Annotated in this window: 57 protein-coding genes and 1 tRNA gene (1 of these 58 only partly in view); 30 read left to right on the top strand and 28 right to left on the bottom strand. The window is 36.4% G+C overall.

What is annotated here, in order from left to right; translation table 11 throughout:
• Nucleotides 1-21 precede the first annotated feature (21 nt).
• The 7 genes from CHB58_RS03225 (at nt 22) to CHB58_RS03195 (ending at nt 6,373) form a co-directional block, all read left to right on the top strand.
• Nucleotides 22-1,068, top strand: coding sequence for a potassium channel family protein (locus CHB58_RS03225; RefSeq protein ID WP_089322670.1), 1,047 nt, complete (start codon nt 22-24; stop codon nt 1,066-1,068).
• Complete coding sequence (locus CHB58_RS03220; RefSeq protein WP_089322669.1) at nt 1,065-1,418, top strand: hypothetical protein; 354 nt, start codon at nt 1,065-1,067, stop codon at nt 1,416-1,418. The genes CHB58_RS03225 and CHB58_RS03220 overlap by 4 nt, the downstream gene beginning before the upstream one ends.
• A gap of 53 nt (nt 1,419-1,471) precedes the next feature.
• Complete coding sequence (flgK, locus tag CHB58_RS03215) at nt 1,472-2,833, top strand: flagellar hook-associated protein FlgK (protein ID WP_089322668.1); 1,362 nt, start codon at nt 1,472-1,474, stop codon at nt 2,831-2,833.
• 8 nt (nt 2,834-2,841) lie between these two features.
• Nucleotides 2,842-3,786 carry a flagellin N-terminal helical domain-containing protein gene (locus CHB58_RS03210; RefSeq protein WP_089322667.1) on the top strand — a complete coding sequence of 315 codons (945 nt, stop codon included), beginning with the start codon at nt 2,842-2,844 and terminating at the stop codon, nt 3,784-3,786.
• A gap of 113 nt (nt 3,787-3,899) precedes the next feature.
• Nucleotides 3,900-4,823: a PSP1 domain-containing protein gene (locus CHB58_RS03205; protein WP_089322666.1), complete on the top strand. Its 924-nt coding sequence runs from the start codon at nt 3,900-3,902 to the stop codon at nt 4,821-4,823.
• The gene (locus CHB58_RS03200; RefSeq protein ID WP_245807324.1) at nt 4,816-5,586 is read left to right on the top strand and encodes a radical SAM protein; all 771 of its coding nucleotides are present in this window, start codon (nt 4,816-4,818) and stop codon (nt 5,584-5,586) included. The genes CHB58_RS03205 and CHB58_RS03200 overlap by 8 nt, the downstream gene beginning before the upstream one ends.
• A 1-nt stretch (nt 5,587) precedes the next feature.
• Nucleotides 5,588-6,373 (top strand): hypothetical protein, encoded by a 786-nt coding sequence (locus tag CHB58_RS03195; protein WP_089322665.1) that lies wholly within the window; start codon nt 5,588-5,590, stop codon nt 6,371-6,373.
• Between the two features lie 26 nt (nt 6,374-6,399).
• Here CHB58_RS03195 and CHB58_RS03190 read toward each other — a convergent pair whose 3' ends face one another.
• Both CHB58_RS03190 and CHB58_RS03185 read right to left on the bottom strand, forming a co-directional pair.
• A complete protein-coding gene (locus CHB58_RS03190; RefSeq protein ID WP_089322664.1) occupies nt 6,400-7,299 on the bottom strand; it encodes a lysylphosphatidylglycerol synthase transmembrane domain-containing protein in 900 nt (299 codons plus the stop codon).
• Complete coding sequence (locus tag CHB58_RS03185; protein ID WP_089322663.1) at nt 7,286-8,248, bottom strand: glycosyltransferase family 2 protein; 963 nt, start codon at nt 8,246-8,248, stop codon at nt 7,286-7,288. Before CHB58_RS03185 ends, CHB58_RS03190 begins: the two co-directional genes overlap by 14 nt.
• 86 nt (nt 8,249-8,334) lie before the next feature.
• Here CHB58_RS03185 and CHB58_RS03180 point away from each other — a divergent pair, with 86 nt between their 5' ends.
• The 7 genes from CHB58_RS03180 (at nt 8,335) to CHB58_RS03150 (ending at nt 15,606) form a co-directional block, all read left to right on the top strand.
• Complete coding sequence (locus CHB58_RS03180) at nt 8,335-8,607, top strand: hypothetical protein (protein WP_089322662.1); 273 nt, start codon at nt 8,335-8,337, stop codon at nt 8,605-8,607.
• The gene (locus tag CHB58_RS03175) at nt 8,567-10,135 is read left to right on the top strand and encodes an ArnT family glycosyltransferase (RefSeq protein WP_089322661.1); all 1,569 of its coding nucleotides are present in this window, start codon (nt 8,567-8,569) and stop codon (nt 10,133-10,135) included. The genes CHB58_RS03180 and CHB58_RS03175 overlap by 41 nt, the downstream gene beginning before the upstream one ends.
• 34 nt (nt 10,136-10,169) lie before the next feature.
• Nucleotides 10,170-11,198: a succinate dehydrogenase/fumarate reductase iron-sulfur subunit gene (locus tag CHB58_RS03170; RefSeq protein WP_089322660.1), complete on the top strand. Its 1,029-nt coding sequence runs from the start codon at nt 10,170-10,172 to the stop codon at nt 11,196-11,198.
• Nucleotides 11,189-12,010, top strand: a complete 822-nt coding sequence (locus tag CHB58_RS03165) for a CoB--CoM heterodisulfide reductase iron-sulfur subunit B family protein (RefSeq protein ID WP_089322659.1) — start codon at nt 11,189-11,191, stop codon at nt 12,008-12,010. The genes CHB58_RS03170 and CHB58_RS03165 overlap by 10 nt, the downstream gene beginning before the upstream one ends.
• A gap of 238 nt (nt 12,011-12,248) precedes the next feature.
• Entirely contained in the window at nt 12,249-13,958 is a 1,710-nt protein-coding gene (locus CHB58_RS03160) for an ABC transporter ATP-binding protein (protein WP_089322658.1), read from the top strand.
• Between the two features lie 11 nt (nt 13,959-13,969).
• A complete protein-coding gene (locus CHB58_RS03155) occupies nt 13,970-15,049 on the top strand; it encodes a PHP domain-containing protein (protein ID WP_089322657.1) in 1,080 nt (359 codons plus the stop codon).
• Complete coding sequence (locus tag CHB58_RS03150) at nt 15,046-15,606, top strand: phosphatase PAP2 family protein (protein WP_089322656.1); 561 nt, start codon at nt 15,046-15,048, stop codon at nt 15,604-15,606. Before CHB58_RS03155 ends, CHB58_RS03150 begins: the two co-directional genes overlap by 4 nt.
• Here the strand turns inward: CHB58_RS03150 and CHB58_RS03145 are convergent.
• Complete coding sequence (locus CHB58_RS03145; RefSeq protein ID WP_089322655.1) at nt 15,585-17,123, bottom strand: ArnT family glycosyltransferase; 1,539 nt, start codon at nt 17,121-17,123, stop codon at nt 15,585-15,587. The genes CHB58_RS03150 and CHB58_RS03145 overlap by 22 nt on opposite strands.
• 11 nt (nt 17,124-17,134) lie before the next feature.
• Nucleotides 17,135-19,579: an ATP-dependent DNA helicase RecG gene (gene recG, locus CHB58_RS03140; protein WP_089322654.1), complete on the bottom strand. Its 2,445-nt coding sequence runs from the start codon at nt 19,577-19,579 to the stop codon at nt 17,135-17,137.
• Nucleotides 19,580-19,642: 63 nt separating this feature from the next.
• Here recG and CHB58_RS03135 point away from each other — a divergent pair, with 63 nt between their 5' ends.
• The 12 genes from CHB58_RS03135 (at nt 19,643) to CHB58_RS03080 (ending at nt 32,633) form a co-directional block, all read left to right on the top strand.
• Nucleotides 19,643-21,385 (top strand): tetratricopeptide repeat protein, encoded by a 1,743-nt coding sequence (locus CHB58_RS03135; protein WP_089322653.1) that lies wholly within the window; start codon nt 19,643-19,645, stop codon nt 21,383-21,385.
• Between the two features lie 61 nt (nt 21,386-21,446).
• A complete protein-coding gene (locus CHB58_RS03130) occupies nt 21,447-21,752 on the top strand; it encodes a YtxH domain-containing protein (protein ID WP_089322652.1) in 306 nt (101 codons plus the stop codon).
• Nucleotides 21,749-23,209: a UDP-N-acetylmuramoyl-L-alanyl-D-glutamate--2,6-diaminopimelate ligase gene (locus CHB58_RS03125; RefSeq protein ID WP_089322651.1), complete on the top strand. Its 1,461-nt coding sequence runs from the start codon at nt 21,749-21,751 to the stop codon at nt 23,207-23,209. The genes CHB58_RS03130 and CHB58_RS03125 overlap by 4 nt, the downstream gene beginning before the upstream one ends.
• Nucleotides 23,184-24,491: a UDP-N-acetylmuramoyl-tripeptide--D-alanyl-D-alanine ligase gene (locus CHB58_RS03120; RefSeq protein ID WP_089322650.1), complete on the top strand. Its 1,308-nt coding sequence runs from the start codon at nt 23,184-23,186 to the stop codon at nt 24,489-24,491. The genes CHB58_RS03125 and CHB58_RS03120 overlap by 26 nt, the downstream gene beginning before the upstream one ends.
• Nucleotides 24,488-25,360: a D-alanine--D-alanine ligase family protein gene (locus tag CHB58_RS03115; protein WP_089322649.1), complete on the top strand. Its 873-nt coding sequence runs from the start codon at nt 24,488-24,490 to the stop codon at nt 25,358-25,360. The genes CHB58_RS03120 and CHB58_RS03115 overlap by 4 nt, the downstream gene beginning before the upstream one ends.
• A complete protein-coding gene (locus CHB58_RS03110; RefSeq protein ID WP_089322648.1) occupies nt 25,357-26,067 on the top strand; it encodes a cell division protein FtsQ/DivIB in 711 nt (236 codons plus the stop codon). Before CHB58_RS03115 ends, CHB58_RS03110 begins: the two co-directional genes overlap by 4 nt.
• Nucleotides 26,064-27,314: a cell division protein FtsA gene (locus CHB58_RS03105; RefSeq protein ID WP_089322647.1), complete on the top strand. Its 1,251-nt coding sequence runs from the start codon at nt 26,064-26,066 to the stop codon at nt 27,312-27,314. Before CHB58_RS03110 ends, CHB58_RS03105 begins: the two co-directional genes overlap by 4 nt.
• Nucleotides 27,315-27,328: 14 nt before the next feature.
• Nucleotides 27,329-28,429 (top strand): cell division protein FtsZ, encoded by a 1,101-nt coding sequence (ftsZ, locus tag CHB58_RS03100; protein ID WP_089322646.1) that lies wholly within the window; start codon nt 27,329-27,331, stop codon nt 28,427-28,429.
• A 16-nt stretch (nt 28,430-28,445) separates the two neighbouring features.
• Complete coding sequence (ftsZ, locus tag CHB58_RS03095; protein ID WP_089322645.1) at nt 28,446-29,537, top strand: cell division protein FtsZ; 1,092 nt, start codon at nt 28,446-28,448, stop codon at nt 29,535-29,537.
• A 9-nt stretch (nt 29,538-29,546) separates the two neighbouring features.
• On the top strand, nt 29,547-31,175 hold the full coding sequence (locus CHB58_RS03090; protein WP_089322644.1) for a radical SAM protein: 1,629 nt from the start codon (nt 29,547-29,549) through the stop codon (nt 31,173-31,175).
• 82 nt (nt 31,176-31,257) lie between these two features.
• A complete protein-coding gene (gene rd, locus CHB58_RS03085; protein WP_089322643.1) occupies nt 31,258-31,428 on the top strand; it encodes a rubredoxin in 171 nt (56 codons plus the stop codon).
• Nucleotides 31,428-32,633 carry an FprA family A-type flavoprotein gene (locus CHB58_RS03080; protein WP_089322642.1) on the top strand — a complete coding sequence of 402 codons (1,206 nt, stop codon included), beginning with the start codon at nt 31,428-31,430 and terminating at the stop codon, nt 32,631-32,633. Before rd ends, CHB58_RS03080 begins: the two co-directional genes overlap by 1 nt.
• Nucleotides 32,634-32,660: 27 nt before the next feature.
• On the opposite strand, the gene CHB58_RS03075 is transcribed toward CHB58_RS03080, so the two are convergent.
• Genes CHB58_RS03075 through hisI form a run of 4 tightly spaced genes read right to left on the bottom strand, consistent with a single transcriptional unit; the run spans nt 32,661 to nt 34,789 of the window.
• On the bottom strand, nt 32,661-33,374 hold the full coding sequence (locus CHB58_RS03075; RefSeq protein WP_089322641.1) for a zinc ribbon domain-containing protein: 714 nt from the start codon (nt 33,372-33,374) through the stop codon (nt 32,661-32,663).
• On the bottom strand, nt 33,371-34,150 hold the full coding sequence (locus CHB58_RS03070; RefSeq protein ID WP_089322640.1) for a Nif3-like dinuclear metal center hexameric protein: 780 nt from the start codon (nt 34,148-34,150) through the stop codon (nt 33,371-33,373). Before CHB58_RS03070 ends, CHB58_RS03075 begins: the two co-directional genes overlap by 4 nt.
• A gap of 1 nt (nt 34,151) precedes the next feature.
• Complete coding sequence (gene hisE, locus CHB58_RS03065) at nt 34,152-34,439, bottom strand: phosphoribosyl-ATP diphosphatase (RefSeq protein ID WP_089322639.1); 288 nt, start codon at nt 34,437-34,439, stop codon at nt 34,152-34,154.
• A complete protein-coding gene (gene hisI, locus CHB58_RS03060; RefSeq protein WP_245807323.1) occupies nt 34,439-34,789 on the bottom strand; it encodes a phosphoribosyl-AMP cyclohydrolase in 351 nt (116 codons plus the stop codon). The genes hisE and hisI overlap by 1 nt, the downstream gene beginning before the upstream one ends.
• A gap of 128 nt (nt 34,790-34,917) precedes the next feature.
• On the opposite strand from hisI, the gene CHB58_RS03055 reads away from it, so the two are divergent.
• Entirely contained in the window at nt 34,918-36,129 is a 1,212-nt protein-coding gene (locus tag CHB58_RS03055) for an aspartate kinase (protein ID WP_089322638.1), read from the top strand.
• A gap of 76 nt (nt 36,130-36,205) precedes the next feature.
• Entirely contained in the window at nt 36,206-37,807 is a 1,602-nt protein-coding gene (gene cimA, locus CHB58_RS03050) for a citramalate synthase (RefSeq protein WP_089322637.1), read from the top strand.
• Between the two features lie 20 nt (nt 37,808-37,827).
• On the opposite strand, the gene CHB58_RS03045 is transcribed toward cimA, so the two are convergent.
• The 11 genes from CHB58_RS03045 to CHB58_RS02995 form a co-directional block, all read right to left on the bottom strand.
• Complete coding sequence (locus tag CHB58_RS03045; RefSeq protein WP_089322636.1) at nt 37,828-39,120, bottom strand: ammonium transporter; 1,293 nt, start codon at nt 39,118-39,120, stop codon at nt 37,828-37,830.
• A 160-nt stretch (nt 39,121-39,280) separates the two neighbouring features.
• Nucleotides 39,281-40,588 (bottom strand): ammonium transporter, encoded by a 1,308-nt coding sequence (locus CHB58_RS03040; RefSeq protein ID WP_089322635.1) that lies wholly within the window; start codon nt 40,586-40,588, stop codon nt 39,281-39,283.
• A gap of 30 nt (nt 40,589-40,618) precedes the next feature.
• Complete coding sequence (locus CHB58_RS03035; RefSeq protein WP_089322634.1) at nt 40,619-40,960, bottom strand: P-II family nitrogen regulator; 342 nt, start codon at nt 40,958-40,960, stop codon at nt 40,619-40,621.
• Between the two features lie 140 nt (nt 40,961-41,100).
• Nucleotides 41,101-42,024: a hypothetical protein gene (locus tag CHB58_RS03030; RefSeq protein ID WP_089322633.1), complete on the bottom strand. Its 924-nt coding sequence runs from the start codon at nt 42,022-42,024 to the stop codon at nt 41,101-41,103.
• Nucleotides 42,021-42,404, bottom strand: a complete 384-nt coding sequence (locus tag CHB58_RS03025; protein WP_089322632.1) for a PaaI family thioesterase — start codon at nt 42,402-42,404, stop codon at nt 42,021-42,023. Before CHB58_RS03025 ends, CHB58_RS03030 begins: the two co-directional genes overlap by 4 nt.
• Nucleotides 42,401-43,354, bottom strand: a complete 954-nt coding sequence (fmt, locus tag CHB58_RS03020; RefSeq protein WP_089322631.1) for a methionyl-tRNA formyltransferase — start codon at nt 43,352-43,354, stop codon at nt 42,401-42,403. The genes CHB58_RS03025 and fmt overlap by 4 nt, the downstream gene beginning before the upstream one ends.
• A 54-nt stretch (nt 43,355-43,408) precedes the next feature.
• Nucleotides 43,409-44,329: an ABC transporter ATP-binding protein gene (locus CHB58_RS03015; protein WP_089322630.1), complete on the bottom strand. Its 921-nt coding sequence runs from the start codon at nt 44,327-44,329 to the stop codon at nt 43,409-43,411.
• Entirely contained in the window at nt 44,326-45,123 is a 798-nt protein-coding gene (locus CHB58_RS03010) for an ABC transporter permease (protein ID WP_180706417.1), read from the bottom strand. The genes CHB58_RS03015 and CHB58_RS03010 overlap by 4 nt, the downstream gene beginning before the upstream one ends.
• Before the next feature lie 13 nt (nt 45,124-45,136).
• Nucleotides 45,137-46,153 (bottom strand): ABC transporter permease, encoded by a 1,017-nt coding sequence (locus CHB58_RS03005; RefSeq protein ID WP_219350061.1) that lies wholly within the window; start codon nt 46,151-46,153, stop codon nt 45,137-45,139.
• 73 nt (nt 46,154-46,226) lie between these two features.
• Nucleotides 46,227-47,756, bottom strand: a complete 1,530-nt coding sequence (locus CHB58_RS03000; RefSeq protein WP_180706416.1) for an ABC transporter substrate-binding protein — start codon at nt 47,754-47,756, stop codon at nt 46,227-46,229.
• A gap of 251 nt (nt 47,757-48,007) precedes the next feature.
• Nucleotides 48,008-49,684, bottom strand: a complete 1,677-nt coding sequence (locus CHB58_RS02995) for a lytic transglycosylase domain-containing protein (RefSeq protein WP_089322627.1) — start codon at nt 49,682-49,684, stop codon at nt 48,008-48,010.
• A gap of 40 nt (nt 49,685-49,724) precedes the next feature.
• Here CHB58_RS02995 and tgt point away from each other — a divergent pair, with 40 nt between their 5' ends.
• Nucleotides 49,725-50,852 (top strand): tRNA guanosine(34) transglycosylase Tgt, encoded by a 1,128-nt coding sequence (gene tgt, locus CHB58_RS02990; RefSeq protein ID WP_089322626.1) that lies wholly within the window; start codon nt 49,725-49,727, stop codon nt 50,850-50,852.
• Here the strand turns inward: tgt and CHB58_RS02985 are convergent.
• The 9 genes from CHB58_RS02985 to CHB58_RS02945 all read right to left on the bottom strand — a co-directional run bounded on the left by CHB58_RS02985 (nt 50,840) and on the right by CHB58_RS02945 (nt 57,284).
• Entirely contained in the window at nt 50,840-51,565 is a 726-nt protein-coding gene (locus tag CHB58_RS02985; RefSeq protein WP_180706415.1) for a glycerophosphodiester phosphodiesterase, read from the bottom strand. The two genes, tgt and CHB58_RS02985, sit on opposite strands and share 13 nt — an antisense overlap.
• 22 nt (nt 51,566-51,587) lie before the next feature.
• Nucleotides 51,588-51,664 (bottom strand) — tRNA-Thr (locus CHB58_RS02980).
• Nucleotides 51,665-51,725: 61 nt separating this feature from the next.
• Nucleotides 51,726-52,469, bottom strand: a complete 744-nt coding sequence (gene hypB / locus CHB58_RS02975; RefSeq protein ID WP_089322624.1) for a hydrogenase nickel incorporation protein HypB — start codon at nt 52,467-52,469, stop codon at nt 51,726-51,728.
• A 9-nt stretch (nt 52,470-52,478) separates the two neighbouring features.
• Nucleotides 52,479-52,829, bottom strand: coding sequence for a hydrogenase maturation nickel metallochaperone HypA (gene hypA, locus CHB58_RS02970; protein ID WP_089322623.1), 351 nt, complete (start codon nt 52,827-52,829; stop codon nt 52,479-52,481).
• Nucleotides 52,822-53,073 (bottom strand): HypC/HybG/HupF family hydrogenase formation chaperone, encoded by a 252-nt coding sequence (locus tag CHB58_RS02965; RefSeq protein WP_089322622.1) that lies wholly within the window; start codon nt 53,071-53,073, stop codon nt 52,822-52,824. The genes hypA and CHB58_RS02965 overlap by 8 nt, the downstream gene beginning before the upstream one ends.
• Nucleotides 53,074-53,075: 2 nt before the next feature.
• Nucleotides 53,076-53,606 (bottom strand): HyaD/HybD family hydrogenase maturation endopeptidase, encoded by a 531-nt coding sequence (locus CHB58_RS02960; RefSeq protein ID WP_089322621.1) that lies wholly within the window; start codon nt 53,604-53,606, stop codon nt 53,076-53,078.
• Nucleotides 53,607-53,739: 133 nt separating this feature from the next.
• On the bottom strand, nt 53,740-54,399 hold the full coding sequence (gene cybH / locus CHB58_RS02955; RefSeq protein WP_089322620.1) for a Ni/Fe-hydrogenase, b-type cytochrome subunit: 660 nt from the start codon (nt 54,397-54,399) through the stop codon (nt 53,740-53,742).
• 45 nt (nt 54,400-54,444) lie between these two features.
• Complete coding sequence (locus CHB58_RS02950; protein ID WP_089322619.1) at nt 54,445-56,169, bottom strand: nickel-dependent hydrogenase large subunit; 1,725 nt, start codon at nt 56,167-56,169, stop codon at nt 54,445-54,447.
• Between the two features lie 32 nt (nt 56,170-56,201).
• Nucleotides 56,202-57,284, bottom strand: a complete 1,083-nt coding sequence (locus CHB58_RS02945) for a hydrogenase small subunit (RefSeq protein ID WP_089322618.1) — start codon at nt 57,282-57,284, stop codon at nt 56,202-56,204.
• 265 nt (nt 57,285-57,549) lie between these two features.
• Between CHB58_RS02945 and CHB58_RS02940 the strand changes: the two genes are divergently transcribed.
• A protein-coding gene (locus tag CHB58_RS02940) for a hypothetical protein (RefSeq protein ID WP_089322617.1) crosses the window boundary here: on the top strand, nt 57,550-57,671 show its start. 1,486 nt of this gene lie beyond the right edge of the window; only the first 122 of its 1,608 coding nucleotides appear in the window; it begins with the start codon at nt 57,550-57,552; its stop codon lies off the right edge, out of view.

Here is a 57,671-nt window from a genome sequence, read left to right as displayed (position 1 = left end):
TTAACTTAAGGAAAACAACTTATGAGTAAACAGGCTGAACTTGAATACCTGCGGAAAACTGTTGTAAAAAAGTTTACGTGGATTTTATCACTTCTTATAGGTGTCGTTTTAGTAGCAACCGTAGGCACAATGTTAATTGAAAAATGGTCTTTCTTTGATTCCCTCTGGCACGTAATTATAACCATTTCAACGGTAGGCTATGGAGAAATCCATCCACTGTCAAAACCTGGACGTATATTTACAATGATAATTATTACTGTTGCCTTCGGCGTTTACGCTTACGGAGCTTCAACAATAGCATATATGGTATTTGAAGGAGATCTGAAAAAATATTTTGCTTTAAAGAGGTTGGAGAAGATGATATCCCAGATGAAAAACCATACAATAGTGTGCGGACTTGGAAGAACAGGTCTTGCCGCTATTCAGGAACTGCACAGAGAGAAAATTCCTTTTGTTGTTATTGAAAAAGACCATGAGAAGATAGATAAAGCTTTAGAAACCTTCCACAATATGCGATACTTGATAGGAGATGCAACCGATGATGAAACTCTTTTAAAAGCAGGAATAAAATCGGCATCAAACCTTATAATCACCACATCAAACGATTCTGAAAACCTATTTATAACGCTTTCTGCAAAAAACTTAAATTCAAGAATAAAAATAGTGTCAAGAGCATCAGAAGAATCAAGTATTCCAAAACTTAAAATGGCAGGAGCTGATGAAGTTATATCTCCAAACACAATAGGCGGTATCCGTATGGCATCAATGGCGATAAGGCCGAACGTTGTAAGCTTCCTTGATATCGTTACAAGACATGGAGAGATAGACCTTAGACTTGAAGAGGTTAAAATTCCTCCAGATTCTCCAGTTCACGGAAAACTTTTAAAAGACGTTCAGATACCTCAAAAAACCGGAGTAATCGTTATAGGTATAAAAAGGGCTGACGGATCATTTATTCTAAACCCGGTATCAACAACGATGCTTCTAAAAGGAGATACTATAATTATAATAGGAACAACAGAGCAATTTGAAAAACTTAAAAAGCTTTTAAACGGAGAGCTGGAATGAACATAGAAAAAGAGATTGACCTTCTTTTGAATCTGGTAAAGGAGGAAAACACTCTTTTGAAAAAAGGAATTTCCTCAAACGATACAGCCGATAAGCTCCTTGAAATAAATGAGAAAAAAAGAAAATTACTATCAAGGCTTGCAACACTTGAAGCAAAAGACCTTGAACCTTTCAAAAACAAACTAAAGGAAATTGAAGAGATAAATAGTAGAAACCAGATTCTTCTAATAAACAATATGGATATCTTAGAAGAAACTATAAAAAGCTTAATTCCTGAAGAATATATAAACACATACTCTTCAAATGGGAAAATAAAAGGTACCAGCTCTATTTTTGGCAAAAAAGTATAAAAAATCAACACAAATAAACGATAATAGTTGTATAGGAAAATGGGAGGTTATAGATGGCACTACTCTACGCCCTTTCAATAGCTGGCCAATCATTGTTAACGTATCAAAGTGCTATAAATACTACAAACAAAAACATATCCAATGCCTTTTCTGACGGATATTCAAGGGAAGAACCGATAATTGCAGACCTTCCGGCAAAAAGTGGCGCTTATATTCAAGATATAAGAAGAGTTTCAAGTAAGATTGTATTTAGCAGGCTTTTAAATGTAAACCAGGAAGCTGAAGGCCTTGATAACTATAAGTCTGTTTTAACACAAATAGAAGATGTATTTAACGAAACATCCGGAGCAGGTTTTGGAGAAGCATTAAACCAGTTTTTCGCCTCATTAAACGATATAGCCGTTAATCCTGGTGATATTGCTGCAAGGTACGATGCACTTTCCAAGGCGAAAGCTTTAATAGGAAGGATAAGACAGAGCTACTCTTTCCTCACAGATATTAAAGACAAAACAACTCTCGGTGTAAAAGATACCATTGAGAAAGTAAATCTTTTAACCAGTAAACTTGCAAAAATAAATGACAACATAAAATTTTATTACAATTCCAATCCCGAAAGATATAATGAATATCTTGACGAAAGAGATAGAACTTTAAAGGAATTGAGTTCTCTAATAGATATAAAAGCAACTTTCAACAACGATGGAACCGTTAACGTTTCAACTGCTAAAGGATTTGGGCTTGTTCTTGACACAAAAAACATTCCCCTTACCTTTGAAACAGACGGAGATAACAACCCTATAATAAAATGGCGGGGAACAGATATAACAACCGAATTTAAAAATGGAAAACTTGGAGGATATTTAAAAGGAATTAACCTAATAAATGGCACAATTACGCGGTTAAACACTTTTACAACAGAATTTGCAAACGCAATTAACAATCAACAACAAGCAGGCTTTGACCTAAACGGAAATCCAGGAACAGATCTTTTTGTAGCAGATAACGGCACTGCAACAGTTGACGCTTCTAACATAACCCTTGGATTTGAAGATCCAGAACTTATAGCTGCATCATCTGACCCAACCTATCCAGATTCAAATAACGAAAATATAAAGGCTATGATATCCCTTGAAGATACGAAAATTTCAGGACTTGGTGATAAATCGTTTGCAGAATACTATACATCTGAAATTGTTACACCTATAGGAACTGAAGTAAGCAGAACAGACAATTTAATATCTTCAACAACCCAGATTAGAGATTCTCTTCAGCAACAGTTAAATGAAATTTCTGCCGTAAACACAGATGAAGAATTTATAAACCTTACAAAATTTCAAAGAGCATATCAAGCATCTGCAAAAGTTGTAGCAGTAACTGACGAACTTATTCAAACTGTCCTTAATATGGTTCAGTGAGGTGAAATATGAGAGTGGCAGATATTAACCTTTTTTATCTTTTTAAAAAATATGACAATATAAGGCAGAAGGAACTTGAAAGATATAACCTTGAAGCAGCATCAGGGAAAAAACTTCTTAAACCTTCAGATGATATAGTTAGTTTTGCAAGAAGCCAGAGATATAAAAAACTCAACAAACAGCTTGAAACATACCTGAGAAACAGCACCATGGTATTAAATCAGCTTGAAAGTGCTGAATCAACTATGGGCACAATTGTAAATTCCGCTGAAGCTGTAAGAGTAAAAATCGTTCAGATTTTAAACACCGGTGTAATTACAGATGACCAGGCTAAAACATTAAAGGACTATTTTCTTAAAATGAAAGACTACATAATAAATCAGGCAAATCTTTCCATCGGAGACAACTACGTTTTTGGTGGAGTAAAATCAAAAACACAACCTTTCCTATCTGATGGCACATATCAGGGAGAAACTCAAGAAACAACAGTCCCTGTATCAAAAGGTGTGGAACTGAACACAACCTTTAACGGCGCTGAATACATGGGTGTTAATTACGCAAGCGGTAAAATTCTTGTAGTTGACGTAATAGATGCTATCGTAAATGCGATAGATACAGGAAATATAGAAAATCTCAACAATCTTACAATAGATGTTGACCTTGATAATACAGGAACTACAACCCAGATGAAACTCCTTGATGCTTTTGATAAAGGCTTATCCAAAATGATGGTTCACAGGTCAAAAATCGGAAGTCAGATAGCAACATTAAATGACCTTAAAACCCAGAATGAATCACTAAAACTAAAATTCACAAACCTTGTATCTGAGATAGAAGATGCAGATTTTTCAGAAGTCGTATCAAATCTTCAAAAAAGCCAGACAGCATACCAGGCTCTTCTTGCAGCAGTAGCGGGAACAAAAGACTTAAGTCTCTTAAACTTTATCAAATAAATTTCAAATAGGGCTACATAGCCCTTTCTTTCCTTTCTTCATAAATTTATGAGAAAATAGCTGAAGCTTTATTTCGTTAATATTAAAGTACAGATAAAAATCAGGAGAAACCCATGAAAACAGTTTTGAAATTCAAATACTTTGACACTGAAAAAACAGGAATAGCTGTTGCTCCCATAGATTTTAAAGCAGAGTATAATGAAAAAGTTGTGGTAGAAACAGATAGGGGAGTTGAAATAGTTAAAACTCTCGCCGTCTATACTATATGTGAAGAAACGTTCAATTCTTTCGGATTCAAAGAAGAATCAGTTTTCAAAGTATTAAGGAAGCCAACTGATGATGACCTTGAAAAATTTGCTGAAAATAGAAATTTCTGTCAGGAAGCCATTCCCATATGCAAAGAGAAAATAGCAAAACATAAGCTACCTATGAAGCTTGTAAAAGCTTACACCACCTTAAACAGAGAAAGGCTCGTTTTCTACTTCACATCTGAAACACGGGTTGATTTTAGACAACTTGTAAGAGATCTTGCTTCCCACTTTAAATTAAGAATAGAACTCCGCCAGATAGGTGTAAGAGACGAAGTAAAAATGATAGGTTCTATTGGAATGTGCGGAAAAGAGTGTTGTTGTAAGCAGTATTTAGAATGTTTTGATTCCATTTCTCTTACAATGGCAAGGATACAGGGACTTCCTCCCAACCCCGCAAAACTGTCTGGTGTATGTGGAAGACTTATGTGCTGCCTTAAGTATGAAGAGCCGATTTACAAAATAAGAGAATTTCTTCCCCAGATAGGAGATATTATTTCAATAGACGGAACAAAAGCTAAAGTGCTTGATGTAAACATACCCACCGAAAAGATCACAGTTGAAGTTGACTCAGGCGTAAAAAAGCAGATAGACATTAAAAACTTTATCCCTGAAGATGAATGGGAAAAGTATATACAGGAGGTAAAGAGATGTGTTGATGATAAATTCAAATGTTTTACTAAAACCCACATTGAAGCTGAAGAAGAGATACCAGAACAGTTTGAATAAACTATTTATTTTTGAAACAGAAGATGGATTTCAGATAGAATCTGTTTTCTACAGAGGTGATACTTTATGTGTTTCAACTCAGGTAGGTTGCCCTGTCAGATGCAACTTTTGTGCATCTGGAAGTAACGGATTTTTAAGAAATCTCTCCTGTGATGAAATAGTTTCCCAATATGAAATTCTAAAAGAAAAGCTAAACATAAGGGGAATAGCTATCGCCGGAATAGGGGAACCCACAGCTAACTGGAAAAATGTTATAAACGCTTTAAACTATTTTAAAAGTCAGAATCTTAAAGTAACAATTACAACTACAGGCTTCAATACCGAAGGATTCAAAGCTATTTTGCTCGCAAAACATGATGGAGTCACATTTTCAGTTCACGGGTTTTCAAAAACTGTGAGAGAAAAACTTTTTCCTAACAGCTTTCCCTTTGAAAAATCAAAAGAGATTTTTGAAAAACATATAAAGAATTTATCAAAAAGTCAGAGAAAGAAATATCAGATAGGATATTTGTTGCTAAAAGGAGTTAACCACAGCGAAAAAGAACTTTCCTTGCTTTCTGAATTTGCTGGAAAATACAGTTTAACAGTAATGCTAATGATGTATAACAAAACACACCACAACTGTTTCCTGCCGGTATCAGAAAAAGAGTACGAAGATGCGTTTCTGTTTCTAAGGAAAAAGAAAATTCGAACAACTCTAAGTAACAGATTCAGGACAGACCCGTTAGGCGGATGCGGAACATTAACTATTAACAGGAAATAGAATGGGTAACCGATTCAGTTGCTACGTTGATGTGGAGCGGTTTTTAGGTGAACCTGTAAAAGAGCTTGCACAGTTTCTGTGCTGCTTTAGACGGGGAAAGCGGTTTGAATCAATTATTGCTGTGGCAAATTTGCTAAAGAATGTAAATCACCTAAAGGACTTTTATGAATTTGAAAGTTCAAAGGAAACTCTCCTGAAACAGCTTCCCCTTGATACAGAAGAAAAGAAAATTTTATGGAAACTTTTAGTTAAATTCTTTCTGAAACAGGCAGAAAACTCTGCTGGAAAAGAGATACCACAGGATGATGTGATTGCTATCAGGAAAGGAAGACTGTTTGAAGAGATAATTTATCTTCTTGGACCTGCAAAAAAGTGGAAGGTTGACCTTGTGTGTATGCACTGTCAGCCGATGATAAACGGGAAAAAGATAGAAATCCGCTGTGATAAAAATTCTTTAACAGGTAAAAACATAGATGTGGTATTCTGGGGAAAAGATTATGTAGAAGGATATGAGTGTAAATCAAACCTTGCTTTCTTCTTTGAACTGGGAAAAAGGAATGATAAAAGGGGCAGAAAGATAAGAGACAAAGTCAGATATCTCAATCTTCTGGCTAAAACCTTAAAACAGCACTTTAAAGAAGTTGAAATAACCCTTGCAAGCTTTGCTCCGGGAAATTTTACAAAATACATACCTGATATAAAAAGATGGATTTTAAAATGTGATGGAGAAGAGAAAATCTACTTTAAAATAAAAACTATAGTAGACATTCTGGAAGAAATAGACTAAGTTAAATATACAAAATTTACCCTTATTTATCCTTTTCTAACTTTAAAAGACAAATAAATCCAGCCAGAAATAGCCATAACACCAGAAATAAGCAACACAAGAGAATGAAAATAGACAGCATAAGGTAAAGCTTCCTTTGGATCTATTCCTATAAGAGAAAATCCACCAACCATACCAGCTTCAAAAGTTCCAAATCCACCAAAACTGTGAATCGGCAACACCGTTGTAAGCTCGGCAAAAGTGGAAACAAAAATAGTCTTGAAAAATCCAATGTTAAGATGAGCAGCTTTCAAAATTAACATAAATGCTGTAAATTTTAAACTCCATATAAGAATTGAAAAAAGAAACATCATAACAAGCTTATCTATCTTTACAAATATGGCGGAAACCAGCAAGATCTTTTCAAAAAAAGGAACCTTTCCTTTAAAAAAGTGAAGTATTTTATAGGAAAGAACCAGAAGAAACCCCATTATTAGTACAGCTATTATAGGAAAAAATATCAATCTTCTATCAGAAAATGAAACAAAAAATAGAGAAAAAAGGAAAAGTATAGAAAGAGAAACAAGGTCAAATATCCTTGCGCCTAAAAGGACCATTGATGATTTTGTTATTTCAATACTAAAAAGCTTTTTCAAAATTATTGGAAAAGAAGTTTCACCTGAGCGGAAAGGTAAGATATTATTAAAGAACGTATGAACTCCTATTACTGAAAACATCTCTGCAATAGAAACCTCTTCTATATAAAGCCTTAGCCTTAGAGCCCTGAAAAAATAAACAGAAAGATAAACCAGAAAAGAAAGAAAAACCAAAGAATAATCTGCCGTTTTCAACATTAAACCAAGTTGTGAAAAAACATCAAATTTATAAAGGATGTATATAAAAAGAGCAAAAATAAAAGCAGATACTATCAGATTAGTTTTCTTCACCGTTTAAAACTCTCCTTATAACATAAGGCTTTTTCTGCTGGGACTCATAGTATATTCTCATCAAAATTTCACTTATTATTCCCGTAGTAAGCATCTGAAGACCTGCAATTATACACATAACAGAAATAACCAGAAGAGGCCTGCCGCCTATTGGATTACCCAGAAGTTTAACACTCAAAAGGTATAGAAAAAAAGTAAGACCCACAAAAAGTAGAAAAAGACCTATTCCTCCAAAAAAATGGATCGGTTTCTGCATATATTTTTTAACAAACCAAACATAAAAAAGATCAACAATCACCTTAAAAGTTCTTGAAATACCATATTTTGATTTTCCATATTTACGGGGATGGTGTCTAACAGGAATTTCTATTATTTTATCTGGAGAAGTAACGGTAGAAACAACTGCAGGGATAAACCTATGCATTTCACCGTAAAGACGAATCCTTTTTATAACATTGCTTCTATACGCTTTTAAAGAACATCCATAATCGTGAATCCTTACGCCTGTAAGCTTACCTATCAGCCAGTTTGCAATTTTTGAAGGAATTTTTCTTGATACAGTGGCATCTTTCCTGTTTTTTCTCCAGCCACTTACAACATCATAGCCTTCATCAATCTTCTCAAGAAGCCTTGGAATATCAACAGGATCGTTCTGCAAATCTCCATCCATGGTGATAATAACATCACCAGAAGCTATATCCATTCCAGCCATCATTGCAGGTGTCTGACCAAAATTTCTCGCAAACTCAACAACTTTCACTTTAGAATCTTTTTTCGCTATCTCTTCAAGTTTTTCTACTGTTCTATCTGTACTCCCATCATCTACAAAAATAATCTCATAGTCGTAAGGAAGAGCATCAAGAACCTCTTTCAACCTGTTATAAAGCTCGTTAACATTTTCTTCCTCATTATAAAGAGGTATCACTATAGAAAGTTTTTTCTCTCTCATATTTACATCTCCATAAGAAATTTAATTAGCCCAAATTATACCAGCATGTTATATAATTTGCCTGTGAAAATGTATGGAGGATTGAATTGAAATTCAAGAAACTACTAAAATGTAGCACCTGTGGAAATGTTGGTGAGTTTGAGTACATAGGTTCCCGAAACCTTAACAAAAACGGAGAAATTAAAGAAATTGCAGGGAAGAATGGGTTATGGATAAGCTACTTTAAATGTCCCGAATGTAACACCATAGATGTAGAGATGTATCCGGTTGGGACAAAACCTGATATCCCGGAAGATTTTTTCAAAGAGGTTTTAGTAGATGAAAAGAAAAATTCCCATAACACTAAAGAAAACTCCTGAAATAGACAACAAAACTTTAAAACTATTCATTATGGGCTTTCTTATAGCTGCCATCATTAATATGTGGCTATTTTCCCTAAGACATGAAGAGCCACGGAGAGGTATAGTAGCCTTAGAAATGCTGTTCCGCCACAATTTCCTTCAACCAACGGTTTTAATGGTCCCATATTTTAGAAAACCTCCACTACATAACTGGATAATACTTCTATTTTCCGGCTTTAATCCTAAATTTATAAATGAATTCACAATGCGTTTACCTTCTCTTATAACAACGGTTCTAACAGCTTCCGGCATCTATATGTTTTCTAAAAAATTCCTGCGGGAAAAAGTGGCAGTTTTATCCTCCATTATTTTCCTGACCATCGGACTTGTATCAATAGAATATTCAACAAAATGTGAACCGGACATGATATTCACCTTTTTTGTATTTTTATCAATATCTCTATGGTACACATTTTTTGAAAAAGGAGAAAAGTTAAAAGGCTGGATTTTAGGTTACCTGTTTTCATCTTTAGCGTTTTTAACAAAAGGACTACCGGGGTTAGCTTTTTTCCTGATATCAGTCTTCACTATTCTTTTCTATAGAAAACAGTGGAAAGAATTTTTTCAACCAGCCCATTTTCTCGGTGCAATCATAGGTATATCTCCTTTTGTTATGTGGGTAGTATCAATTTCTCCTGAAAAAGCTCTTTTAACCTTGTGGAAAGAAGCAGCAAGAAGAACTGCCCTAACAAACTCTCTATTAAAAACATTAAAAGGAATGGCCTTATTCTTTCCGATGCTTTTTTATGCTTTAATTCCCTGGTCAGCAGCAATGGCGTTTGAATTTTACAAAAAGAGGGTAAATTGCAATTTTAAATATTTAAAAAATAACAAATTTTTAAAAGAAATAGCTCTTTTAATTGTGGCCAACCTTATTCTATATTTTTTATCCCCCAGAACTCGCATGAGATATCTCATTCCTATATTTCCTTTTATCTCCATAATTTTTTCATCCATTTTGTATGAAAAAACTGTTAACTTTAAAAGAGGCGTCGCTTTTATGCAATTTTTAATGGATGTATTACTTTTCATTGGAATAATTGGCACAATATGGTTAACATTAAGAACAGATATAGCACTAAACGCAACAATATTTTTCTTGATAGTCGCTTATTTTGTTTATTTCTACTTTATGAAAAGGATAGATGTAACGAATTTCGTTCTTATTTTAGGATGTGCAATGCTTATAGTAAGAGGATTTTACAGTAGTTATTATCTATCGGTTGCAGAGTTCAAACGTCCCAATTACAGAAAAGTCTCCATGGAGATAGCAAAGTTAACGCAGGGAAAGTCACTTTACACTATTACTCCTGATACTAAAATAGGATTTTACGTAGAAAAAAGCAGACAACTTCCACTTCCATTTAAAAACTATAGAGCCATTCCTGTAAACGCTCTTTTTATCTCGGAAAATTCTCCAAAAGGAAAAGTTATAAAAGAGTTTAAACTTGGAAAGAAAACTTTCTATCTTTGCAAAAAGCAATAAATTTAGATAGAACAAATAAAAATGAGGTTTATCAGTGAAGGAAATAAAGGTAAAGATCTTCCGAACGAAGAAAGGGAAAAAAGTTAGATATGATATATTTAAAGTTCCATTTAAAGAAGGTATCACCATCTTAGACCTCCTTAACTACATAAAAGAAAACATAGACCCTTCTCTTACTTTTAGAGCCTTCTGCAGGAGCGGAGTGTGCGGGTCATGTACAGTAAGAGTTAATGGAAAACCACTACTTGCATGTAAAACCCAAATCAAAGAAATAGTTGATGAATTTGAAGTTGAAAAACTTATAATTGAACCAATAGACGGCTTTAAAATAATAAAAGACCTTGTGGTGGATATTGAAGGAAAGCAGGATACACTTAGAAGATTTAAACTGTGGCTTGAAAATAAAATCCCTCCTGAAAATGAAGAATTTAAAATATCTCCCGATGAGGTGGAAAAATACTCTAAAGAAACCGACTGTATTTTATGCCTTACCTGTTGTAGCGTGTGTGAAACTTTAAAAGAAAATACTCCTTTTGCCGGACCTTTTGCATTTGTGAAAACCTATCGGTTTATAGCAGATTCACGAGAAAAGGAAGAAACCCATAAAGAACGTGTGAAAATAGCACTAAACGCCTCTGTATGGTCATGTGTTCAGTGTCAAAAATGTGTTGCTTTTTGCCCTAAAAACATAGCACCAGCACACGACATTCAAAAAATCAGAAATGAAACTGTAAAGCTCGGACACAAAGAAACCCCCGGTGCACGTAAATTGTCACATTACTTGAACTGGGTCTATGCAACAGGGCAGATAAATAGACTGTATCTTCCTCTTGATGTATATGATAATGAAAAAGCTGTCCGCGACTTTATAAATTTCTGTAAAGAGCATGGAGTTGAAATCTGGGAAATTCCTCATCTTCCTGATGGCTTTTTGGCATTAAGGGATCTTATAATACGGGCTTTAATAGAAGAAGGAGACATTGAAAGCATTAATTTTAAAAAGATAAGACAAATAGATGAAAAGATAGAAAAACTCCTTAAAGGAGACAATAAATGCGAATAGGCTTTTATAGAGGTTGCTGTTTTCAAGGACTTGATTTTATTCTGTTTGATGTAATTAAAAAAGTGTTTTCCGTATTTGGAGTTGAACTTCCTGAAGTAAGGAAAACCATATGTTGCGGTGGAAACGTTATAGATGAAGAAAGCAGATTTTTATCTACACTAATAAACGCAAGAAATATTGCAGCAGCTGAAAAAGAGAATCTTGACTTATTAATAAGCTGTAATACATGTTTTATGGTAATCAACCGTGCAAAGAAACTTTTAGATAGCAGCGAAACTGTAAAAAAAAAGGTTAACAAAATTCTTGAGGAGGAGAACCTTTACTATTCAGGAGAGAAAAAAATCTGGCACATTATGCCTTTCATAGTTGAAAAAATAGGATTTGAAAAGCTATCCGAATATATAAAAATTTCTCTTCCCTACAGATTCGCCCCTTACTACGGTTGCCACCTCAAATATCCTGAAAAGATTGCAAAACATGGAAGTCTTGAAAAAATTATAGAATTATGCGGTGGAACACCAATTCGCTATAAGGAAGAAGACGCCTGTTGCGGATACCATTCAATTTATACAGACAAAGCAACAGCCCTCAAGAAGATAAAAAGAATCGTTAACAGTATGAAAGAAGCAGAAGCCGAGTTTATAGTTACTCCGTGCCCCTTGTGTTTCAAGGGGTTTGATATGATGCAGAAAGAAGCAAAAGTTGAAAGAGAGATTCCAGTCCTCTTCTTACCAGAACTTATAGCTCTTTCCCTTGGATTTTCTCATGAAGATTCAGGAATAATTTACCACAAAATACCGGTGAAACTGTAAAAGCCCGCGCTTGCGGGCTTTAAATCACTCATCCTTCAAAGGTCCAACAATAGCTATAAAGGCAGTAAGAATGCCCCATGCTTTAGCAGCAAGTGCAAGTGCTTCCATAATAACCCCCGTATATTAAGTTTACTTAAATTTATCAGCTATCCCTTTATATGTCAAATTCAATCATTTAAAACATCTTTAAACCTAAAATGTTATACTTTGGCCATTAGAAACAGCAACAGGGAGAACTATGCGAAAAGATATAAAGTTCCTTCTCCTCATCCTAAAAAAAGATTGGAAGTTAGTTGCTCTGGCAATATTTGGTTCTATTCTTGAATCTATAGGACTTGCGGGACTTGCATATATTGTAAAAAATGTTGTTGATGATGTATTTATAGCCAAAAGCTACGAAAAGCTTGTTGTAGTTGTATCTATTCTTCTACTTCTTGCAGTCTCAAAACAGATAGGATTCTTTCTTAAAAATTATATCTATCCCCTTGTAATATTTAAAGCAGTTAAAGATTTAAGAAAAAAAATGCATGAAAAAATAATAAACGCAGAACCTTCTTTTTTAAGGAAAATTTCCCCTGGTGACCTTATAAGCAGAGCAACCACAGACCTTGAAAAATTTGCAGAAATATCCTCCACAATAGGAACAAACATAATCACAGAAACATTTACAGTAATAGGAGTCATAATAGTTCTCATCTACAGAGACTGGAGAATGTTTCTTATTTTTACAATAATAATCCCCTTTCTAAGTCTGGCTTTAGATTTTCTCGGAAACAAAAGAAAAAAATACTCTCAAAAACAGCAGGAAAGTTTTTCAGATTACATCCAGCACCTGAATCAGATAATTTCAGGCTTTGAAGTTGTAAAGCTGTTTAAAAAGACCATCTTTTTCAAAGTTTTTGAAAGAATAAATGAAACTCTATTTGAAAGGCAGAAAAAAAGTAAGTTCTACGAAACAGTTTATCTATCAACAACAGAAATACTGGCATACGCAGCCACAGGTGGAATAATATTTTACGGTGGAATAAGAATCATAAAAGGAGAGATAACACCGGGAGATTTCTTCTCTTTCCTCGGTGGAGTTTTGATAATTATTAACTCTATGCAGATTCTACAAAGAGGCATCATAAACCTAAAAGCTTTATCCCCTGTAATTGAAAGAATCCAGTTTATTCTTAATATTCCTGAAGAAAAAGCTGAAGGAGCAGATTTTAACGGGTTAAAGGACAAAATTGAATATAAAAATGTCAATGTAATAATAGGTAACAACCATATTCTGAAAGATATAAATTTTACAGTTAGAAAGGGAGAAAAAATAGGAATAGTTGGATTAACCGGTTCAGGAAAATCTACCCTTGTAAAAATTCTACCGGGACTTGTTAAAGAATATGCAGGAGAAGTTTTAATAGATGGAACTGAACTAAAAAAATATTCACTTCCAAGTATAAGGAACAGAATAGGCATGATATCCCAGGAAGTGTTCATTTTCAACGATACACTTAGAAACAACCTTTTAGTGGCCAAACCTGACGCAACAGATGAGGAACTTATAGAAGCCCTTAAAAAGGCAAAAGCTAACTTTGTTTTTAAACTTGAACACGGCCTTGATACGGTGCTTGGTGAGAAAGGATCAAGACTTTCTGGTGGAGAGCGGCAAAGAATAGCAATAGCACGAATATTCCTTAAAAATCCAGATATTCTCATAATTGATGAAGCTACATCAGCCCTTGATGTTGAAACCGAAGAGTACGTTATGGAAGAGATAAAAAACCACTTTAAAGATAAAACCATTCTTATGATAACCCACAGATTAAAAACCCTTAAAATAGCTAACAGAATAATAGTTATGGAAAACGGAAAAATTGTGGAAGAGGGAACAAAAGATGAGCTTATTGCTAAAAAGGGAGCTTTTTATAAATTTTGCACAATATCAGAAACAGAAAATTAAAAGGAGGTTAAATGTTCCCTCTGTTTTTTGTGATTTTTCTCCTGCTGCTTTTCTTCTTCTATCTTGATATAAGACCAATAAAGAGGCTGAAAAAACTGGAAAAAGGACTTTCATATAAAGTTAAGATTCCACAAAACATATACAGATACAATGTTGCAATTCACATTCACACACAGTTTTCAAGAGATTCACTTGGAAAACCTTCCGACATAAAAAAAGCGATGGAAGTTAACGCCATAGACTATGCTTTTATCACAGACCATGACAATGACAACTATAAATTTTTTGAAGATGAAAGAACGATAACAGGTGTTGAAAAAAACACACCGTCAGGAAGACTTTTGCTCCTTGGAAATAAAATTCCTGTTATCTCCCATCCAAATAACTTTGAATTTGACCACTACAGATGGAAAGGAGAGTTTAAAGAAGACCATCTATACGAAATTATAAACATAAAAGACGCAATCGTATGGAACAAGCCCCTTACAATAGCTACGCTTATTAAAAATATTTTTTTCTGGCCCTTTACAAGGAATCTCTTGAGAAAGTGGAACTCCCTTATACCTCTTGAAACGTGGAGTAAACTTTACACAGAAAGGGCAAAAAAACTTAAAATCATTGGCGGACTTGATATCCATATAAAAGCAGTATATCAGGAACACACCCACGGAATTCTAATCCCGTCCTACATAAACGGATTCAGATGGTTGATAAACAAAATTTATTCCAGAAAACCTATAAAAAATAAAGAATCCATAATGAAAGCGATAGCAAACGGAAATCTTTATTTATCCATAGAAGGTTTTGAAGGAGACTTTCTATGTACGAAAAACGGAAAAGTTTTTCTTCCTGGAGAAAAAGTCCCTTCAGGTTCTATCTTAAACATTTCCGCAAAAAAGAAAAAAACACTTAAAATGATAAAAAAAGACGGCAATCCTATAAAAATAACTGATAAGCCAGCTTTTACTTTTAAACTTGAAGATGAAGGATTCTATCACGTAGAAGTTTTTGAATACGACTTTCGTTTGGGAAATCTATATTTTGGGTTCAAACCTGTTGCAATAACAAACTACTTTGAGGTTACAAAATGAAAAAAAAGAAAGATAGACTCTTTCCCCCTGACTGGGAAATGAAAATGAAATGGAATGTGAAGCTTTTCAGAAAAATAAACAACATAGACATAGACAGGTTAAACACGTTTTATAAATACTTTTTCCGTCTTGGAAAAACTTACTCCCTTCCTCTGTTTTATCCAATTTTTTACATTGCAGGAGGGAAAAAAGCTGTCATCCACCTTACACTGTCAATGATTATTACAGGTATCCTTATGCCTTTAATCAAATACACATTTAAACACTACAGACCGTCAAAACTTATGGAAAATGTAAAACTTCTTGAGCAGGTAACTTTAAAAAGCTTTCCTTCAGCAGATTCCGCTTTTGCCTTTACGCTTCTTGGCTCAATAATATTTTACGCAAATCCACTCCTGATACTTGTATTTACAATCTACGCAATAACAATAGGAATAGGAAGAGTATATATGGGAGCTCACTTTCCGTTTGATGTTTTAGTCGGAGGACTAATCGGTTTCCTCTCAGGCATAGCAGGATACTTCATAGTATCCTGCTACTTTACCTTTATAAGATAGATACCGTTTTTGTGATAAATTATTTCGTAGGATTTTATATTTTTAAGCTTTGAAATCTTAGTTAGAACAACATCGCCTTTTTTTGGTTTTCTCTTTTCAACAAGCCTTTCAGAATAAACAATAAAACTTGGAACATTTAAGCCATACATAACAACTTTGTATCCTTTATCTTTCGCAATTAACCCAGCCTCCTTTATAGGAAGCTGCACAACATTGGCATAAGATGGTGCAACAACGTAGTTTACGACAAAAAGGAACGAAAAAGAAACAATAAAAAGTTTTACCACTCTATCCAGTTTTATAAAAGGTATTGCTAAAATCACTCCACCACAAACAGCTATCAAAACTCTGTAGGTAAAATTAAAATACTCCGGAACACCATCAAGCAGAGCTTTTATATACATATCTTTAATAAATCGCTTTGAAAAAACAGCAATATCTGGAAAGAAAAAGAGAAAAATCAAAAGAATCAAAGGAGGAACTACAAGTTTTAAATCAACTCCCTTATAAAATTTATCAAACACAGCTCCCATAAATATAAAAACTGGAGTATATCCGTAAATCACATAGTGAGGTAGCTTCGTTCCCGAAAAAGAGAAGAAGAGAAAAACAAAGAAAAACCAGATAGAAAGAAATAGACCTATATCCTTATACAAAAACTCTTTCATCCGCTTTAAAAAAGATAAAAAGAGAGTGGTAAAGGGAAGTAAGCCGGTAAGAATTACCGGCACGTAGTAAAGAAAGCTGCCACTGTGCTTTTCTAAAGGTTTTTTAAACCGCTCAAGGTTGTGTTTTAAAAAGAATCCTCTTACAAAATTCATACCCTGATCAAGATACTCAAGAATGTACCATGGAAGTGCCACTGCAGAGAAAATTGCTATTCCTTTCAAGTTAAAAAAAGCTTTAAAAAATTTCCCAAGGTTCCGTGTAAAAAGGGAATAAAAAAAGAATGTTGCAAGAGGAATCAAAATTGCTACAGGTCCTTTTGTTAATGTTCCAAATCCTATGAAAAGGAACGACAGATAAATATACTTGTTTTCCTTCTTTTCTATAAATATCCACAAGGAAAACATTGAAAAAGCTATAAACATATTAAGCAGTGCATCTGCAATTGCCGCCTTTGCTATCATATTTATCTGAAGAGATGAAACCATAAAAAGTGTTGCAAAAATTGCACTTCTTCTACCAAAATATTTCTTTGTGAAGAAATAGATTCCTGCTGCCCAGAAAGCAGCTGCTAAAGCAGAAGGAAATCTAAATGCAAACTCATTAAGACCAAAAATCTTAACACTCAAAGCCTGAAGCCAGTATATTAGAATAGGCTTATCAAACCTTGGAACACCGTTAAGATATGTGGTAATGTAATTACCTGAAATAAGCATCTCCCTTGTGGCTTCACTAAAAGCTCCCTCATCAAGGTCAAAAAGGGGGTAAAGTCCAAGAGGCAAGAAAAATGCAAATACTACAAGCACCATTAATAAAAATTCATATTTTCCTACTTTCTCTCTTAAACTCATCCATTCTCCTTTTAGCCTACTCCAACAAGATCAATACCATCCGGAATTTTATAATTTAAAAGCTCTTTCAGATTCTCAAGTCCCGAAAGTTCAGGATTCTTTTCAATTAGCTCAAAGGCATCTTCTCTTGCCTTTTTAAGTATCTCAAAATCTCTTCTAAGGTCTGCAATCTTAAACTCTCCAACCCCAGACTGCCTTGTTCCTGTAAGCTCACCAGGACCCCTGAAAGCAAGGTCAGCCTCAGCAACTTTAAAGCCATCATTCGTGCTTTCAAGAATTTTCAGCCTCTTAATGGCATCCTCTCCCACAGTCCTTTTAGTAACTAAAAAACAGTATGACGGCCTATCACTCCTTCCAACACGTCCTCTTAACTGGTGAAGCTGTGCAAGCCCAAATCTTTCTGCATGCTCTATAACCATTACAGTAGCTTCTGGCACATCAACTCCAACCTCTATAACCGTTGTTGAAACAAGCACCTGATATTCTCCCTCTTTAAACTTTTCCATAACCTTATCTTTCTCTTCCTGCTTCATCTTTCCGTGTAAAAGCCCAACCTGAAACCCTTTAAGCTTCTCCCGCCAGAAATGATACATCTCTGTAGCCGCTTTAAGTTCCATCTTTTCAGATTCTTCAACAAGCGGATAAACAACGTAAACCCTGTGTTCCTTTTCAAGCTCCTTCTTCAAAAAAGAAACAACCTTATCTATCTCATCATCAAACACAATTTTTGTCTTTACAGGCTTTCTTCCTGCCGGAAGCTCATCAATGATAGAAATATCAAGGTCTCCATAGGCTGTTAAAGCAAGTGTCCGCGGTATAGGAGTAGCCGTCATAACAAGAAAATCTGGCTGCCTGCCTTTATTCTTAAGCTCAGCTCTTTGCTTTACACCAAACCTATGCTGCTCATCAATTATAACAAGACCAAGATTCTTGAATTCAACTTTATCCTGAATCAAAGCATGAGTCCCGACAACCACATCAAAATAACCGCTCTGTATAGCTTTAAGCATCGTATTCTTTTCTTTCTGCGTCATACTTCCGGTTAAAATACCAACCTTAATTCCAAATGGAAATAAAAACTCTTTAAACTTTTTAAAATGCTGGTTGGCAAGAATCTCTGTTGGAGCCATAACCGCCACCTGATAACCACTTTTAACAGCAAAAAAAGCAGAGGCAGCCGCAACAACGGTCTTCCCGCTTCCAACATCCCCCTGAACCAGCCTGTTCATAGGTTCATCCTTTCTCATATCAGCAACTATTTCAAACAACACCTTTTCCTGCGCAGATGTTAACTTAAAAGGAAGATGTTTTTTAAACTCTTCTATCATTCCCTCATCAACCGGAAAAGCTATTCCTTTTTCCTTTTTCATTTTCTTTCTCAAGAAGGCAAGAATAAGCTGAAAGAGAAAAAGCTCATCATATATCAATCTCTTTTGAAACGGTGTTTTAAACTCTCCAAGTGCATCAACATCCCCTGAAGGAAAGTGAACATTCCAGATAGACTCTGCTATATCAGGAAGCTGCCGCTTCTTCAAAATATCCTGCGGAAGATACTCTGGAAAACGAGGAACAGCATTTTTGACAACGGCAGCTATATCCCTTCTTACAGTATTTTGCTTCAAACCTTCAGACAAGTGATACACAGGTAAAATAACTCCAACTTTATTAAACTTTCTTCCCGGTTCATAAATTTCTATTTCAGGATGAACCATCGTAAAAGAAAGACCGCTTCTTCTTACCCTTCCGTATGCAATAATCTCTTTATCAAGCTCTTTCGCCTGAAAGAAAAGTTTTTTATAAAAACCAAAGATTCTCGGCTGGAGAAAGAGAAGAGTTAACTTTCCGTGAGTGTCATAAATTACAGCCTTCAAAAGCTTCTTCCCTTTTTTTGTTTTACTTTCTAAAACATTTACAACCTTTCCCTTAACAAGAGCGGTTTCGCCATCTTTTAGAAGATTTAAAGGAGTTACTGTGGTGCGATCTTCATACCTGTAAGGAAGATAGAAGAGCACATCATAAATCGTCTCAAGCCCGAGCTTTTTAAGTCTTTTAACATTTTGCGGTTTTAAAGACTTAACAGTGCTAACAGGCTGGAAAAATGCTTTAACCGGATATTTGTCAAGGGAAAAGAAAGATTTCCTAATATTAGATACAACCCTTTCTTTCCTTTCTTTTAAATTTCGCTCTATCTCTTCAGTGGAAAACTTTAATGTAAAAACTGTATGAAGTTCCTTCATTAAACGTTTCTTTTGCTCCTGAGAAAGAATATCAAATTCCTTAAGATATCCTTCCACTTTCTCTATAAATTTCTTCTCTCTGCCTGAAACAAAAGGCTTAATTTGCCCGAGATAAAGCAATAAAGCTTTATCAGGATTTTTAACTCTGTTAAAATATTTGAAATCCTCTTTTACAAGCAATGTTAACAATTTACGAATATTCTCAACCGCTTCCTTCATAAATATTCCCTATCAAAGGTGATATAATTTATCTATCAGTTTAGCAAATTTTGAGGAAAAAGAATGACAAAAAAACTTTTCATCTTCCTATCTGCCTTTATAGTAACAGGATGCTTCCCTAAAAAACGCCCACCAAAAACCGATATAGAATCTCCCAAAATTGAAAAGAAAGAAAAAACCAGAAAGCGAGAAACTATCAAAACAAACAAATTTATCTTTTACTACATGAATTTCTCTCTTGCATCAAAACGAAGGGAAACCAAAAGAGCAGAAGAATTTTTAACTGAAGCATTAAAGATTGAACCTGATAATCCGGAACTTCTACTCAAAGGGAGCATGTTTTTCGCCTCGGTAAACCGCCTTGAAAAAGCAATAAATCTTGCTGAAAAAGCCGCTTCCATAAAGGACAACCCTTTAAAAGAAAAAACTTTAAGATTGCTTGGCACGCTTTACATAATGAAAGGAAACAAAGAAAAGGCAAAAGAAGTGTACAGGAAACTTACAGAAATTTCAAAAAATCCGAAAGACTTTGTTATATACGGGAAACTTTTGCTGCAGGAAAGTAAAACCAGAGAAGCGGAAAAGGTTATCAGGAAAGGAATTAAAATTGATAACACAAATCCAACGCTCCATTTCCTGCTCGGATACACTCTGTTCCAGGAAAAAAATTTCAAAGAAAGTGAAAAAGAGCTGATAAAAGCCGCAAAACTTGACCCAGAAAATGAGAACACCTATAAACTTTTACTTGAGATATACAAAAATAACAAAAGTAAAAAAATTAAAAACTTTATGGAAAAAGCAGCACAGAAAAATCCTTCCCTGCCTCTACTAAAAGAGCTTGTCAAAATCTACATAATTTCAGGAGAAAAGGAAAAAGCTGTTAAAACATTAAACAGAATAGTTGAGATGGAACCTTACAATCTCAAAAACCTCACAGAAGTTGCAACAAGTCTGCTTGAATTAAAGGAATACAGCAAGGTTATCCCTATAATAGAAAGAATAACGAAACTAAACCCTAACAATCCAAATGCTTATCTAATGCTTGGAATATCTTATGAAATCACAGGAGAAAAGGATAAAGCGATAAAAGCTTACGAAAAAGCCCTTGACCTGTTTCCAGAAAATACAACAGTTATGGAAAGACTCGCAAACATTTACGCCGAAAACAACAAAATTGACGAAGCAAAAGCTTACTACGAAAGACTCTACCAGCTAACAAAAAAACCAGAATATATCCTTAAAATAGCACAAATAGAAGCAGATACCGGAAACATTAATAGAGCATACAAACTACTCAAAAAGCTTGCAGAAGAAAACAGAACGGATGAAAAGATTCTCTTCTCTCTTGCAGTAATATCCGATAAACTTGATCTTGAAAATGAAACGGTAACCTACCTGAAAAAAGTCATAGAGATAAATCCCAATAATGTTGCTGCTCTAAATTACCTATCCTATATCTACGCCAACAGAGGAGAAAATCTGGAAGAAGCAATGAAGCTAATAAAAAAAGTCTTAAAACTGCGACCAGAAAATCCTGCATACATAGATACCTATGGATGGGTGCTTTTTAAACTCAGAAATTATGAGAAAGCCTGCAAAATCCTTGAAAAGGCTTACAAACTTAGCAATAAAGATCCTGTAGTGGAAGAACATCTTGGAGAATGCTACTACTACACAGGAAAATGGGATAAAGCAAAAGAACTGCTTAAAAACGCCGTCCAAAAAATGGAATCAAAACCTAAAAGTATTGAAGGAGAAAAAGATATTCTTCAAAGAGCAAAAGAGATTTTAAAAAGACTAAAATAGCTTGTAGCAAAGCAAGTTTATAAATAAATTAATTAACGGAGAACAAATTCAGGAGGATGAAATGAAAAGAGGAACAATAATGTTTATTCTTGGTAGCCTTGTAGGTGCAGGAGCAACATACCTTGCAACAACAAGAAAAGAAGAGATAATGGAGAAACTTCAAGAGCTACAGGAACAGCTTAAGGAAAGCGACCTTCCAGAAAGAGCTAAAAAACTTGTAAAAGAAATAGCTGAAAATATTCAGACATTAATAGCAGCACCTGAAGAAGAACTTACAGAAGAAGAGAAAAAAGACATACTTGATGAGGTTGAAACAAAAATTCAAAAACTTGAAGAAGCAATAAAAGGAGATGAGCAGGAAGCTTGAAACTGTCAAACCTAATAAATGAAGAGAAAGATATTGAAATAATACAATTTTACGATACTGACATCAAAGGTATTGCAGAAGATAGCCGGCACATAAAGCCTGGCTATCTTTTTTTTGCGGTTAAAGGATTTCAACGTGATGGACACGATTTTATAGAAGATGCAATTAAAAAAGGAGCCGTAGCGGTAATAGGTTCTGACGCCGAACGTTTGAAAAAGTTTAAAAACAGAAAAATATCCCTTATAAAAACCCGAAACATAAGGAAAACTTTAGGGAATATAGCTCATACCTTTCACGGGAAACCTTCAGAAAAACTGAAACTTATTGGAATAACAGGAACAAATGGTAAAACAACAACATCTTTTATAATCTATCAAGCTCTTAAAAACCTCGGAAAAAAAGTAGGATTAATCGGGAGCGTTTACTATATCACTCCGTTATCTTGCGAAAAAGCGGACAGAACAACTCCACCTCCGATAAAACTTAACCAGCTATTAAAGCGGATGGTTAATGAAGGAGCAGAATACGCTGTAATGGAAGTTTCATCCCATTCTATCTCACTTCACAGAATAGAAGGGATTAAATTCAACGCTGGAATTTTTACCAACCTTTCTCCTGAACATCTTGATTTTCACAAAAACATACATAGCTATTTCCTTGCAAAGTATAAATTTACAGACTTCATAAAAAAAGAGGGGATTTTTGCCACAAACAGCGACGATTTCTTCGGGAGAATTATAGCAGGATTAAAGGCCATACACCAATTTAAGATGGTAAGCTACGGTTACAGTGGTGATATAAAAATAGAAAAATACATTCACAAAAACGGATTTAGTGAGATAGAACTTTCTCTTCCGTTTAAAAACTTAAAACTAAAAACCAACCTTAAAGGAAAATTCAACGTTTACAACATAGCCGCAGCAGTCTCTATTTTAAACTATCTGGATATTGATATTGAAAGAATGAAACATGTATTTAAAGATATTTCTGTTCCGGGAAGACTTGAAGAAATAGCCCCTGGCATATTTATAGATTACGCCCACACTCCAGATGCTCTTGAGAAAGTTTTAAAAACATTGAAAGAACTCTATCCTCAGAAACATCTAACCGTTGTATTTGGATGTGGTGGAAACCGCGATAAAAGTAAGCGACCTGTCATGGGAGCAATCGCCTGTAAATACGCAGATAGAGTAATTATAACCGATGATAATCCGCGCTTTGAAAATCCAGATAAAATAGTGGAAGAGATTCTATCCGGATGCAACATGGAAAAAGCAGAAGTGATAAGAGACAGAGAAAAAGCTATAAAAACTGCTATTAAACACAGGAAAGGTATAGTGATTATTGCTGGCAAAGGGCCTGACGAATATCAGGAAATTAACGGGGTAAAACAGTTTTTCAGTGATAAAAAAACAGTTCTTGAGGCATTAAATGATAACAATAAAACAGTTGGCTGAAATTGTAGATGGAAAACTTATAGTAGGCGAAAAAAACTATTCAAAAAAAATTGAAGGGTTTGAGTTTGATTCACGAAAGATATCTGAAGGAAAAGTTTTCATTCCGATAAAAGGCAGTCGTGATGGACATCTATTTATAAAAGATGCAGAAAACAAAGGAGCAGCAGCTACTTTAGTCTCAAAAAATATAGAAACAAACATAGCCAAAATAGTTGTAAAAGACACTTCCCAATCCCTTATAAAATTAGCTCAATATAAGCGAGAAAAATACAGGGGAAAAGTGATAGGAATCACCGGTTCTGTCGGAAAAACAACCACAAAAGAGCTTTTAAAACATACCATCGGAAGATTTTTCTCCTGCGAAGCAAGTATAGAAAGCTACAACAACCTATTAGGAGTAAGTTACACCCTTGCCAATCTCAAAAACTCCGACATTCACATCCAGGAGATAGGAACAAGTGCTCCCGGGGAAATTGAAACATTAACAAATCTTGCAAAACCTGATATAGCAATACTTACAACTGTTTCTGCAGCACATCTTGAAGGATTTAAAACGTTTGAAAACCTTGAAGAAGAAAAACTATCCATATTCAGTAAAGAAGCTTTTCCAATCGCTCCCATAAAGTACAGAGAAAGACTTAAAAATGGACTGTTTTTCGGGCAAGGTGGAGATGGCGAAATTATTAACATAAACAAGGAGAAAAATAAAACTCTTTTTACCGTCAAAATCCTTGGAGAAACAGTTAAAGGTACAATTAAAGTCCCTGGTAAAGGTATCGTAAATAGCGTAATAATCACTCTTTTAGTAGGAAAACTCTTAGGTATAAATTTAAAAGAGCTAACAGAGGCTATAGAAACTTTTAAGCCACCAAAATGGAGAATGGAAATAGAAAGAGTAGGAAATATTACTTTGATAAAAGATTTCTACAACGCAAATCCTGAGTCTATGAAGAATGCAATAGAAGTGCTTTCACAGTATACCTCACCTAAAGTTGCAATTCTTGGAGAAATGCTGGAACTGGGAAAATTCTCCGAAAAACTCCACAAAGAGATAGGAGAGTTCTTAAACACTCATCATGTTGAAGAAGCCATTTTTTTCGGAAAAAACGGTCTGTTTTATCTTAACAGTTTTAAAGGAAAGGGGTATCATTTTGAAGACAGAAATGAAATTCTCTCTTTTATAGAAACTTTTGAATTTTCTGGAAAGACCGTTCTCATAAAAGGGTCAAGAGGAAACAGGTTGGAAGATGTGGCAGAAATAATCAAAAAGAGGTACGGATGATTGTCATTCTCAAAGGAGGACCATCTCCAGAAGCGGAAATTTCAAGAAAAAGTGCGGAAAGTATCACAAGAGCACTTACATCACTTGGATATAACACTATTGAGATGGAATTTGACGAAAACTGCGTCAAAAAACTTATTGAAATAAAACCTGAAAAAGTGTTTATAGCTCTTCACGGAGTGCCTGGAGAAGATGGTTCTGTTCAGGGATTACTTGAAACGATAAAAATCCCCTATACAGGCTGCAATGTTGAAACAAGTGCCATATGTATTGACAAAGACACTACTAAAAGAATCTTAAAAACCCACGGAATACCTGTTCCTGCGGGAAGAACTTTTTACAAAGAAGACAAAGTAGAATGGCTTGAGTTCCCATGTGTTGTAAAGCCGGCGAGAACCGGCTCAACTGTTGGAATTTCACTTGTAAAGAAGAAGGAAGAACTAAACAACGCAGTGGAATTGGCATTTAAATACGACTCAAAGATACTAATTGAAGAGTATATAGAAGGGAGAGAATTAACCATTCCTGTTTTAAATGGGAAACCTCTGCCAATCGTTGAAATCGTTACAGAATCCGGTTTTTATGATTACAATTCAAAGTATAAATCTTCATCAACTCAATACAAAGTACCTGCGAAAATAAGCGAGAAGGTAAGAGAAAAGATAGAAAAAATAGCTATTAAAACGTTCAAAGTGCTTGAATGCAGAGGAGCTATAAGAATAGACTTCAGATTAAATAGCATGAACATTCCCTATTTACTTGAAGTTAACACAATTCCCGGAATGACGGAAAGAAGTCTGCTGCCAAAATCTGCAGCTGCAGCAGGTATATCATTTGAACAACTTATTGAGGAAATATTAAACGGATGAAAAAGCCATTTTTTTTAATATTTCTCTTTTTTATATCTCTTTCTGCAGCAGGAATATACCTTTACTCTCCAATGAAAATAGAAAAAATAGAAATCAAACTTGATAAAAATCTATGGGGAAAGGAAATCTCTGAGGCAATATCTGGAAGTATAAACCTAAACTCAACTGTGGATGAGGTCAAACTGGAAGAGATAAAGGAATTCCTTGAGAAACTTCCCTGGGTAAAATCAGCTTCCGTTTCTTTTTTAAAAGGAACATTGAATATAAATATCAAAGAAGAGCCTGTAAAACTATGTATATTGTCAGGCAACACAACCTATAATGTGGGAGAAAACGGCTATTTACTGGCAAAAAGAAAAGAGTTATGTAAAAAAATTAACTCCTATTTTTACAAAGGAAGAAGTGATTTTTTTACTATGGAAACCACCGGATATCTTAAAGTAAAAAATAGCATACTTCTTGAAATAGAACTCATCTCAACTTATCTCTCAAAAAACAACATAATAAAAGAAAAACCTGAAATTTTATTAACAGATACAGGAGTAAAATTGCTATACCCTGAGAATAAAATAATAGTTTTTTTAGGAAACGGTGGAGAAAGCTGGCAAAATTTTAAAAAATTGTTTAGAATTTTAGACAAACCATATTCTGGATACTATGACCTGAGATTTTCAGGCCTTCTTATCAAAGAAGGGGAGGAAAAATGATAGAAGAAAAAATTCTTACAATAGATCTTGGAACTACCTATATAAGGGCAACTCTTGGAACTGTGGGGAGAAAAGGGAATAAAAAAATAGTAGCCACAGTTAAAGTTCCTTCAAAAGGAATGAAAAGCGGAAATATCTCAAGCCTTGTATCTGTGAAAGATGCCCTTAATGCTGCATTAAATGAGCTTAAATTAAAAACAACAACTCCCCTACCTGGGGAAGCATACGTTATTGTTCCTGGAGGTCATGTATTAAGCTACAGAGTAGAAGCAAAAATAACATTTCCCGGAATACAACAAATCCACTACAAAGATATAAACGACCTTAAAAACAAAGCAGAAAAAGACCTTATGGAAAAGAAAGGTCAACCGTTAAAACAACACTATGAAACTATGCACATTATTCCACAGGAATTCATAATAGAAAATATGAGCGGGATTCAAAATCCCATAGGTCATAGCGGAAAAGAGCTTGCAATGAGAGCTTTGATAATTATGGTGACAAAAAGAACTAAAAAAACCCTTCAGGATCTTTTAAGAGACTGTGGATTAAAGCTTAACGGCTTAATTTTACAGTCATTAGCATCTTTTTATGGAATAAAAGGTCGGGAAAACTTCTATTTTAACAACAATTTATTCCTCTACCTTGGCGCTGGAAGTACCGAGTATTTCTTCCTAAGAGAAGATAAACCTTTCCTCTACAAACACCTTCCTGAAGGAGGAGACGACATAATAGATTTCCTTATAAGCAAAATAAAAATTGGAAAAAAAGAGATGGAAAAACTTGTTAAGGAACATGGTAGTGCTTACGCTCTGAACATTCCACAGGATGAATTTGTAACTATTCCTGTAGGTGGTAAATTAAAAAAATTACCCAAAATAGTTATCCCCGCCCTTATTCAGCTTAAACTTCAGAAAATCTTAAAAGAGATAAAAAGAGAGCTTCAAAATGAAGATCCTACAACACTTATCAATATGAATAAAGTATTTCTTACAGGTGGACTGGCAAAGTTAAAAGATATAGACATTTTAGTTTCTAAAATTTTTAAAGCACCTGTAGAAATCTGTCTTCCTGATTGTGAAGATAGTGACGTTACTCTCACACCAGTAGTAGGTGCATTAAACTATATAGCTGCTACGAGAAAGCCAGAAGGGAAAATCTTTGAAGTTAATGAAGACATTGTTCCATCTAAAAGCGAAAGTGGATTGTTTGGATGGTTTAGAAGATTTATAGACCAGCTAATATAAAACGGAGGAAAAAAATGTTTGACATAGCGGAAGACAGTTTTCTTGGGCCTGTAATAAAGGTTATAGGTGTTGGCGGTGGCGGCGGAAACGCCGTTGCAAGAATGTATGAAAACGGCATTGAAGGTGTTGAATTTGTGATAATAAATACAGATGCTCAGGTTCTTGGGAAAGCACCAATTCCTATAAAAGTTCAAATAGGTGAAAAACTTACAAAAGGGCTCGGAGCAGGTGGCAAACCTGAAATCGGAGAACAGGCAGCCCTTGAGGATGAACCAAAAATAAGAGAAGTCCTTGAAGGCTCAGATATGGTCTTTATAACCGCCGGTATGGGAGGCGGTACAGGTACAGGTGCAGCGCCTATCGTCGCCAAAATAGCTAAAGATATGGGCATACTGACAGTAGGTGTTGTAACAAGACCTTTTGACTTTGAAGGGAGAAAAAGGCATCTTTTTGCAGAAAATGGAATAAGAAAACTCAAAGAGTTTGTTGATACCCTTATGGTTGTTCCAAATCAGAAGCTTTTAACAGTAGCACCAAAGGATATGTCTATATTAAACGCTTTTAAGCTGGCTGATAATGTCCTTTATCAGGCTGTTAAAGGTATCACTGAAGTTATTACAAGACCAGGCTTAATTAACCTTGACTTCGCCGATGTTAAGGCCGTTATGCACAGTGGCGGTTACGCTTTAATGGGTACAGGTGAGGCAAGCGGTGAGGAAAGAGCCTTAACGGCAGCAAGAAAAGCTATAGATAATCCACTCCTTGAAAATGTTCAGGTTGAAGGAGCAAGCAGAATCCTTGTTAACATTACAGGCGGACCAGATTTAACTCTTGACGAAGCTTACGCCGCCGCAGGGCTAATTAAAGAAAGAGCAAAAAGGGATGATACAAACTTCTATTTCGGAGTAACCCTCGATGATTCCCTTGAAGATTCTATTCAGGTAACTGTTATAGCTACAGGTTTTGATGAAAAGGGAAGACCGCAGTTTCCTCCTCCAATAGGAGCAGGAGAAAAAGCCAGCTTTTACTCTGAAAGACCTCTAATGGAATCTGAGGAAGTTATTGATATAGATATATCCAGTATCTTGAAAAGTTTAAATGAAGAAGAGGAGTAATATGGAGGAACAGTAGATGTTTGACATAGCAGAAGACAACTTCCTTGGACCTGTAATAAAGGTTATAGGTGTTGGCGGTGGTGGCGGAAACGCCGTTGCAAGGATGTATGAAAACGGCATTGAAGGTGTTGAATTTGTGATAATAAACACAGATGCTCAGGTTCTTGAAAAAGCACCAATTCCCATAAAAGTTCAAATAGGTGAAAAAGTTACAAAAGGGCTCGGAGCAGGTGGCAAACCTGAAATCGGAGAACAGGCAGCCCTTGAGGATGAACCAAAAATAAGAGAAGTCCTTGAAGGCTCAGATATGGTCTTTATAACCGCTGGTATGGGAGGCGGCACAGGTACAGGTGCAGCGCCTATCGTCGCCAAAATAGCTAAAGATATGGGCATACTGACAGTAGGTGTTGTAACAAGACCTTTTGACTTTGAGGGAAGAAAAAGATATATCAACGCTCAAGAAGGTATAAAAAGACTCAAAGAATTTGTTGACACCCTTATGGTTATTCCAAATCAGAAGCTTTTAACAGTAGCACCAAAGGATATGTCTATATTAAACGCATTTAAGCTGGCTGATAATGTCCTTTATCAGGCTGTTAAAGGTATCACTGAAGTTATTACAAGACCAGGCTTAATTAACCTTGACTTCGCCGATGTTAAGGCCGTTATGCACAGCGGCGGTTACGCTTTAATGGGTACAGGTGAGGCAAGCGGTGAGGAAAGAGCCTTAACGGCAGCAAGAAAAGCTATAGATAATCCACTCCTTGAAAATGTTCAGGTTGAAGGGGCAAGCAGAATCCTTGTTAACATTACAGGCGGACCAGATTTAACTCTTGACGAAGCTTACGCCGCCGCAGGGCTAATTAAAGAAAGGGCAAAAAGGGATGATACAAACTTCTATTTCGGAGTAACACTCGATGATTCCCTTGAGGATTCTATTCAGGTAACTGTTATAGCTACAGGTTTTGATGAAAAGGGAAGAGTATATCCATTTAATCCAGTTGATAAGAATAAAGACAAAACAGCCGAAACGCTTGATAACGATGTAGAAGTTATAAATATAAACATGGAAGAAATTCTTAAAAAGCTAACCAGTGAAGAATTCTAACAATCCAAGATGGTATTAACTCCTATATGTAATCACCTGCAGGCATCAAAAAACGACCTGCAGGTCTGTCTTATATATCCGGGCAATTCATTCTCAGGTTTTTCAAGCCTTGCTATATCAAACATCTACTCTACACTTAACAAAATAGAAGGCATTTGCTGTGATATAGGTTTTATAAACCACACAGAAAGCTACTTTCTTGAAAAACCTTTCAACAAATTTGATATTCTCATGTTTTCTATAACCTACGAGGAGCATCTACTTGAAGTGATAAAAGCTCTTGAAGAATGGGGCATTCCATCTGAAAGGAAAAAAAGAAACAGTAATTTCCCACTAATTTTCGGGGGAGGAATAGGAATATACTACAATCCTGCTCCCTTTTTTCCAATATTTGATGTAATTTATCTTGGAGAAGGTGAAGAGAGACTTGAAGAAGCATTTTCAAATCTACCAGGAAAAGATAAACAGAAAATAAAAGAGATTTTTGATAGTTTTGATAACATTCTTATACCTGAAGATTATTCATTTAAATATGAAAAAGAAAGGGTTATTGAAATAACAGGAAACAGAAAAAGAATTTTCAGGTCAAAAGAGTATCCACAACGGTTATCCTGTTCCTGTTTCATAGTGGAAGAAACAGCTTTCAGCAATATGGGACTTATTGAAATAAACAGAGGATGCATTGAAAAGTGCAGATTCTGTGTAGCCTCGGCAATGGGACTTCCCTACAGAGAGAAAAGTATAGAAATTCTTAAAAAAGAAATAGAAAGTTTGTCAGAGCATACCAATACAATAGGACTTATAGGAACAGCTGTAACAGATTACTCTAAACTTGACAAGCTTTACGAAATATTAAAAGGGTTTAATTTAAAAGCCTCTTTTGCCTCTTTAAAAGCGAACACTTCTTCAGATATAGTTTTCAAAATAATAGCTGAATCAAATCAGAAAACAGTAACAATAGCACCAGAGACAGGTTCAGAAATAAAAAGGTTTGCTTTAAACAAAAAAGTAAAAGATGAAACATTCTTTCACTTTTGTGAAAAAGCATTTGAAGCCGGAGTAGAAAATCTTAAACTCTATTTTCTGACAGGCATTCCTGAAGAATCCAGCGAAGATATTGAAAAAATAGCCGTATTGACAAACAAGTTCAGAGAAATTGCTCTTAAATATTGGAAAGCAAGAAAAAAAACAGGAAAAATAACTGTTAGTGTTAACCCTTTAATACCAAAACCCTTTACACCTATGCAGTGGTATGGAATGCCTAAGAAAAGTGATATTGAAAGAAGATTGAGAAAAATAAGAACATCAATTTTAAAGATACCTAATACGAACTTTAATTCTGAAAACACCAAATCGGCAATATTTCAGGCCATTATATCAAGAGGTGATGAAAGAATTGGCAAAGCAGCCATCAAAATGGTCAAAGAGAAAATCTCTTTCAGAAAAGCCTTAAGAGAAGAAAATTTAAATATGGAAACCCTTTACACTAGAGAAAGAGAAAAAGATGAACTGTTCCCCTGGGATCTGGTTGAAAGTGGAATAAAAAGAGAATATTTAAGAAATGAATACGAAAAAATATTCAAAGGGAAAGTTTCTCCAAAATGCTTTAATGGCTGTAAAATTTGTGGATTATGCTAAAATTTTTAACAGAAGATATTGCTTAGTTTTACAGTGACAATATATTCTAATTAATAATAATTTTTAATTTTTGGAGGTAATGATGAAAAAATACAGATGTACCGTATGCGGCTATATCTATGATCCTGCCAAAGGTGACCCCGCAAGCGGAATAGACCCTGGAACTCCATTTGAAAGCATTCCCGATGATTGGGTTTGCCCCGTCTGCGGTGTAGGTAAAGAACATTTTGAACCTATTAAGGAGGAAAATTAATGTCTGTAAAACAGATAAAAGAAAACATTTATTGGGTTGGAGCTATAGACTGGGACAGAGTGATTTTTGATGAAATAATACCTCTACCTGAAGGAACATCCTACAACGCTTACATTGTAAAGGGAAGTGAAAAAACCGCATTGATAGATACTGTAGAACCTGCAAAAGGTGAAGAGCTGATAGAAAACCTTAAAACATTGAAAGTCGAAAAGCTGGACTACATAATCTCCAACCACACTGAACAGGATCACTCAGGAATGATTCCTGAAATACTGAAACTCTATCCCGAAGCAAAGGTTGTTACTAACAAAAAATGTAAACAGATGCTTATAGACCATCTTCACATTGAAGAAGAAAAATTTATAGTGGTTGATGATAAAGAAACTATTTCTCTTGGAGATAAAACTCTCCAGTTTTTCCTTGCCCCATGGGTTCATTGGCCCGAAACTATGTTTACATACGCTGTAGAGGACAAAGTTCTCTTTCCATGTGATTTTCTCGGATCTCACATAGCCACAAGTGAACTGTTTGATACTTCAGATGAAAACAAGGCAAAAATATACCTTGAAGCAAAAAGATACTACGCAACAATAATGATGCCTTTCAGAAAATTTATCGTTAAGTATCTGGAACTGATTGACCAGTTAAACCCTGAAATCATAGCTCCAAGTCACGGAGTCGTGATGAAAGAACCTGAATGGATACTTAATAACTATAAAGTTTGGGTTTCAGATGAAGTGAAGCCTCTGGTGCTTATCCCATTTGTATCAATGCATGAGAGCACAAGAATAATGGTTGAATTTTTAGCCCGTAAATTAAGCGATCTCGGAGTGGCAGTTAGACCTTACAACGTTATGACAGCAGATATCGGAAATATTGCTATGGACCTTGTTGATGCTGCGGCAGTTGTATTTGCAACACCTGCTGTTCTTGCAGGAGCACATCCTTCAATAATTTCCCTTGCATATCTTGCAAACGGTTTAAGACCAAAGGTTAAGTTTGCATCAGCAATAGGTTCCTACGGCTGGAGTGCAACTGCAACCGTTAAACACATTCAGCAAAACCTTTCCTCTTTAAAAGCGGAATGGATTGAAGAGGTGATGGTAAAAGGAGCACCTTCAGACAGCGATTTTGAAAGGCTTGAAAACCTTGCCAGAACACTTGCAGAAAAAGTAAAAAGCGTAGCAACACTTCCGTTAAGTTAAAGAAGGGGAACTTTTCCCCTTCTATCTTTACTTTGTAAATACAAATCTACCGCAGTAAGGACATCTTCCTTTACCGTTTTTTATTTCTCTGTTTAGTTTTGCAAATTCAGCAGGAGAAAAAGTTATGCCGCATCCTTCACAACTTCCAGATGAAATATCTGCAAAAACAAGCCCGTTAAACCTGTCTTTTAAACTCTCATAAATTTTTAAAATATCAGCGGGAACTTCACTTTTTAAAATAGACAATTTAGATTTGAGAGATTGTAGTTCTTCTTCTTTTTTATCTATCTCTTCTGAAATCTTTTTAATTCCATTTTTCACTTCTTCTAATTGAGCTTCAATCTTACCAATCTTTTCACTATTTTGATTCTCAATCTTTTTCAGTTCCTCAAACAGAGTTTTTATCTCCTCCCTTGCCCTTATAATATCATCCTCAGTTTTAGCTATCTGTCTTAAAAGATTTTTAAACTCCTTCCTGCTTGAGACTTTCTCTTTCTTAGCAGATAGTTCCTTTAACCTCTGCTTTTTATACTCAATGAAATTTTCAAGATCTTTCAATCTAAACCGCTTCTCTTCTATTTGAGTCTTTAAATTTTCAAGCTCCTTTTCAAATTTTTTTCTTATTTCAATAAGCTCCCTCTTTCTATTTTTCAAATCCTCTATCTTCGCTCTGATTCTCCTTGCATCTATTTCAAGGTCTTGAAGCCTGAGCAGACTATCCGATATATCACACACTTTCATAAAACAACCTCAAACGGAGATTTTTCTGTTTCAGCACGTAGAAAAGTTATTTCAGGAAACCGCTCTTTCAAGACCTTCTCAAGTTTAACAGAAAAGAGTTTTTCTGTCCCAAAATGTCCCATATCAAACACAGTCAATCCAAGCTCCACAGCAAGTTCAGCATCGTGATATTTAACATCTCCTGTTATGTAAACATCACTTTTTTTAGCCGCCTGAGCAATTAGAGAACCGCCGCTCCCAGAACAGATAGAAACTTTTTCAACCATCTTATCAGCAGAAAAATTAACCACTCTAAAAACATCAGCAGGAAGATATGAAACAAGCATGTCAAAAAGAGCTTTCTGGGTTATAGGCTCTATCTTTCCCACCACACCGTAAGGAACAACTCCCTCTTCATCCAAAAGAGAAGAAACCTGCTTTAAACCGACAATCTCTCCAATTACAGCAGAAGGGCCAAGAGGAGAAACATCAAGATTGGTATGTAAAGAATAAACGGCTATCCCCTCTTTTATAAACTCAATAATGAGTTTATCCGGATACCTGCTTTCAGATAAATTTTTAAAACCGGAAATTGTAATAGGATGATGAGAAATAATCATATCAACCTTTTTTTCTTTCGCTTCTTTCAAAATCGCTGAACTTAAAGAAAGGGCAAAAAGTACCCTGCTAACCTCAACATCAATACCTATCTGAACACCGCTGTTATCCCATGAATCCTGAATATTTTCAGGAACAACGGTTTTTAAAAATTTAACAATCTCAAAATATTTTGCCATCTTACCTCATCCTTCTTTTAAGCTCTGAAGATATATCTTCAAAAGTCACCCCTTTATCAACCATCGCAACTGTTAGATGGTAAATAAGGTCAGAAATCTCATAAACAATATCCTCTTTTTTTCCCGATTTAAAAGCAAGAATCACCTCTACTGCTTCCTCTCCAACTTTTTGAAGAATTTTATCTTCTCCTTTTTTAAAAAGAGAAGCAGTATATGAATCTTCTGGCATTTCTGCCTTTCTTTTCTGTATAGTTTCATAAAGTTCCTCTATAACCTTACAAAAATCCATCACTCCTCCGTAGCAACTGTTCTAAAAAAGCAACTCCATCTTCCTGTATGACAGGCAACTCCATTCTGTTCCACAATATAAATAACAGTATCACCATCACAATCAAGTAGAATCTTCTTCACTCTCTGTAAATTTCCGGAAGTTTCCCCTTTCTTCCAGAGTTTATTTCTACTCCTTGAGTAGTAATGGGCATAACCTGTTTCAATTGTTTTATCAATAGCATCACGATTAGCGTATGCTACCATCAAAACATCTTTTGTGGTTTCATCCTGAACAACAACAGGAACAAGACCATTACCTTTTTCAAAATCTATCTGTTCTAAAATTTCTCCATTAACCTTAATCTTCAACCTCCTAAAAACCAGATTCAGGACTATCTATTTTAACACCACTAACCAAAAGAAGTAATAAATTTTAATGGAAATTTTGTATTATAATTTTTATTTCTACTACCAGTACCAGATTGGAGGTGTTTTTCGTGTTAGTGGTTCAAAAATTTGGTGGAACATCAATGGGAAGCATAGATAGAATAAAGCACGTAGCATCAAGAGTTATAGAGGAAAAAAGTAAAGGGAACGATGTTGTGGTCGTTGTTTCTGCAATGTCAGGAGAAACTGACAGATTAATCCAGCTTGTAAAAGAGATAACCTCTGAACCTTCAGAAAGGGATATGGACTTTGTTGTGGCTACAGGAGAGCAGGTTTCAGCAGGTCTTCTTTCAATAACCCTTAACAGTCTTGGATATGATGCAGTTTCTTTAACAGGCTGGCAGGCGGGAATAAAGACAGATAAGGCGTTTACAAAAGCAAGAATTCTTGAGATAGACACAGATAGAATTAGAAATTATTTGAAAAACGGGAAAATTGTTGTAATCACAGGATTTCAGGGAATAACTGAAGAAGGTGATATAACAACCCTTGGAAGGGGCGGTTCTGATACCTCAGCTGTTGCAATTGCTGCAGCCCTTAAAGCCGATAGATGTGACATCTATACCGATGTTGACGGTGTTTACACTGCAGACCCCAGAATAGTTGAAAACGCCAGAAAAATTGATGTTATCTCATACGAAGAGATGCTTGAACTTGCATCCCTTGGAGCAAAAGTTCTGCAGATACGCTCTGTAGAGTTTGCAATGAAGTACAAAGTTCCGTTAAGAGTCCGTTCAACATTCACAACAGATGAAGGAACGCTTATAAAGGAGGAAGATGCAGAAATGGAAAAGGTGGTTGTTAGAGGAATTGCCCATAATAAAAACGAAGCAAGGATAACTGTTGAAAGAGTTCCTGATAAACCGGGTATTGCTGCAAAACTGTTTGAGGCACTGGCAGAAGCAAACATACCTGTTGATATGATAGTTCAAAACGTTTCCGTTGATGGATATACAGATATCTCCTTTACAGTGGATAAAAACGACATATCCAAAGCTCAAAAAATAACCGAAAAAGTGGCAGAAGAGATAGGAGCAAGAGGAGTAATAACCGATGATAAAATTGCAAAAGTTTCTATAGTAGGACTTGGAATGAGAAATCACGCCGGTGTAGCCGGAAAGGTATTTGATACATTGGCAAAATACGGAATAAATATCCTTATGATATCCACATCAGAAATTAAAATCTCCTGCATAATAGAGGAAAAGTTTACAGAGCTTGCTGTAAGAGTTCTTCATGAAGCATTTAACCTTGACAAGTAAACAATCTGCACACAAATAGATATTATCAGCCGCCTGACAGGGCGGCTTTTTAATATGAACTTTTAAGGGGTAAAGAATGGTTTATATCTACGATACAACATTAAGAGACGGAGCACAGGCCAAAGGCGTCTCTTTCTCTTTAGAGGATAAACTCAGAATCACTTCGGCCCTTGACGACCTTGGAATTCACTATATTGAAGGCGGCTGGCCCGGGTCAAACCCAAAAGACCTTGCCTACTTTAAAGAAGTTAAAAAACTAAATCTCAAAACCTCAAAAATTGTTGCTTTTTCATCTACAAAAAGAGCAGGTATAAAGATAGAAAATGACGCAAATATAAAAACTTTGATAGAAGCAGAAACTCCAGCCATAACAATATTTGGAAAAAGCTGGGACTTACACGTAAAAGAAGCTCTGAAAATTTCACTGGAAGAAAATCTTGAACTTATATATGAGACCATTACCTACCTTAAAAAATACACAGATGAGGTGTTTTTTGATGCAGAACACTTTTTTGATGGTTTCAAAGAAAATCCCGAATATTCCATTAAAGCTTTAAAAGCGGCCGAAGAAGCAGGAGCTAACTGTATAGTTCTTGCAGACACAAACGGAGGAACTCTGTGGTATGAAGTGGAAGAAATTATAGACAAAGTAAAAGAAGTTATCTCTGCTCCACTTGGAATTCACGCCCATAACGACTCAGATATGGCAGTGGTAAACTCCCTTATCGCTGTTAGAAAAGGAGCCGTTCAAATTCAGGGAACCATAAACGGCCTTGGAGAAAGGACGGGAAATGCAAACCTGTGTTCAATAATACCCAATCTCGTTTTAAAGATGAAAGTAGAAAGCATAAGTAAGGAGAATCTTAAAAAGCTATACTCTGTTTCAAGACTTGTTTCTGAACTTGCAAACAGACCGCATCCTGAAAATCTCCCTTATGTGGGAGAAAATGCATTCGCCCACAAAGCAGGAGTTCACGTATCTGCTGTAGAGAAAAATCCAAGAACATACGAACATATAAATCCTGAACTTGTAGGAAACAAGAGAATTATTACAGTTTCAGAACTCTCTGGAAGAAGCAACATAATAAACAAAGCAAAAGAACTGGGAATAGAGCTTGACAAAGCATCTCCAAAAGTTAAAGCTGTTCTTGAAAAGATAAAAGAACTGGAAGCACAGGGCTACCAATTTGAAGGTGCTGAAGCATCTTTTGAACTTCTTTTAAAAGAAGCACTTGGACTAACAAGAAAATATTTTGAACTAAAAGGGTTTAGAGTATTAACAGAAAAACGCTCAGAGAACGAGGAAGCCTATGCAGAAGCAACAATAAAAGTGGAAATCCCAGAAGAAATAGCAAAAGAAAGAAATCTGCCTGAAAGGGTGGAACACACTGCCGCTGATGGAAGAGGTCCTGTAGAAGCCCTTGACAAAGCACTAAGAAAGGCTCTTGAAAAGTTCTACCCGAGTCTAAAAGAAGTAAAACTGACAGACTACAAAGTTAGAATACTAAATGAAACCGCAGGAACAGAAGCATCACCAAGAGTTTTAATTGAATCAACTGACGGAAAAAATAAATGGGGAACTGTTGGAGTTTCTCCAAACATCATAGAAGCATCATGGCTTGCATTAATTGATGCCATAAAATATAAACTTATGAAAGATGAAGAAGAAAAAAAATAAGGGGGCAAAAGCCCCCTTTATTATTCAAGTTCAAAACCTCTCTCTCCGTGAACAGCTTTATCAAGTCCGTCAAATTCCTCCTCTTCATCAACACGAAGTCCAACAATACCTTTAACAACCATTGCAACAATAAATGAAACTATACCTGAATAAGCAATAACAGCAACCACAGAAATAAGTTGAACGATAAACTGCTCTACATTTCCAAAAAAGAGTCCTGCTTTTCCACTTACAGATGGATCGGCAAAAAGTCCTGTGGCAAGAGCTCCCCATATACCACAAAGACCGTGAACACCAAAAGCGTCAAGAGAATCATCATACCCAAGCTTTGGCTTCAAAACAGCAACGCCAAAATAACCAACTATCGCTGAAGTAATACCTATAATCAACGCTCCTAAAACATTTACAAAACCAGCAGCAGGAGTAATACCTACAAGACCTGCCACAACACCAGAAACAATTCCAAGAACTGTCGGATGGCCATCTCTAACCCATTCAACAATCATCCATGTAAGAGCACCCATGGCGGCAGCAGTATTTGTCGTTATAAGAGCAAGAGCTGCAGATTGATTTGCCGCAAGGGCAGAACCTCCGTTAAAACCAAACCATCCAAACCAAAGAAGGCCTACACCAAGAGCAGTTAAAGCGATACTTGAAGGGAAAAACGGCTTTTTCCCGTATCCTTTCCTCTTTCCTACAAGATACGCAAGAACAAGACCTGTAATTCCCGCATTTATATGGATAACAGCACCACCAGCAAAATCAAGGGCATCCATCTTTAAAAGCCACCCACCATCACCCCATACCCAGTGAGCAATAGGTGCATAAACGAAAACTATCCACAGTGCTGAAAATATTATCCATGCTGAAAACTTCATCCTTTCAATTACAGAACCACTCACAATAGCAATTGCTATTCCTGCAAAAGCCATCTGGAAAGACACAAAAAGTAAAGCTGGAATTGTTCCTGACACATCATTAACACCTATCCCGGAGAGAAAGAGATGGTTGAGTCCTCCAATAAATCCACCAATGTCATTTCCAAAAGCAAGAGAGTAGCCAATAACTACCCACACTACACTTGCAACAGCGTAGGAAACATAGCTCATACCGATTGTATTAAGAATGTTTTTTGCCCTTGACATTCCCGCATAGAACATAGCAAGCCCTGCGGGGGTCATCATCACAACAAGTGCAGTGGAGATCAAAAGCCATGCTGTATCTCCGCTGTCAATTTTTCCGGCAGCAAATGCTGGAGAAAACATAGCGAGTGCCAGCATCAGGCTTTGTAAAGCGGCTTTTCCTGTCCTCATACGAAACCTCCTTATATAAAAGTTTCTAGATTTTGGGTAAATTTGTTAAAATTTACCCTCCAGCCTTAAAAACAAAAGGGTTCTGGCACCGTGGCAGCGGTGCCAGAACCAAAGGACAGGAAAAGCCGGCAGGTAAGCCGCCACTTACCTGCTGGAACTTTTATGCAACTTCACCTCTTTTAGCCTTTTCATAAGCAGCCATGGAAACCGGGTCCTCATCATGGTAAGCTTTTAGATGGTGTTCAGTAATATCAAGTCCTTCCTGCTCCCACTCAACAGGAACTCTAAGTCCACCACCAAGAGCACCTGCAACTTTAGCAGCTATGTAACCTGCAATTACACCGTAAACAAGGCAAAGAACAGTAGCAATCACCTGCTGGATAAGGTTAACATCACCAAGTCCACCTAAAGCTTTTGTTCCAAATACACCTGCAAGTATAGCACCTACAGCACCACCACCAAAGTGAACCGGGAATATACCGCAAGCATCATCAATTCCAAGCTTTTCAAGTAGAGAAAATACTATAGGTACCTGCGCACCAGCAATAAGACCTATAACTATAGCACCAAATGGACTAACAACATCTGTTCCTGAACAGATAGCAACAAGGCCTGCAAGAAAACCGTTAGCTGTTGCAAGTGGATCAAACTTTGAAACTATCATAGCAGATATAGCACCTGCACACATAGCCATTGTGGTTGTTACAGCTACAAGACCTGAAATATCTTTAAGATAGATAGAACTACCCACGTTAAATCCGTACCATCCAAAAGCAAGACAGAAAGCACCAAATATAGCCATTGGAACGTTGTGTCCTGGTATTGGAACAGGAATTCTTTTGCCATCTTTAATTTTAAATCTTCCGATACGTGGACCAAGAGCTATTATCGCACCAAGACCAAGCGCACCCCCAAGAGCATGAACGTTTAAGCTACCAGCATAGTCATGGTATGGAAGAATTCCTGCACCCCAGGGACCAATATGAACCCAGATAGGGTAGAGTAAACCTGTAACAAGGATAGAAAGAATTACATAAGCTGTAAAGTTTATCCTTTCCGCAACACCACCAGAAATAATGGTAGCTGCTGTAGCACAGAACACAAGACCGAAGAACCACTCAGCAAGGCCAAGACCATTATTTGCAATTCCAGCCTCAGCACTGAAAATATCCTTTATCCAGCTTCCCCACTGACCAAAATCGGAACCGTAAGCAACGATACAGTAACCGATAAAAAGCCACAGAACACCACCAACCATAAAATCAAGAATGTTCTTCATCATAACGTTGTTGGCGTTTTTAGCCCTCGCCTGTCCACCTTCAAGCATGGCAAAGCCCCACTGCATAATAAATACCAGGGCTCCCATAACTACAAGATAGAATACATCAAGAGCATTTGAAAGGTTTTTGAGAGCTTCTACCAGCCCTGTAAGGGCATTCACATTTTGAAACAGTTCGGCTGTCGCCATCTTTCTACCTCCCAACCTAAAAGTTTTTATTTATTGCAGAACAGTTTCTCCCCTTTCACCGGTTCTAACTCTTATTGCATCTTCAACAGGAATAACAAACACTTTCCCATCTCCGATTCTCCCTGTCCTCGCCGATTCAACAATGGTCTCAACAACCTTTTCACAGATACTATCAGGAACAACAACACTTATTTTTAGTTTTGGAATAAAATCGATAACATACTCTGCACCGCGGTAAAGTTCAGCATGTCCTTTCTGCTTACCAAATCCTCTTACCTCTTCAACAGTCATCCCCTTAACACCTATTGCCATAAGAGCATCCTTAACCGCTTCAATCTTAAAAGGCTTTATCACCGCTTCAATTTTCTTCATTAACGCCTCCTTCTTCCAAACTCACAAACTATAAAAGCAAATAAAATGCCAGAATAAAACGGCGAAAAAGGAGGATTTTTAAAGGAAAAAGTGCTTATATCTTGAACAAAAGGAAAAATTAGAGCACAAATTTTGTGCATCTATCTTTCATGAATATAACTTCCGAGGGAAACAAGAAAATCAAGAAGAAAAAACAGCTTTAAAAAATTCTCATCTGTTCCAAAGTTAACAGAAATCCCATGAAGGACAGCATTTCTATTTAAAGTTCCGTCATCTTTAAAATCAACAAACTTAACCCAATCAAACACTGAAGGAACCTTTCCAGAATTACCGGAAAGCTTTTCAATGATAAGTTTCAGAGCATACTGAACCGTTATAAATTTTCTGTTTCTCTTCCTTATCAACTCCTCTATATCCGATTCAAAAGGATTCCCTTTCACAAAAATATCCCACAAAACTCCCTCTATCTGAACAAACAAAGCATAAATAGAAAGCTCAGCCATACCATAAAAATAACTCTTTACAATATCCTCCAAAATTTTTCCTCTATGGGACAAAAAGCTAAAGGAAGAAAACTGCTTTACCCTTGAAAAAAGAAATTCTCTATCAAGAAACTGCTTAAAAACAGAAAACGGTTCCTTTCCTGGAGAATACTCTTTCACAGCGTAAGAAGGAACTATCCAGTCTTCTAAAACAAGTAATCTGATCTTTTCAAAAGAACCACTTTCAATAAAATAGCAGGAGATAGAAAAGGTTAACACCCTTTCAAATTCATAACGCCAATTCTTCAGGGAACTTTTCCACTCCCTTTCTGTTTCCCTCCTGAATTTCTCTCTTAACGCTTTTCTTAATGCGTTATAAATGTTTTTACTTCCAGAAATAGAAAAGAAAGGTTCAAGATTGTTCTCTTTTACAATCTCAAGAATCACTTTTTCATGGTTTAAAGATTTAAACTCCTTCCTTGAAAAATCTTTTCCCTTTAGAAGCTTCAAAAGAGAGAACAGGAATTCTCTTGCACTTCCCTCTTTCTCAGCTTTTTGAAAAATATCCTCTGTTATTCTCATCTATCCAGAACATGGGTATCCGGTACTATAGCTATAAATTCTCCTTCAAAAACAACATCATCACCTTTCTTAACTTTCACCAGAACCTTATACTTTTTTCCTTTCGCCTCAACAACTTTAGCAACCGCTCTCAACTCATCTCCCACAACAACAGGCTTAAGAAACTTAACTGTAGCTGCCCCAAGAACCACATTTGGATGATTTACAGCAAGCATTGCAGCATAGTCTGCAAGACCAAAAATAAACCCACCGTGAACAAGCCCTTTTTCATCAGCCGCCATCTCATCAGTAAGTTTTAAAACAACTTCTGCAACATTCTCAGCAATACTTATAGGTTTACCACAAAGTTTCTGGTTAATTTTTTTGTGAGTGTTTATCATTCTTTACCTCCTAAAATATCTCCCTCTTTAACTCTATAACCTCTAATAAAATCGCAAGCTTCCATCTCTTTCCTGCCTTCAGGTTTCACCTTCAATATTTTCAAGAAACCATCACCCGTTGAAACAGTAAATCCTTCGTCATCAACAGAAACCACTTTTCCCGTGGCATCACAACTACCACTACCAACAGGTTTTGCCTTCATAATTTTAAGGAGTTTTCCGTTAAAATATGTAAATGCAGAAGGCCAGGGAGTAAACGCTCTAATCTTATTAAAAATAGCTTTAGCAGGCTCACTCCAGTCTATAAGGCCATCCTCTTTCTTTATTTGCCCGCAATAGGTTGCTTCACTTTCATTTTGAGGAATCGGTTTTAATTCACCTGAAGCTATACGGGGAAGAGCCTCTACAAGAAGTTTTCCGCCCATCACAGAAAGTCTATCGTGAAGCGTCTCTGCTGTATCTTCATCGGAAATTTCCGTTTTCTCCTGAATATATATCTCTCCAGAATCAAGCCTCTCCCTAACTCTCATTATGGTAACACCCGTTTCCTTCTCACCATTTAAGATTGCTGATTGAATAGGAGAAGCCCCCCTATATTTTGGAAGTAAAGAAGCGTGAACATTAACAGGAGCTATCAAAGGAATATTAAGAAGCTCAACAGGTAAAATCTTTCCGTAAGCCGCCACAACAATGAAGTCTGGAGAAATCTCCTTTAAAATCTCAAAAAGCTCCCGGTTTTCTTTTATCTTTTCCGGCTGAATAACAGGAATCCCCTTTTCAAGTGCAAACTTTTTTACAGCAGGTGGAGTTAACCTCTTTCCCCTTCCTGCAGGTTTATCAGGCTGCGTAATAACAAGCGGAACATCAAACTTCCCACTTTCAACAAGAGCCTTAAGGGAAGGAACTGCAAAATCCGGCGTTCCCATAAAGACAACTTTCAGTTTATCCATATAATTTATCACTCCCGATTTATAAAGTTAGAAAACTAACAGAAATTATAAATTTTAAACTTCAAAACAAGCAACCTTCCTTCCGGCAACCTCTTTAATGGAAGGTTTTTCTTTGAAGCACCGCTCTTTAGCAAGTGGACACCTTGGAGCAAATGGACATCCTTCAACATCTCTATCTTCTATTGGAATCTCCGGAATGAAAAGGTCATGAATATCAAACTTCGGAACACAGGATATAAGAAGCTTTGTATAAGGATGAATAGGTTCATACAAAATTTTATCCTTATTCCCCATTTCCATAATCATACCTTTATACATAACGGCAACTTTATCTGCAACTTTATTCACAACCCCCATATCATGAGTGATTATGAGAGCGGCAGAGTTAAACTCTCTTTTTGTTTTCTCTATAAGACCTAAAACCTTTTTCTGTGCTAAAACATCCAGAGCTGTTGTAGGTTCATCAAGAATCAGTAAAGAAGGATTCATAACAAGAGCAAGAGCAAACATAACCCTCTGCCTCTGCCCTCCTGAAAGCTCAAAAGGAAAAGCATTAACCTTTTCAAAAGGCAAATCTATAAAATCAAAAAGAAATTTTATTCTTTCAAGAAGCTTCTCTTTCTTCTCCTTAACTTTATGGGCTGCAAAAACCTCAAAAAAATGATCTTTTATTTTCACAAGGGGATTAAGAGCATTGAGGGGGTCCTGAAACACCATACCTATATCTTTTCCCCTTACCTGCCTCATTTCACTTTCTTTTAAGGAAAAAATCTCCCTATCTTTCAAAAAAAACTTTCCGTAAATCCTACTACCTTTTGGTAATAGCCTTATAAGTGCATGAGCTGTAGTTGATTTTCCACAGCCACTCTCTCCAACAAGAGCAAAAACTTCTCTTTCTTCTATCTTAAAAGAAACATTTTGAACAGCTTTAAAACCGTTAGGGTAAACGATTGTTAAATCTTCAACCTTTATCATAGTTTTTCCTCTGACAAGTAATCTCCTATCAACGCAAATCCAAGAACTGCAAGAAATATAGCTATACCGGGGAATATAAAACACCACCAGTAATCCTGAAGTATGTACTGCTGGCCTGTGGAAAGATCCGCTCCCCAGTCAGGAGTAGGTGGCGGAACACCCAAACCAAGATAGGAAAGTCCTGCCTCTGTCAAAATCGCATCACCTATAGAAAGAGCAAGAATACCAGCAAGAGTGGGAACAACAGGAAGAAGAACATAAACAAAAACTGTTTTCCACAAAGGCACTTTAAAAACTTCTGCCGCCTCTACAAAAGGCTCTCTCTTTATGGATAACACCTGGTTCCTTACAAGCCTGAAATAGGTGGGAACAAAAGCTATGGCAATAGCAAGAGCTACATTTCCTATTCCCTGCCCTAAAAACGCTGTAAATGTTATTGCAAGAAGTAATCCAGGAAACGCATACATCGCATCCATAAAAAGAACAATCAGTTTATCAATTTTCCCACCAAAGAATCCTGCCACAAGTCCAAGAAATGTCCCAATAGCAACACCTATAAAAACAGCAAGAAGCGAAACAAGAAGAGATATTCTGGCTCCGTAAAGAACCCGCGAAAATATATCCCTTCCAAGTGCATCGGTTCCAAAGATATGGGAAGCAGAAGGAGGAGAAAATGTAGCATTTGATATGGCTATCGGATCATACGGTGCAACAAAAGGTCCAAAAATAGCAATGGCAAAAAGAAATATCACTATAGAAATTCCAAGGTAAAGCTGAATTTTCTTTAAATTCATACCTGCAACCTGCCTACTCATACTTTATTTTTGGGTTAATTAAAGCACATATAATATCTATACCTATTGAAATAAACACCACTATAACCGCATAAAACAGTATAGCTCCCTGAATCGCAGGGAAATCCCTGTAGCCTATCCTCTCAATCAAATAGGAACCAAGTCCCGGCCAGGAGAAAACATTTTCAGTTAAAATCGCACCGCCTAAAAGACTTGCAAACTGAAGACCTATAAGGGTGAAAATCGGAATAAAAGCGTTTTTAAAAGCATGATAGTAAACAACCCTTCTCTCTTTTAAGCCCCTTGCTCTTGCAGCTTTAACATACTCTTTTTTTAACTGAAGAATCATGTTTCCTCTTGTAATTCTGTATATCACAGAGAAAAGAACAAGAGCAAGAGAAAAAGCTGGCAGAACAATATGTTTTAAAGCATCAACAAAACCTTCAAAATTGTGAGTTAGAAGAGTATCAACAAGATACAGCCCTGTAATGACCTTATCAGGCTCATTAAGAGGATCTATCCTTCCAGAAATAGGAAACCATCCAAGTTTAACACCAAAAATATACTGCATAACAATACCTACAAAAAATATAGGTATGGCATAAAATGAGAGGGCTACAAGCTTTGTAATAAAATCAAACAGTGTCCCTTCCCTCTTTGCACTTTCTATACCAAGAACTATCCCAAATCCTGCAGAAAGAATAACACTCACAATTGCAAGCTCAAATGTCGCAGGAAATCTTTCAAGAAGCTCTGTTTTAACATTTTCACCTGTCACTATAGATGTTCCAAGGTTTCCGTGAATAACATCGGAAAGAAACCTTATATACTGCTTATAAATCGGCAGATTCAACCCAAGCTGTTCCCTTAACTGCTGAACCACCTCCGGCGGTGCTTTTCCACCTGTAAGTGCCTGAACAGGGTCTCCTGGAAGCACCCTTAAAAGAAAAAACACAAGAGTAACCATAATAAATATCATCACTACCGAAGACAAAAGCCTGTAACCGATATACTTTAAAAGTCCTTTCACCTTAACCTTCTCCCTTCAAAAAATCAGCCCCATCCCTTAAAAGCGGAATGAGGCTGAAGTAAAAGTTTACCAATTATTTATGAAGAAGATAGTATCTTGGGTATATAGGATCGTTTGTCACACCTTTTACTTTTTTATTGGCAACAATAGCTGATTCTGTCTGATGGAGCGGAATGTAAGGAGCATCTTTCCAGAGATACTCTTGAATTTTTGCGTAAAGCTCTTCTCTTTTCTTCTTATCACTTTCAGAACGAGCCTTTTCTATAAGCTTGTCAACTTCAGGATTTTTATAGAAAGAGCCAAGGGAAGCATCAGCCTTTGAGTGAAGGAATGGATAAATATAATCATCAGGATCTATATAATCTGGAGCCCAACCAAGACGGAACATACCGAGAATACCTTTTGTCATATAATCAAGATATGTAGGCCATTCTGTCGTTTTTATAGTTACCTTTATAACACCTGTTTTCTCAAGCTGAGATTTTATTATCTGAGCTTCCTTCTCTACATCGGTTCCGTAGTGTCCTGCAGGATACCAGTAGTTTATTTTCAAAGGATGTTCTTTAGTGTATCCGGCTTCTGCAAGAAGTTTTAGAGCCTTTTGAACATCCGGTTTTTTGTTAAAAACGGGTCTATAACCCCACATATTTTTAGGAATAAGAGAGTAAAGGTCTTCTCTTAATATATTGTTGTAGGCAAATTTTCTTATCTCATCTCTATTGATAAGATAAGCTATAGCTTTTCTCACCTTCGGATTATCAAACGGTTTTTTCTTTGTATTAAACACGATGTAGGAGATAACAAAACTTGGAGATACATAAACGTTAAACTTCTCCTTAAGCTCTGGATTTGTCATAAAGTCTTTTATATCAAGAGTTGTTAAAGAACCGGACATATCAATATCACCTTTCTCAAGTGCAAGACGTATAGTTTGTGCATTCTGATACTGTCTTATAAGAATCTTTTTTGCTTTTACGTCTTTGTAATCAAAATATTTCGGATTTTTTGTAAGGTAAATATACCTGTCTCTTTTAATCTTCTTTATCATTAAAGGCCCAGAAGCAGGATATTTATCTCCCTTAAAGAAAGAGTTTTCAGGAAAAACTGAAGGAACTGGATAAGCAACAGTAAAAGCGGTAACAGAAAGAAAAGGAGAGAAAGGATAATTTAGTTTAACTTCAAATGTGTACTTATCTTTAGCTTTATAACTTTTAACAACATCTGTAAGCAGAAATGCAGGATCTCCTTTAAGTTTAAAAACTCTGTCCCACGCCCTTTTCACCGTATATGCTGTAATCTCTTCTCCGTTTGTAAACTTTATCCCCTTTTTCAGATGGAAAATGTAAGTTTTTCCATCTTTTGAAATATCCACAGACTTTGCAAGAACCGGTTCTGGAACTGTTGAGCCAGGCTTATAACCGTATAACCCTATTAGTGTGTTCTGCATAAGGTTACAACTCATAACATCATAGGCTTTTGCAGGGTCAAGAACCTTCCACTTATCAAGGGTTCCTATCACCATCGTATCCTTCTTTGTCCCTGCAACGGCAGTGGAAAGCATTACTAAAGGCAACGCAGCTGCTAAAAATCTCTTTTTCACCATCATTTACCTCCTGTATAAATTCTCCTGTATAAATTATTGAATCACTATTCATTCAATTTTACAAAAATTAACGAAATTAACAAACTATCCTGGGAGAGTGCTTGAAAAATGGCTATAAACTTTAAGAGATCCTTCGGGCTTTGCACTCAGGATGACTTTCTTCGTCATTCTGAGGCTGCTTCGCAGCCGAAGAATCTCAATATCTTTTATAGACAAATGGAAATTTTCAAACACATTCACTACCTTTAAAGTCATTGAATCCTACAAATAGATGAAGAGGACCCCAAAATAGCAGAATAATAGAAACAGTTCACAATAACTTTTTTTACATAATTTCTCGTTTCATCAAAAGGTATAAAAGTATCCACAAAAAGAACCAGTTCTTCACCGTTTTTTGGTTTTCCATAAATCTTAAGCCACCTATTTACTCTTCCTGGTCCCGCGTTATAGGCAGCAGCTGCAATCGGGAAAGAACCAAACCTGCGAATCAATCGCTTAATATAAAAAGTCCCATAATTTACATTCACTTTTTCATCGTAAAGATTGGCAACATCAAAATCATCATTTAAAAGAGAAGCAATGTGCTTTCCAGTTGATGGCATTATCTGCATATATCCTATTGCTCCGCTTCGGGAGAAGGCACCCGGTTCAAAAAGGCTCTCCTGCCTTGCGATTGATAAAGAAATGATATCTCCGCCAAATATCTCAGGTGTTGGATATAAGACTCTTCTTATCTCCGGCTTATCCCTGTCAGAGACAGCCGCAAATTTTATGGCTCTTCTGTATCTTTTCCCTAAATAAAGAGCGATGGCTAAGTCGTAACTATCCACCTTGCTACCATCTATAAAATCAAGAAGATAGAATTTCTTACTCTCAATAATAAACCTGAGTCCCTCATCATTAATCATTAAAACTGAAGGTTCCTTAAACTTTATCTTTTTAAGATCACCGGTTGCAAATTGATAAAAATCAGGAACGAAGGAAACTTTAATTTTCATGTTTTTTTTCAAATACTTATTAAGAACAAAAAGCAAACCGTAACTGTAAGGAGTGTCCATCTTTTTCAAAACAGCTATTGCACTGTTAAAATCCCCGGTGTTTATGTAATATCTTGCAAGAAACTCTCTGTAAATTTCCAGATCATAGTTTTTTACCACATTAATAGCTTTTCGACACAGAGGAAGGTTTGAAGTTATAAGATTGTTCAGAACAATTCTTGCACCTAATCTTTTGAAGCTATCCTTTGCATCAGAAAGAAGTAACTCTCTAAGAAGTTCTACTTTTTTAAAAGGATTTTTCTCAAGAAGCAGGAGATAAAATTTACTTTCAGGAACATCCGATGCTTCAAAGAAAAAACGAGCTTTTTTGCGATTTCCTTTTTTATAGTGTAGAACACCTTTAAGATAGGTGTAGTATTTATCATTTAAAGGCAGTTTATCAAGGTAAAAAGCAGCTATCTCAAAATTTCTGTTCCTTAACGCATACCAAACCTTTTTCCTTACAATAGTGCTGTTTTCAAATAGAAATGCTGTATCACCAGCATTTTTAACTATTACTTCCTCATCATACCGATTTGAACGGGAAAAAATACTAAGATAAACTTTTTTTGCTTTCTCTATACTTCCTGTAAATTTTAAAGCATCAGCATATTTTAAAAGGAAGAAATCATCCACATCTATATCTATCCTATCAGGATGTAGATTCACAATGGCATCGTATCTTTTTTTCTCATAAAGTTTTGAAATTAAAATCTCTACAACTGCTTTTTTAAAAGGAGAATCGGGATATTTACGGAGAAAATCAAAAAAAGGCTCTATACTGCTAGAACCTTTCAGAGAATCAAAAGCCTTTACTTCTTTCACAGAAACAGCAAAGGATGGAATTGAAAAGGAAAAAAGCATAAGTATAATAACGGCAAATTTTCGCATAAGTTGATTATAACATTTATAATACCCGGGAGTGTATAAAATGTTAAAGTTTGAAATAATTGAAACTGACGGAAATGCAAGAACCGGTATCCTGAAGGGAACTCACGGACTTACAGAAACCCCATGTTTTATGCCTGTAGCCACAGCAGGAGCAGTAAAAGGGGTAAGATGGGAAGAGATTAAAGAATCAGGCTATTCCCTTGTTCTTTCAAACATCTACCATCTCTATCTGAGACCCGGCATTGAGCTCATTGAAAAGATGGGTGGCCTTCACAGGTTTATAAACTGGAACGGACTTATTCTTACAGACAGTGGAGGTTTTCAGGTTTTCAGCCTCGGAGATTTAATGAAACTCACAGAAGAGGGAGTTTATTTTCGCTCCCACATAGACGGGTCAAAACACTTTTTCTCTCCTGAACTTGTTGTTGAATTTGAAGAAAAAATAGGTGTTGATATAGGTATGGTTCTTGACGAATGCACGCCCTATCCTGCCACAAAAGAGTATGCCCTTCACTCCCTTGAAAGAACATACAGATGGGCGAAAAGAAGTGTAGAAGCAAGAAGCACCGATAAAACAGCAATTTTCGGAATCGTTCAGGGAGGAGTTTACGATGATTTAAGATTAAAAAGTGCAAAACTCACTGCAGAACTTCCTTTTGAAGGAATTGCAATTGGAGGATTAAGTGTCGGAGAACCAAAAGAGGACATGTATAGAATCACCTCTCTTATAGCTCCCAAACTGCCCTTTGAAAAACCAAGATATTTAATGGGAGTCGGGAAACCAGAAGATATTGTTGTAGCAGTAGAACATGGAGTAGATATGTTTGACTGTGTTATGCCTACAAGAAACGCACGAAACGGGACACTTTTTACATGGAACGGAAAATTGAATATAAAGAGTGCAAAGTATAAAGAAGATGAAAAGCCTATAGATGAAACCTGCGACTGCTATACCTGTAAAAACTTCTCCCGTGCATATCTGAGACATCTTTTTGCAGCGAAAGAGATAAACGCCCTGATTTTAAATTCAATACACAATCTCCACTTTTACAGCAAACTTATGGAGAAAATTAGAAAAGCTATAAAAGAAAAAAGGTTTAAAGAGTTCAAACAGGAGTTTTTCTCAAAATATAAAGTTGATGAAGAAAGCCCTTACTATCTAACATGAGAAAGAATCCAGTCTGGACGGTTTGTTGTTAAAGAGGATACTCCAAGTTTTTTAAACTGAACGGCAAGATAGGGATTGTCAACCGTCCAAACATTCCAGATAAAATCTTCATTATTTAATTTCTCCGAAAGCTTTCTTCCGTGAGAAAGGGATGAGCAGGTTGAAATTCCATCAAGCCCGGCACTTTTCACAAGTTCTATTAAATAATCGTACACAAAAGAATCTTCTGAAACGTTATACCCATACTCTGCTATAAAAAGGACTCTTACATCTTTTAATCGCTTTTTAATCTCTTTAACAAGATCATAGTTAAAACTAAAAAGAATAATGTTTTCACCATTAACTTTTCTCAAAAGAGAAACAACAGGTTCTACAGTTTCCATACCTGACTTTATCTCAACATAAAGTTCAACATTCTTAAACTTTCTTATAACATCTTTCAAAAGAGGAATTTTCTCCCCTTTAAACTCCTTTCCAAAGTAAGAACCAACATCAACCTTTTTAAGTTCGTTCCAGCTAATTTCAGAAACTTCAAAATACCTATCTCCCACCCTTTCAGTAGTTTTATCGTGAATAACAACAACTTCCCCATCCTTTGTTATATGAACATCCATCTCTATACCATCAGCACCCTGAGAAACAGCAAGAAAAAAAGCAGCAAATGTATTTTCAGGTGCGTAAAAGGAAGCTCCCCTGTGAGCAACTACTTTCAAAATCCCCTCTTTTATTTTTAGGTGGTGCCCACGGGCGGAGTTGAACCGCCGACCTCACCCTTACCAAGGGTGCGCTCTAACCTCCTGAGCCACGTGGGCAGAAATTTCAGATGAAAAATATATATTGAAAAAGTAAAAAGGCAAGGGTAATCCCTTACCGTTAGGTACCTTTTTTATTCCTTATAAGCTCCTCAAGATACTTAATCCACTCCTCCATCCCTTCACCTGTAACCGTTGAGATGGTAAAAATCTTAAGTTTTGGATTAAGAGAAAGAGCTTCCTTCTTAACTTTCTCAACATCAAAATCAAAGTAGGGAAGAAGATCTATCTTTGAAATTATAAAAACATCAGCCGTCCTAAACGCTTTCGGATACTTCGCAGGTTTATCAGGACCTTCTGGCACAGAAACAAGAACAACCCTTAAATGCTCTCCAAGGTCAAAAGAAGTAGGACAAACAAGATTTCCTACATTTTCTATAAAAAGAACATCAAGCTCTTCTCCCTCTTTAAGCTGATGTTCAAGAGCATGAAACCCTTTATGAACAAGCGGAGCTTCAAGATGGCACGCACCACCTGTTGTAAGCTGAACAGCGTAAGCACCCTTTGCCCTTACCCTTTCAGCATCTCTCTCTGTCTCTATGTCTCCTTCAAGCACACCTATTGTATATTTACCTTTCAGCATTTCTATCGTTTTCTCAAGAAGCGTTGTCTTTCCAGAACCGGGAGAACTTATAAGGTTTACAGCCAAAAGATTTTTATCATCAAAATGCTTCCTGTTCTCCTGAGCAATCCTGTCATTCTCTTTTAAAAGACTCTCTTCAAGTTTCACAGTTTTAACACTCTCATGAGTGTGCTCATGATTATGGTTATGTGAATCTGTTCCACATCCACAAACATCACACATCTTCTCCTCCTAAACATCTATTTCAAGGTCAACAATTTGCAGTTCCTCGCCAGATACGATTGTAATATTAAAAGATTTACAATAAGGACACTCCGGAAAATAGGCAGTTTCAGTTTCAAACTCCTTACCGCAATCAAAACATCTATAAACTGCAGGAACTTCAACTATCTCAAGAACTGCATTTTCTGTAAAAGGAAACTCTCTTTTCATTGTATCAAATGCAAACTTAAACGAATCAATAACAACACCAGAAAGCTTACCTATTTTCACTTTCACTTTTAAAACCTTCTTTGCGTTTTCTTTCTCTGCAATCTCTGTAATCTTTTCAAGCATTCCTATAACAAGGGATGTTTCATGCATCTTTAGAATCCTCTTCCCCTTCCATCAGTGCAAGAACCTCATCAAGAGCTTCCCATATTTCCGCCGCTGCCTGCTCACTTATAACTTCAATAGCACTTCCCACATGCACCATAACATAATCACCAACCTTTATCTCATCTTCAGGTATAAGCATAAGATTTATATTTCTCTTAACCCCTTTAGCTTCTGCAACCGCCATCGGATAATTTATCTCAACTATTTTCATCGGAACACCAACACACATGTTTAAACCTCCTTCTTTTTCTCCCACCACATCTTTTCACCATCAATTTCTTTTTTAGGTATCGGTTCAACACCTAACTTTTTAAGCTCTTCAAGAACAAGCTTCTCCACCTCATCCATTTTACTTTCAAGCTCTGGAGAAAGTTCAGTTTTTGCATCAAGAGACTTTGGAACAATACCGATAAGTTTTAAATATTCCGGTGCTGAACCTTTCATATCGTTTAGAAATAAAACTTCCTGAAGTCCTATCTGGTGCGGAGAAAGTTTTACAGGTAATCTATCTATAAAAAAATCCTCTTTATCATAAACAAATATAGAACCCGGCTCAGCATCAACAGCAACAACATCAATGATTATCATCTTTTTAATGTAGTCTATAAGTGGAGATAGAAATATCCCTGCAGTTCCCCCATCTATAAGCTCAACATTTTCAGGAAACTCGTACTTTTTTCTTAACCTCTCTATAAAATGAACACCAAACCCCTCATCCCCAAGAAGAATATTACCAACACCCATAATTCCAATCTTTTCCATAAGCTCTCCTTTAACGGTTTTATTGATACATTCAAAAAGTACCTTTTAGATTAAAGAACTTTATCAATGCACCCAAAATAAAATAAGGGGGAGCTAACTCCCCCTTTATTATTATATACCACTTTTTGAAATTTTAGTGATGGTCTTTTGGGAAAAACTTGTAACCTGAGAAAATAGAAGATATTAACCCTTCAGGACTTCTTATATCGTTCCAGGAAGCGATATAGATGTGAACAGCGGCAAAGATAGCAAAGTACCAGTTAAGAATGTGGTGAATAAATCTTGCAGTTTGCTGAGTCCCGAAGATGGAACCAAGACTAACAAAGAAACTACTTTCAGGATAGAGGAGATAGAAGCCGGTAATAAACTGAACAACTGCAAGAAGGATTGTCATAACGTATGACATTCCCGCCATCGCGTTGTGACCGGTTCTGTGCTCGTGGCTATCTGTAAGGTAAGCATAGTAAAAAGCTGTTGTTATCATATTTTTTATATTTCTTGGTGTTATAGGAGCAAAGTCCCACACTTTCTCATATTTATTACCAAAGAACCAGAGATATATTCTGGCAATCACAGCCATTGTAAAAAGCATACCGGCAACGTAGTGGATATATCTCATAATAGCCATAGTCCACTGGTGGCTTCCTTCCATCCATGTATTTGTCCAGGGCCAGTTAATGTAAAGCCCGGTAGCAATTAACACAAATATAGAAAGTGCAAACACCCAGTGGTAAACCCTTAAAAGAACACTCCACACATAAACTTTTTCATAATCTTTTCCATGACCTGCCATAGGTTTCCCTCCTTGAGGAAGTTAGGGGGCATTAGCCCCCGAAAATTACAGAGCTTTAACTTTAACTATCTCTTTACCTTCAGGGTCAATCATGTGAACAGCACACGCGATACATGGGTCAAAAGAGTGAACTGTTCTTAAAACTTCAAGAGGTTTCTCAGGTTCGGCAACAGGATTACCAATAAGTGCAGACTCATAAGGACATCTGCGTCCTTTGCTGTCCCTTGGACCTGCGTTCCAGGTAGAAGGAACAACTTCCTGATAGTTTTTCATTATGCCACCGTTGTGAACAACAGACCAGTGAGAAAGAACACCACGAGGTGCTTCATGGAATCCGCAACCTCTGATTTCACCTTTTGGATAGGAAGGTGGATTGAATATTTCAAGGTCTCCCCTTCCAATATTATCAACAAGCTGCTCCCACTGCTTAAGTGCAAGGTCTGCCATCATTGCAGCCCTGATAGCCCTTGCGATATTTCTACCTGCTGTTGACTTGAGATTCTCAATAGTAACTTCTGTTTTAGCAATGCTGCTTATCATATTAAGGGCTTTGTCAGTCCATTTTCTTGTTAATTTATGCCCTGTAAGGTACCCAACAAGAATCATTGAGAGAGGACCTACTTCCATCGGAACATAGTCGTTACCAACCTTAAATACAGGTGTCTTTGACCATGAATATTTACCTTTCTCATCTACTGTGCCATCAGCTTTAAATCCTGTGTATTTTGGCACTGTTTCCTCTTCCCAAGGATGCCTTGTCCAATCTCCATCATACCACGCATGAGTAATATTCTCAGCAACATTGTTAATAAAGTACGGATCATAGAAGCTCTTAATCTGTTTAACCTGACCGTTAATAACAGTTCCACCAGGAATATCAAACACCTCGCCTTTTGTATCCTGTGGAAGCTCAGGAACAGAAAGATAGTATTCCCCTGTTTTACCGTAGTTAAGCCACTCTTTATAGAAAGCAGAAATAGCCATACAGTCTGGGAAGTAACAGTTTTGAACAAAGTCCCTTATCTCTTCAAGAAGTTGCTTGATATAGTAAAGTCTTTCCATGTTAAGTGTGGCAACGTTATCAGGATTGATAGCAGTAGAAACACCACCAACAGCAAGGTTCTGAATGTGTGGGTTTTTACCACCAAGTATAGCAACAGCCTGGCAAGCTTTTCTCTGATAATCAAGAGCCTGGAGATAGTGAGTAACCGCAATAAGATTAACTTCTGGAGGAAGTTTCATCGCAGGATGTCCCCAGTATCCGCTTGCAAACGGACCAAGCTGACCGGAAGCTACAAACTTTTTAAGCTTTTCCTGAACAGCTTTAAATACAGATGCACCGTTAAGTTTCCAGTCTTGATAGGTTTCAGCAATAGCAGCAGCTTTTTTCGGGTCAGCTTTTAAAGCTGAAACTATATCAACCCAATCAAGTGCTGTCAGATGGTAGAAATGAACTATATGGTCCTGTAATGAGTGGGAAGCGATAATAAGGTTTCTAACCATCTGAGCGTTGTAAGGAATTTCCAGTCTAAGTGCATTTTCAACAGACCTTACAGAAGCCATAGCGTGAACTGTTGTACAAACACCACAGGTTCTCTGGGCAAACATCCACGCATCATCCGCCTTTCTTCCCTTTATAATATTTTCAATACCTCTCCACATCTGAGCAGAAGAGTAAGCATCAACAACTCGCCCGTCTTTAACTTCTACTTCTATTCTCAAGTGACCCTCTATCCTTGTAATCGGGTCAATCACAACTCTTTTTGCCATAGTTTAACCTCCATCTGGGGTTTATTTATTGATTATTCTTCCTCTTTCTTTTTGCCTTTAGCAAGACTTTTAGCTACACCGATACCTGCGTGAATTGCAAGAGCTGCAGCTGTAATTCCAAGAGCTTTCTTGCCAATATCGGTAGCATTTGCAATTGTTCCACCGTTTACTGGAAGCGGAACACCTGGAAGTCTTTCATGGAATGGACTCATAGTATCCCAGAAGTTTGGTTCTGTACATCCGTAACAACCATTACCAACAGAAACAGGCCATACTTCAACATCATTAAACCTTATAATAGAACAGTTACCAAAGGTTTCAGGTGCTTTACACCCAACTTTATAAAGACAGTAGCCAAGCCTGTGACCTACATCGCCAAACTGCTCAGCATATCTTCCTTCATCAAAGTGAGGTCTTCTTTCACAATGGTCATGAATTCTTCTTCCGTAAGCAAACAGTGGTCTTCCATAAATATCTGTTGGAGGAACTTTCTTAAATGTAAGATAATAGAGAACCGCAGAAAGAAAGTTATGTGGGTTTGGAGGACATCCACCAATATTTATTATCGGCTTATCCTTGATAATATCACCTGTAGCGACAGCTTTTGTTGGGTTTGGTCTTGCAGCTGGAATACCTCCCCATGCAGAACATGTTCCAATGTTGATGATAATAGCTGCATTCTTCGCAGCTTTCTTAAGGTTATGCTCTGCAGAATGACCACCTATCATACAGAAGTCTTCATACTCACCTGTTGGAATTGAACCTTCAACAACAAGAACATAACCAGGCTCTTCTATCGCCTTTTCAAAAGCAGCTTCAGCCTGATGTCCAGCACCAACCATCAAAGTTTCATGATACTGAAGGTCAATAAGGTCAAGAATCAAAGTTGCAAGGTCAGGATGGGAAGCCCTTAAGATAGACTCTGAACATCCTGTACACTCCTGAAAATGAAGCCATACAACTCTTGGTCTTTCAGGGCTTTCCGCTGCCTCAGCAACTTTTGTAACCATTTCCATAGGAAGTCCCATAGCAGCTGTAGCTATAGCACAAGCACGTAAAAAACCACGACGGGAGATTGTTCCCGGTAATCCCCCCGTGAACATGTTTCTGTCCATAGTTTCAACCCTCCTTTTCTTGGATTGGACATTACTGTATTTTGATTATAGAGACATCTCTCAGATAAGTCAATACTTTCTTATATAAGTAGTATTTAATATTCACTTGGTGTTACCACAATGAAATTTTAAAAACAATCAGTTTTATCTTTACTTTGGAATATTTACTAAGTCAAATTTATAAATTTACGAATAGCACTTACATAAAAAATTTATTATAATCACTATATGGTATAAACAAAAAACTATAATCGAGGAGGGAAGTATGAGAAAGAAGCTCTTACAAGTCTCTGCGTGGTTATCTGTTTTTATGCTTACATCAAATTTAAGCCATGCAGCTGTGACAAAAAAAACCATTCTTATGGACCCGGAGAAAAGGTTTGCAGA

The organism is Desulfurobacterium atlanticum (assembly GCF_900188395.1).
Lineage (GTDB): Bacteria > Aquificota > Aquificia > Desulfurobacteriales > Desulfurobacteriaceae > Desulfurobacterium_A > Desulfurobacterium_A atlanticum.
Note: the sequence above shows the minus strand (reverse complement) of the source record. Positions and strands in the feature narration are given on the sequence as shown.

Excerpts from the sequence above, each read along its gene's own strand:
- CHB58_RS03225 (WP_089322670.1), top strand. The coding sequence starts at position 22 with ATGAGTAAACAGGCTGAACTTGAATACCTGCGGAAAACTGTTGTAAAA.
- CHB58_RS03145 (WP_089322655.1), bottom strand. The coding sequence starts at position 17,123 with ATGAGTTTAAGAGAGAAAGTAGGAAAATATGAATTTTTATTAATGGTG.
- CHB58_RS03155 (WP_089322657.1), top strand. The coding sequence starts at position 13,970 with ATGTTCCCTCTGTTTTTTGTGATTTTTCTCCTGCTGCTTTTCTTCTTC.
- CHB58_RS03075 (WP_089322641.1), bottom strand. The coding sequence starts at position 33,374 with ATGAAAGTGTGTGATATATCGGATAGTCTGCTCAGGCTTCAAGACCTT.
- CHB58_RS03105 (WP_089322647.1), top strand. The coding sequence starts at position 26,064 with ATGATAGAAGAAAAAATTCTTACAATAGATCTTGGAACTACCTATATA.
- flgK (WP_089322668.1), top strand. The coding sequence starts at position 1,472 with ATGGCACTACTCTACGCCCTTTCAATAGCTGGCCAATCATTGTTAACG.
- CHB58_RS03115 (WP_089322649.1), top strand. The coding sequence starts at position 24,488 with ATGATTGTCATTCTCAAAGGAGGACCATCTCCAGAAGCGGAAATTTCA.
- CHB58_RS02995 (WP_089322627.1), bottom strand. The coding sequence starts at position 49,684 with ATGCGAAAATTTGCCGTTATTATACTTATGCTTTTTTCCTTTTCAATT.
- CHB58_RS03090 (WP_089322644.1), top strand. The coding sequence starts at position 29,547 with ATGGTATTAACTCCTATATGTAATCACCTGCAGGCATCAAAAAACGAC.
- hypB (WP_089322624.1), bottom strand. The coding sequence starts at position 52,469 with ATGTGTGATGTTTGTGGATGTGGAACAGATTCACATAACCATAATCAT.
- CHB58_RS03185 (WP_089322663.1), bottom strand. The coding sequence starts at position 8,248 with ATGAGAGAGAAAAAACTTTCTATAGTGATACCTCTTTATAATGAGGAA.
- CHB58_RS03175 (WP_089322661.1), top strand. The coding sequence starts at position 8,567 with ATGAAAAGAAAAATTCCCATAACACTAAAGAAAACTCCTGAAATAGAC.
- fmt (WP_089322631.1), bottom strand. The coding sequence starts at position 43,354 with ATGGATAAACTGAAAGTTGTCTTTATGGGAACGCCGGATTTTGCAGTT.
- CHB58_RS03110 (WP_089322648.1), top strand. The coding sequence starts at position 25,357 with ATGAAAAAGCCATTTTTTTTAATATTTCTCTTTTTTATATCTCTTTCT.
- cybH (WP_089322620.1), bottom strand. The coding sequence starts at position 54,399 with ATGGCAGGTCATGGAAAAGATTATGAAAAAGTTTATGTGTGGAGTGTT.
- rd (WP_089322643.1), top strand. The coding sequence starts at position 31,258 with ATGAAAAAATACAGATGTACCGTATGCGGCTATATCTATGATCCTGCC.
- CHB58_RS03040 (WP_089322635.1), bottom strand. The coding sequence starts at position 40,588 with ATGGCGACAGCCGAACTGTTTCAAAATGTGAATGCCCTTACAGGGCTG.
- CHB58_RS03030 (WP_089322633.1), bottom strand. The coding sequence starts at position 42,024 with ATGAGAATAACAGAGGATATTTTTCAAAAAGCTGAGAAAGAGGGAAGT.
- CHB58_RS03045 (WP_089322636.1), bottom strand. The coding sequence starts at position 39,120 with ATGAGGACAGGAAAAGCCGCTTTACAAAGCCTGATGCTGGCACTCGCT.
- CHB58_RS03000 (WP_180706416.1), bottom strand. The coding sequence starts at position 47,756 with ATGGTGAAAAAGAGATTTTTAGCAGCTGCGTTGCCTTTAGTAATGCTT.
- CHB58_RS03205 (WP_089322666.1), top strand. The coding sequence starts at position 3,900 with ATGAAAACAGTTTTGAAATTCAAATACTTTGACACTGAAAAAACAGGA.
- CHB58_RS03035 (WP_089322634.1), bottom strand. The coding sequence starts at position 40,960 with ATGAAGAAAATTGAAGCGGTGATAAAGCCTTTTAAGATTGAAGCGGTT.
- CHB58_RS03070 (WP_089322640.1), bottom strand. The coding sequence starts at position 34,150 with ATGGCAAAATATTTTGAGATTGTTAAATTTTTAAAAACCGTTGTTCCT.
- CHB58_RS03220 (WP_089322669.1), top strand. The coding sequence starts at position 1,065 with ATGAACATAGAAAAAGAGATTGACCTTCTTTTGAATCTGGTAAAGGAG.
- CHB58_RS03015 (WP_089322630.1), bottom strand. The coding sequence starts at position 44,329 with ATGATAAAGGTTGAAGATTTAACAATCGTTTACCCTAACGGTTTTAAA.
- CHB58_RS03160 (WP_089322658.1), top strand. The coding sequence starts at position 12,249 with ATGCGAAAAGATATAAAGTTCCTTCTCCTCATCCTAAAAAAAGATTGG.
- CHB58_RS03130 (WP_089322652.1), top strand. The coding sequence starts at position 21,447 with ATGAAAAGAGGAACAATAATGTTTATTCTTGGTAGCCTTGTAGGTGCA.
- CHB58_RS03195 (WP_089322665.1), top strand. The coding sequence starts at position 5,588 with ATGGGTAACCGATTCAGTTGCTACGTTGATGTGGAGCGGTTTTTAGGT.
- hisE (WP_089322639.1), bottom strand. The coding sequence starts at position 34,439 with ATGGATTTTTGTAAGGTTATAGAGGAACTTTATGAAACTATACAGAAA.
- CHB58_RS03210 (WP_089322667.1), top strand. The coding sequence starts at position 2,842 with ATGAGAGTGGCAGATATTAACCTTTTTTATCTTTTTAAAAAATATGAC.
- ftsZ (WP_089322646.1), top strand. The coding sequence starts at position 27,329 with ATGTTTGACATAGCGGAAGACAGTTTTCTTGGGCCTGTAATAAAGGTT.
- recG (WP_089322654.1), bottom strand. The coding sequence starts at position 19,579 with ATGAAGGAAGCGGTTGAGAATATTCGTAAATTGTTAACATTGCTTGTA.
- CHB58_RS03120 (WP_089322650.1), top strand. The coding sequence starts at position 23,184 with ATGATAACAATAAAACAGTTGGCTGAAATTGTAGATGGAAAACTTATA.
- CHB58_RS02945 (WP_089322618.1), bottom strand. The coding sequence starts at position 57,284 with ATGGACAGAAACATGTTCACGGGGGGATTACCGGGAACAATCTCCCGT.
- CHB58_RS03165 (WP_089322659.1), top strand. The coding sequence starts at position 11,189 with ATGCGAATAGGCTTTTATAGAGGTTGCTGTTTTCAAGGACTTGATTTT.
- CHB58_RS03025 (WP_089322632.1), bottom strand. The coding sequence starts at position 42,404 with ATGATAAACACTCACAAAAAAATTAACCAGAAACTTTGTGGTAAACCT.
- CHB58_RS02950 (WP_089322619.1), bottom strand. The coding sequence starts at position 56,169 with ATGGCAAAAAGAGTTGTGATTGACCCGATTACAAGGATAGAGGGTCAC.
- ftsZ (WP_089322645.1), top strand. The coding sequence starts at position 28,446 with ATGTTTGACATAGCAGAAGACAACTTCCTTGGACCTGTAATAAAGGTT.
- CHB58_RS02965 (WP_089322622.1), bottom strand. The coding sequence starts at position 53,073 with ATGTGTGTTGGTGTTCCGATGAAAATAGTTGAGATAAATTATCCGATG.
- CHB58_RS02960 (WP_089322621.1), bottom strand. The coding sequence starts at position 53,606 with ATGGAAAAGATTGGAATTATGGGTGTTGGTAATATTCTTCTTGGGGAT.
- CHB58_RS03135 (WP_089322653.1), top strand. The coding sequence starts at position 19,643 with ATGACAAAAAAACTTTTCATCTTCCTATCTGCCTTTATAGTAACAGGA.
- tgt (WP_089322626.1), top strand. The coding sequence starts at position 49,725 with ATGTTAAAGTTTGAAATAATTGAAACTGACGGAAATGCAAGAACCGGT.
- cimA (WP_089322637.1), top strand. The coding sequence starts at position 36,206 with ATGGTTTATATCTACGATACAACATTAAGAGACGGAGCACAGGCCAAA.
- CHB58_RS03150 (WP_089322656.1), top strand. The coding sequence starts at position 15,046 with ATGAAAAAAAAGAAAGATAGACTCTTTCCCCCTGACTGGGAAATGAAA.
- hypA (WP_089322623.1), bottom strand. The coding sequence starts at position 52,829 with ATGCATGAAACATCCCTTGTTATAGGAATGCTTGAAAAGATTACAGAG.
- CHB58_RS03080 (WP_089322642.1), top strand. The coding sequence starts at position 31,428 with ATGTCTGTAAAACAGATAAAAGAAAACATTTATTGGGTTGGAGCTATA.
- CHB58_RS03010 (WP_180706417.1), bottom strand. The coding sequence starts at position 45,123 with ATGAATTTAAAGAAAATTCAGCTTTACCTTGGAATTTCTATAGTGATA.